This is a genomic window from Halorubrum sp. SD626R, assembly GCF_001261915.1.
In the GTDB taxonomy this organism is placed as follows: Archaea; Halobacteriota; Halobacteria; order Halobacteriales; family Haloferacaceae; genus Halorubrum.
Window position 1 is genome coordinate 1 of record NZ_CVRT01000040.1, and the last position, 54,678, is coordinate 54,678.

Here is a 54,678-nt window from a genome sequence, read left to right on the forward strand (position 1 = left end):
GTCCCTCGCGCGTGCTCCTCGGCCGCGAGGCGGCCTCGGAGGCACGCGCCACCGCGGTTATCTAAATATGAAACTGAGCGCACCTTGCCGATTTATATCCCGCGTCGCCGTCGGCGGTTCGACCTCTGTTTCGCCGCATTTCGCCCGTGCGGCCCGTATCACGGTTCTGAGAGGGGATGCCGTGACCGTCCCGCTTTTGGTCGTGGGGCGGGGACGATTTCACATGACTTCGGCGCGGGACCCCGACGCGGCCGCCGGCGACGCGGCCGCGCTCGACGACGACTTCGGCTTCGACGACCCCGCCACCGGCCAGTCGTTCGAGAACGCGCTGGCGAAGGCCCGCGACGGGACGCGGCTGACGGTCGACGACGCCACCGAGCTCCTCGCGACCGGCACCGACCGGGCGGGGATCGACCCGGTCCGCAAGGAGGCCGTCCTGGAGGCCGCCGACCGGCGGCGTCGCGAGGCGGTCGGCGACGAGGTGACGTTCGTCGCCAACCTCAACAACAACGTCACGACCGCCTGCAACACTGGCTGTCTGTTCTGCAACTTCAAGGACTCGGCGCACGCGTTCGAGACCGACAGCGACGCGGACCACGCCGGGTTCACGAAGACGCCCGCCGAGTCCCGCCGAATCGTCGAGGACGCCCTCGACATGGGGATCTACGAGGTGTGCTCGGTGTCGGGGCTCCACCCCGCGCTGGCCCTGAACGAGGAACACCACGAGGTCCTCGCCGCCCACGATGACGCCGCGAGCGCGGTGAACTACAAGCCGCCCGAGCGGTACGCCACCGACCCGGGCACCTACGTCGAGCAGATCGAGGCGATGTCCGTCGGCGGGGTCCACCTCCACTCGATGACCCCCGAAGAGGCGTACCACGCCGCCCGCGGCACCGACTGGGGGTACGAGGCGGTCTACGGCGAGCTTGCCGACGCCGGACTCGACTCCGCGCCCGGCACCGCCGCGGAGATCCTCGTCGACGAGGTCCGCGACGTGATCTGCCCGGGGAAGATCCGCACGGACGACTGGGTGGCGGCGATGGAGGGCGCGGTCGCCGCCGGCCTCGACGTCACCTCGACGATGATGTACGGCCACGTCGAGACGGTCGAACACCGCGCGGAACATCTGAAGGTGATCCGCGACCTCCAAGACCGCACCGGGGGGATCACCGAGTTCGTCCCGCTCTCTTTCATCCACCAGAACACGCCCCTCTACCGCCACGGCGTCGTCGACTCCGGCCCCTCGCGCGACGAGGACGAGCTGGTGGTCGCGGTCGCGCGGCTCTTCCTCGACAACGTCGACCACGTGCAGGCCTCGTGGGTGAAGTCGGGCGACGCCCACGGTCTGAAGCTGCTCAACTGCGGTGCCGACGACTTCATGGGCACCATCCTCTCGGAGGAGATCACCAAGCGCGCGGGCGGCGAGTACGGCGAGTACCGCTCGTTCGACGACTACGTCGAGATGATCGCGGCGATCGGCCGCACGCCGGTCGAGCGCTCCACCGACTACCGCACCCGCCGCCGGATCGACCCCGACGAGGGGCCCCACGGGCCGCGGCTCGGCCCCCGGGCCGACGGCTCTCCCATGCTGCCGGACCGGTCGCGCGACGGCCCGGACCCCGGGAGCGAGTCGGCCGGCGCGGACGACTGAGGACCGGCGACGAGAGCGAGTCGGCCGGCGCGGACGACGGGGGATCGACACCGACGCACGTCTCCTTCCCTTTCGCCGTCTCCCAGGGACCGGGAACGGCCGCAATACTCTTTATATTGGTATGCATTAACACGGGTAGCATGCCAGCGTCAGACGCACCGACCGCCGGATCGGGGAGCGGTACGCCGGCTGAGGAGGACGGCGCCGACCCCGACCGCTCCGGACTCGCGCTCACCCGCTCCGACGAGCGGGTGCTCGCGTACCTCGACGACGTCGGGACCGACTACCCCGCGTTCGTCGCGAGCAACACGGGGCTGTACGTCGAACACGTCGAGTCGCGGCTGGACGCGCTCGACGCGGCCGGACTCGTCGAGCGGGCGACCGGCGAGGCGGTCTTCCGCGTCACCGACGCCGGCCGCGACGCGCTCCGCGACGACTGCGACCGGTGGTCGGACTGAGCGCTTCCCGTGAGGCGACCGCGGCGACGACCTACCGACCGAGATCCGCGTGCGCCGAGGAGAGATGCCTGGAGCCGAGCGCGGCGAGTAACGAGAGCTCGCCTGCCAGCGCGCCGACCGCGATCGCCTCCGCGAGCGCGTCGGCGTTGTCTCCGGCGGGGTCGCCGCCCCCGCGGACGCCGAGCACGTCGAGCCCGGCGGCCTGCGTCGGGAGCGTCGTTCCGCCGCCGACCGTGCCGACTTCGAGGCTCGCGAGCGACACGGAGCAGTAGAGGTCGCCGTCGGGCGTCGCCTCCGCGGTCGTGATCGCGTTCGCCCCCTCGACGACCTGCGCCTCGTCCTGCCCGGTGGCGAGGAACATCGCCGCGACCGCGTTGGCGACGTGGGCGTTGAAGCCGAGCCCGCCGGCCTTCGCGGAGCCGACGAGGTTCTTCCGGGTGTTGATCTCGGCGATCGCCTCCGGAGTCGTGTGGAGCCGGTCCTCGACGACCTCGCGGGGGACCTCGACGTCGGCGCTCACCGAGCGGCCGCGCCCCTCGACCGCGTTGATCGCGGCGGGCTTCTTGTCCGAACAGAGGTTCCCGGAGAGCGCGACGAGCGAGGCGTCCGTCTCGGCCTCGATCGCGTCGCAGGCCTCCCGCGTCGCGATGGTGGCCATGTTCATCCCCATCGCGTCCTTCGTGTCGTAGCGGAACCGCAGGAAGACGTTGTTACCGACGACGTACGGCGTCACGTCCAGCAGCTCGCCGTGGCTCGTCGTCGACTCCGCGGCCTCGCGAAGCGTCTCCTCGTTGTCGCGCACCCACGAGACGAGCGCCTCGGCCTCGGCCACGTCGGCGACGCGGAACACCGGCGCGCGGGTCATCCCGCTCTTCGTCACCCGCGCGGTCGCCCCGCCGGCGTCGTTCACCACGGAGCAGCCGCGGTTGATCGAGGCGACGAGCGCGCCCTCCGTGGTCGCCAGCGGGAGGTAGCGTTCGCCGGCGAACGCGCCGCCGTCGACCGAGACGGGGCCGGCGACGCCCAGCGGGACCTGCACGGCGCCGATCATGTTCTCGACGTTCGACCCGTGTGCGTCGGCGGCGTCGAAGGCGTAGTCTCCGAGGACGTCGATATCGGCGTCCGCAGTCTCGGCGACGAGCCGGCGCCGGGCGGCCGCGGCGGTGTCGGCGTCGGCGTGCTCTTCGAGCTCGTGGAAGCGGACCTCGCCGTCGCGGACGCGCTCCGCGAGCGACGCGGGGGTGGCGCCGGTCATGCCCGCGTCTCCTCGCGGCGCGTGCTAATGGTTGTCGATTCCGCGGGGGAGACGGGGGTGCCCCGGCCGCGGCCGCTTCAGCGACCGACGATCCCGGAGAGTCGCTCGCGGAGCGACTCGCCCCCGAGCTTGAGGTAGTAGGCGTCGCCGCCGTCCTCGTAGTAGCCGTCGATCCGGCGGACGACCTCGAAGCCGAGGTGCTCGTAGAAGCCGAGCGCCGACTCGTTCGTCGTCCGGGCGTGACAGGTGACCGACCGGTGCTCCTCGGCGACGTCGGCGACGAGCCGCTCCGCGTGGCCGCGCCCCCGGTGGTCGGGGTGGACGGCCAGGAAGAGGATGTAGCCGTCGCGGCGGACCGAGGCGAACGCGACGAGCGCGTCGTTCTCGACGAGGAGGTGCGTCGTGGAGCGGCGGTAGGCGTCGGTGAAGAAGCCGCGGCGCTGCCGGAGGACCCCTTCCTCCGCTCGGATCCGCTCTTTGAGGTCCCACGCCGCCGCGGCGTGGTCGGACGTTCCGGGCGAGTCCGTCCGCTTCTCCACGTTGACGCTCACTGCAAGAAGGTAACACGCCAGCGGATTATAACTCCACCGCCACCGGGGAGGGTTGCGGTCGGGTCCCTTCGGTGACCGCCTCCCCGCCCCCGCTCGTCGACGGAAGCGTTTTGGTTCGGTCGTTCGTGGAGACGGACGATGGCCGCCGAGTCCCCGCCGGACCGCGGGCGCCTCAGACGGGCCCTGCTGACGGGCGTCGCCGTCATCGTCCCCTCCGTCATCACGCTCGCGGTGCTGGGGTTCGTCTTCAACGCGATCTACGACTACCTGGACGCCTTCTCCACCGCGATCCTGCCGCTGCTGCCGCCGTCGGCGCTCCCGGTCGACCGCGAGGTCGCCATCGAGGTCGCCACGCCGGTCGTGTTCGTCGGGACGATCCTCCTCATCGGGCTCGCCGTCGAGTCGACGCGGTACGGGGAGCGCGCGGTCGACTACGCCGACTACGCCATCGAGCAGATCCCGGGCGTCGGCTCCGTCTATCAGGGGTTCCGGCAGATGAGCGACGCCATGCTGGAGTCGGACGGCGGGAACTTTCAAGAGGTGGTCCTCGTCGAGTTCCCGACCGAGGACGTCTACACCCTCGCGTTCGTCACGAGCGACACCCCGGACAGGGTCGCCGGCCCGGCCGAGGGCGGTGAGATGCGGACGCTGTTCATGCCGATGGCTCCGAACCCGGTGATGGGCGGCCACGTCCTGTTCGTCCCCGAGCGCCGGATCGTCGAGGTCGACCTGAGCGTCGAGGAGGGGATCCGGGCGCTGGTGACGAGCGGCGTCGCCCTCGAACGCGCCGCTGCCGACGCCGACGGCGTGTCGCCGTCGCAGGTCCGGAACCCTGACTCGGAGGGCCGGATCGGCTCGTACCACTCCTCGATGTCGGACGCCGCGAAGCGGCCGGACGGGGAGAGCGATCGGGCGAGCGGCGGATCGGGGAGCGACCGGGACGGCCGAGACGACGACCGGAGCGGACGGAGCGACGAGCGGATCACGCCCGACGACCCCGGTGACGAGACGTGAGCTTCGACCTCCGAGACCACACCGCCGACGTGGCGGTCGAGGCGACCGCGCCGACCTTCGCGGCGCTGTTCGAGTCCGTCGCCGACGGGCTCACCGCCGCGAGCTGCGAGGCGGTCCCCGAAACCGGCGAGCGGTTCGAGCTCACCGTGACCGCCGAGAGCCGCGAGGCGCTCCTCTTCGACTACCTCGACCAGTTGATCTACGAGCGCGACGTGCGGCTCGTCCTCCCGGCCGCCCACCGATGTGCGGTTTCTGAGTCGGACGATGTCGGAGGAGATGACGGCGCGGCTTGGACCGTCGAGGCGACGGCTCGCGGGGTCCCGCTCGACGACGTCGCGGCCCGCGAGATCAAGGCGGTCACCTACTCCGAGATGACCCTCGAACGGCGGGACGGCGAGTGGTACGCGTACGTCGTCTTCGACGTCTGAACGGGGATGGAATCCCGATAGGACGGAAATCAGTGGAAACGATTTTTACTACCGAGTTCCTTGTTACCGTATGTCACAGACGGGAGCGACGGCGACGGCGGACCGGCGCTGGCGGGCGGGCGCGCTCGGAGGGCTCGTCGCCGGCGTGGCGATGGGCGTCGTGTTACACTGGATACTGGGGCTCATGCCGACGATCGGCGCGCTCGTCGGCGTAGAGACGGTCCTCGTCGGCTGGGCCGTCCACCTGTTCAACAGCGCCCTGTTCGGGGCCCTGTTCGCCGCGGTCTTCGACCTCGCCTTCTTCGACGACCTCCGCGCCGACGTCGGCGGCTGCCTCTCGCTGGGCGTCGTCCACTCGGCGTTGCTGGGGGTGATCACGGGCGGGCTGCTGCTGCCGACCGCGATCGCGCTCGAAGGGGCCACGTCGCTGCCGGTTCCCACGCTGCCGGTCCCCGGGCTCACGGCCAGTTTCGAGTTCCGCGCGGTGATCGCCGTCGCGCACCTGATCTACGGGCTCGTGCTCGGCCGCGTCTTCGCCGCGCTCACGCTCGCCGAGGGCGCGATCGGCTGGCTGCCGTTCGACCCGGTCGACCGGTAGCCGGATCGCCGCGCCCGACGCGAGCGACTCGCGACGACCGCCGACCCGCGTCCGCCTCTCGCAACGCCCTTCTCCCCCCGCGCCGAACCCGGTGGTATGACCACGCGCGAGTTCGACGGGATCCGACTGGAGAAGGTGCGCGAGCACGTCTGGGAGATCCCCCGCGAGGGCGACATGAACGTCCCCGCGCGGGTCCTCGCCAGCGAATCGTTACTGGAGGAGATCGGCGACGACGACTCGCTCCGGCAGCTGAAGAACGCCACCCACCTTCCCGGTATCGTCGAACCCGCGCTCTGTATGCCCGACGGCCACCAGGGGTACGGCTTCCCGGTCGGCGGCGTCGGCGCGATCGACGCCCGGACCGGCTGTATCTCGCCCGGCGCGGTCGGTTACGACATCAACTGCGGCGTTCGGATGGTGCGGACGAACCTCACCTACGACGACGTGCGCGGCCGCGAGGAGGAGCTCGTCGACGCGCTGTTCGAGGCGGTCCCTTCCGGGCTCGGCGGCGGCGGCGTGATCGGCGGCGACGCGGACGCAATCGAGGGCGCCCTCGAACGCGGCGTCGAGTGGGCCGTCGATGAGGGGTACGGGATCGAGAGCGATCTCGCGCGCTGCGAGGACGAGGGGCGACGCCCCGACGCTCGGCCGGAGTACGTCTCCCAGAAAGCGATGGACCGGGGCCGCAACCAGATGGGGTCGCTCGGCTCGGGCAATCACTTCCTAGAGGTCCAGCGCGTCACGGACGTGTTCCGCGGGGACGTGGCCGAGGCGTACGGCCTAGAGGAGGACGGGATCGTCGTCCTCATCCACTGCGGGAGCCGCGGGCTCGGCCACCAGACCTGCAACGACTACCTCCGCCGGATCGAGAAGGAGCACGGCGACCTGCTCGCGGAGCTGCCGGACAAGGAGCTGGCGGCCGCGCCCGCCGGCTCCGCGCTGGCCGACGAGTACTACGGCGCGATGGGCGCGTGCATCAATTTCGCGTGGGTGAACCGCCAGCTGATCACCCATCAGGCCCGCGAGACGTTCGGCGAGGTGTTCGACGCCGACCCGATCGAGGACCTCGGGATGGAACTGCTGTACGACGTGGCGCACAACATCGCGAAGAAGGAGACCCACGAGGTCGGCGTCGACGCCGACGGCCGCCCCGCGGTCGGCGACGAGGCGGTCGACCGCGCGGAGCGGGAGCTGTACGTCCACCGGAAGGGCGCCACGCGCGCGTTCCCCGCGGGCCACGAGGACGTGCCCGAGGCGTACCGCGGCGTCGGCCAGCCCGTGATCATCCCGGGGAGCATGGGCGCCGGCTCGTACGTGCTCCGCGGCGGCGACGAGTCGATGTCGGTGTCGTTCGGCTCGACCGCCCACGGCGCCGGCCGGCTGATGAGCCGGACGCAGGCGAAACAGGAGTTCTGGGGCGGCGACGTGCAGGACGACCTCGAAGACGGGCAGCGGATCTACGTGAAGGCGCAGTCGGGCGCGACGATCGCCGAGGAGGCGCCCGGCGTCTACAAGGACATCGACGAGGTGATCCGCGTCAGCGACGAGCTCGGTATCGGCGACAAGGTGGCGCGGACGTTCCCCGTCTGTAACATCAAGGGGTGACGCGGCGACTCGACCGGTCAGCGGCCGGGCCAGGCCGGGCGGCCCAGTCCGCCCGGTCTGCCCGGCCCTCAGAGGTGCATCCCCCCGTCGACCTCCAGCACCTCGCCGTGGACGTACTCGTTGTCGATTAGGTAGCGGACCGTGTCGGCCACGTCGCCCGGCCCGCAGGCGTACTCGGGGAGGTGCGTGTCGACGTTCTCGTGGCCGCGGAACTCGATCGCTTCGAGGTACTCCAGGATGACGTCGTTGAGGTCGGTTTCGACGGGCCCCGGCGCGACGGCGTTGACCTGCACGCCGTCCGGGCCGAGCTCTCGGGCGAGCGCGCGCGTCAGCCCGTGGAGCCCGGCCTTGCTCGCCGCGTAGCTCGCGTCGACCGTCCCGAGCGTGCCGCCGACGCTGGAGAGGAAGACGACGTCGCCGCCGACCTTCCTGAGGTGCGGGGCCGCCGCGCGGGTGACACGGAACGCCCCGGAGAGGTTGGTGTCGATCACCGACTCCCACTCGGCGTCGCTCGTCTCCTCTAGGCGGTTCGGGCGCGCGATCCCGGCGTTGTTGACGACCGCGTCGAGCGAGCCGAACGCGTCGACGGCCGTCTCGACGAGTCGGTCCGCGGCCGCGGACTCGGAGACGTCGGCCCGCACCGTAATCGCGTCTCCGCCCGCCTCGCGGACCAGCTCCGCCGTCTCGGTCGCGGCTTCCTCGTCCGACCGGTAGTTGACGACCACGTCGCGCTCGGCCAGCTCGACCGCGATCGCCCGCCCGATTCCGCGGCTGCCGCCGGTGACCAGTATCGCCATACCCGCACGTGTGATTACTCATCAATACCACTAACGAATATACTCTGTCGAGGCCGGATTCCGACCGGGTCAGCGCTCGCGTCTCGCCTCGCGTCCGAGCTCCTCTTCGACGGCCTCGACCTTCCGGTCCGCGGTCGTCTCCGCGGTCCGCTTGTCGTCGATCTTCAGCACCGTCGAGACGCGGTCGCCGTCGACGGCGTCGTGGGCCGCCGCGGCCGCGGCGAACACCGTCTCGGCGTCGTCGGCCTCGATGACGGTGCCCATCGGGTTCGTCTCGTAGCTCACGTCGAAGTCGTCGAGCGCGGCGACGGCCTTCGCCACCTCGCCGGCCATGCTCCCCTCGATCACCGGTGCGACGCTCAGCAGCGCGACCGTGGTCATGGGCGTGGGTGCGTCGTCCGACCACTTAAGCGGTCGTCAGAGACGGGAGCGACCACGCGAACGAGTCGCGAACGGTCGGTTATACGTGAGTGACGGCGGATCGGCGGTCAATCCCCGCAAAAGTCCCAGCCGCTCGCTCATACGTGTTAGGCTGCGGATCGGCGGTAAACAACCCCAAAGCCCCAGCCGCGAGGACGGCGCAGGCGACGTAAGCACTGGAAGGAGCGAACGAAGTGAGCGACTGAAGCGCACAGCGAGCCTGCGCCGTCCTCGCGGCTGCCCCTTTGAATCCCACCCGACCGCACAGCACCGCACCTCACGCCTCCCCAGCCTCGCCGCTCACGCCCTGCGGGCGTTCGCGGCGTCCCTCGCGCGTGCTCCTTGCGGCCGCCTTCGGCGGCCACTCGGAGGCACGCGCCACCGCTAGGGATTGACTCGGGTCGAACCACTTGAGGGGGTCACTCCAGCGCGTCTCTGAGGAACGACAGCTGATGCCCGACCGCGGGCTCGAAGTCCTCGCCGAGCGGCGAGAAGTGGTCCGCGGGCATGGTGACGACGGTCCCGCGCGAGAGCGACTCGCCCGCGTCGACGACCGCGTCGCTGTCGACGATCGCGTCGTCGGTCCCCGCCAGCAGGAGGGTCGGCGCGCGGATCTCGCCGATCCGCTCGACCGGTCGGTAGTTCGCCACCCGCAGCAGCGACCGCGCGGGCGTCTCGTTGCGCCACGTCGACTCGCGGTCGACCAGGTCGAGGTACTTCCGCTTCGTCCCCGGCTCCGTGATCGCCGCGAGCTCCTCGGTGGTGCCGACGATGGGAACGGTCCTACCGCGACCGAACCGACTACCGATCAGATCGCGAAGCCCGGCAGCGCCCGACCGCGCGAGGTACTTCGCCCCCCGGCGCCGAGCGATCGCTCGGCCGTCGAGCATCGGGACCGCCCCGATCACGGCGTCGACGTCGCCGCGATCCGCGGCGAGCGTGAGGACGTGCGCCGCCGACAGCGACGCGCCCCAGAGCACGAGGTCGCGCCCGACGGCGTCGACGCGGCGGACGCGGTCGATCGCCGCCGCGTAGTCGGCGCGCTGGTCGGCCGGGTGGACCGCCTGCGAGTCGCCGTCGGAGGCGCCGAACTCGCGGTAGTCGAAGCAGAACGCGGCGTAGCCGGCGTCGGCGAACCGCTCCGCGACCGCCGGGTAGCCGAAGGTCCGCTCCGCGCCGAGGCCGGGGGCCATCACGATCGCCGGCGGGTCGTCGGCGTCGCCGCCCGGTAGGTAGAGCGTGCCGCGGCAGGTGTCGCCGTCGACGTCGAAGGCGAGCGCGCGGGTGGCGAACCGCTCGCGGGGCGGCCGGTCGAGCCGGCGCTGCGCGCGGTTCACCGGGTTCCGGCGGGTCACGTCAGGTCCCCGGACGCCGCCGGATCGTCGTCGGCTGGGGCGTTTCCGTCGGTGGGCTCGGCGTCGCCCTCTGCCGTGTCGGAGTCGTCGGCGTCCCCGTTCTTTTCCGCGGGCTCGTCAGCGTGCGACAGCGTCTCCAGCACGCGCGCCGAGAACTCCGTCTCCGAGATCTCGTACGCGGCCAGCGCCTCGAACCACTCCGCCTCGGCGTGCCACGTCCCGAGGACGTCGCCCGGCGCGCGGACGACGGTCCCCTCGACCCGGACGGGCTCCCACTCGTCGGCCTCGGCCTCGTCGATGAGCGCGTTGAGGGCGCGCCCGATCTCGCCGTGGTGCACCTCGCGCCCGGGGAACGCCGTCATGTACGTGAGATCCAGCGGGTCACCCTCGTCGATCTCCTCGACGCTGATCCCGTAGCTGCGGAGCGCCGGCTCCACCTCGGCCGTCTGCTCGTCGCCGGTCATACCGGACGGTCGACCGGGCGGGATAAATCGCTACCGGCGTCGCTCGCGGGGGAGGGAACGGGTCGGTCCGGCAAAAGCCGCGGACGGGGAGCGGCCGCCGCGGACGGCGGCCGTAATCGGAGTTGTCAGAGGCACACGATTGTCCCGCGCGGCCGGTCGGTGATACTCCGTGAACTCATATAAACACTCGGGAGGCGGCGTTTCGGGTCCTCCGCTCCGAGGCGAACCCGTGGTCCGACGCGACCGGGACGGTCCCCCTCCCCGACGCGGTCGCCGACCGGCCATCCTTTATTGCCGTCGCGAAACAGGATCGGGTATGATCCGGGGCGTGTCGTCGGCGCTGTCGCGGTCTCCGGACGCCCTCGGCGTCTTCGTCGTCGGCGGCCTCCTGACCCTCCTGACGTGGGTCGTCACGCCGGCGTGGGTCGCGGGCGCCCTGCTCTTTCCCCCGCTGGTCGTCCTCGCGCCGCTCGCGCTCGCGCCGGCCTTCGTCGCCCGCGGGTACTTCGCCCGTGTCGTCGCGGGCGGCGGCGCGACCGGGAACCGGGACGGCGCGCCGTCGTTCGTCGCGTGGAACGAGCTCTACCGAAACGGGCTCAAGTCGGCCCTCCTGAGCGCGCTGCTGCTCGCACCGCTGGCGCTGCTGGTCGCGGCCGTCGCGCTCGCCGGGTCCGTCGTCGGTACCGGGCTCGTCGACCTCGGACCCGCGCTCGACCTCGCGGAGCGCGCCCTCGGCCCGGCCGGAGCCCCCGCCGTCGCCGTCGCCGGCGGCGGGTCCCTCGCGGTCGTCGCCGCGGCGTACCTCCTCGCGTTCGCGTACGTCAGGCCGGCCGCGCTGGCCGCGTTCGCCGCCTCCGGGCGGCTCCGCGACGGCCTCCGGCCGGGACGGGTCGCTGCCGTCGCCGGGTCGGGGGAGTACGCGACGGCGTGGGCCGTCGCGGTCGCGGCGCTCGGCGCGGGGTACGCGCTCGCCGCGCCGTTCGTCCCGCTCGCGGTCGGCGTCGCGTTCGTCTTCGCCGCGCGGGTCGTCGCGCACGCCCTGTACGGCCGCGGCGCCGCGGGAGCGGTCGGGTTCGGCGCCGCCGAGCCGGTCGGGACGGTCGCCCCGCAGACGTCGTCTCCGCCGGCGTCGTCCCCGTCGGCGGACCCGGCGCCCGCGCCGCGTTCCCCGGTCGTCGAACGCGCTCCGGACCGCCCCGACGGCGGGTTCCGTCGCGCGATGTCCGAGGCGCCGGCGTCGGTACAGACCGGTCGGTCGGTGCCGTTCGGCGGCGACCCCGCGCCGCCGAGCGACCCCGGCGGCGTCGGCGACGCCGACGGCTTCGAGTGGAACGTCGAGGTCGACGGCGAGGAGCGGGCCCCCTCGGCCGACGGCGAGAGCCGGGGACCGCCGGTGGACGGCGGCTTCGAGTGGGACACCGGCGTCGACCCGGAAAACAAGAGTTGATACGAACGGGGGCGAACGGTCGCGTATGCGCATCTCCGACCGGGGCTACGGCGAGGAGGGCCGGGAGCGGCTCACCCTCGTCCCCGAGAACGTCGACGACCTCTGGCACCTCGCGCACGTCCTCGAACCGGGGGACCTCGTCGAGGGCGACACCACTCGCCGGATCCAGCGGAACGACGACCAGATGCGGGACACCGGCGGCCAGCGCGAGCACATCTTCGTCACGCTGGAGGTCGACGACGTGGAGTTCGCCCGATTCGCCAACCGGCTCCGCGTCTCCGGCGTGATCGTCGCCTGCTCCCGCGAGGACCAGCTCAACGCCCACCACACGCTCAACGTCGAGGAGCACGACGAGATCACGGTGGAGAAGCACTTCAAGCCGGACCAGACGGAGCGGCTGGAGGAGGCCACCGAGGCCGCGGAGAACCCCGACGTGGCCATCGCGACGGTCGAGGAGGGGGCCGCCTACGTCCACACGGTCCAGCAGTACGGCACCGAGGAGTACGCCTCGTTCACGAAGCCGACCGGGAAGGGAGAGTACTCCCGGCCCCGCGAGGAGCTGTTCGCCGAGCTCGGCGAGGCGCTCGCGCACCTCGACGCCGACGCCGTCATTTTGGCCGGCCCGGGGTTCACGAAGAGCGACGCGCGCGACTACATCGAGGAGGAGTACCGCGACCTTCCCGACCGGATCACCACCGTCGACACCTCGGCCGCGGGCGACCGCGGCGTCCACGAGGTCCTGAAGCGCGGCGCGGTCGACGAGGTCCAGAAGGAGACGCGGATCTCGAAGGAGGCGAGCCTCATCGACGAGCTGACCGAGAACATCGCGCAGGGCGCCAAGGCGACGTACGGCCCGGAGGACGTCGCGGAGGCCGCCGAGTTCGGCGCGATCGAGACGCTCCTCGTGGTCGACGAGCGGCTCCGGCAGGAGCGGCAGAACGAGGGCGACTGGTCGATCGACGTCAACGAGGTGATCGAGTCGGTCGAGCAGCAGGGCGGCGACGTGGTCGTCTTCTCCTCGGAGTTCGCGCCCGGCGAGCAGCTCTCGAACCTCGGCGGGATCGCCGCGATCCTGCGATATCGGTTAGAGTGAGAGCCGGGACCGGAGCAGCGTCTATTTACAAACTAACCGTGCGGTGGCGCGTGCCTCCGAGGCCGCCCCGCGGCCGAGGAGCACGCGCGAGGGACGCGGCGAACGCGAGCGGCGAAGCCGCGAGCCGTGAGCCGCGAGGCTGGGGAGGTGTGAGGTGCGGTCGCCGTGCGGTCGGGCGGGACTCAAAGGGGCAGCCGCGAGGACGGGGCAGGCGACGCAAGCAGCGTGGCGCTACGCGCCACGGGTAGCCGGCGGCTCCGCCGCCGGCGACACCGCAACGAGGGAGCGAACGAAGTGAGCGACTGAGCGAGGAGCGCAGCGAGCGTGCCCCGTCCTCGCGGCTGGGGCTTTGGAGGTATCCTCCGTCGTCTACGTATAAAACGTCACGTCAGATACCCAAATCGATCACCCACAGATCACAGAGTCCGTATTATCGTCCTGTAAGCGCCTCGCTCGCGGGCGCGAAGTCGATCGTCTGCCCTCGCCCCAACTCGCTCGCGCGCTCGTAGAGCATCTGCGCGGCGGCCACGGTCTCGATCCCGGTCCCGCCGGAGTCGAAGACCGTGATCTCCTCCTCGCTCGTTCGGCCCGGATGTCCGCCGGCGACGACCTCGCCGAGGTCGGCGGCGACGTGGTCCTCGTCGACGAGCCCGACCTCGACCGCCGCCAGGAACGAGCCCGCGTCCTGCGCCGCCCGCTCGCGGATGTCGGGAACGTACGTCGCCCGAGCGACCAGCTCCGGCGGGAGCTCGTTCTTCTTCGGGTGGTACTGCCCCATCGCCGTGACGTGGGTTCCGGGCTCCACGTCGGCGTCGTCGATGACGGGGTCGCTCGCGTTCGTCGCCGTGATCACCACGTCGGCGCCGGCGACCGCCTCGCTCGCGCTCTTGACGGCCGTCACCTCGGGGTCGATCCGGTCGGCGAACTCCTCCGCGAACGCCTCGCGGTGTTCGGCGGTCGGCGAGAACACCCGAACGGCCTCGAAGTCGCGGACGGTCGCGGTCGTCGCGAGCTGGCCCCGCGCCTGCGCGCCGCTGCCGATCACGGCGACCTCCGTCGCGTCCTCGCGGGCGAGCGCGTCGACCGCCGTCGCCCCCGCGGCGCCCGTCTTGAACGGGTTCATCGAGGCGCCGTCGAGCACCGCGAGCGGCTCGCCCGACTCGGTGTCGAACAGCGGCGTGATGAACCAGGCGTCGCCCGCGCCGAACCCCGCTGAGTAGGTGTAGCCGCCCATCGCGCCCGTCTCCGGCAGTAGCGCGGCGTAGGTGGTCAACATCCCCGGCGGGTCGCGGTTGAGCAGCTTCGTCCGCGGCTCCGCGGGCGCGCCCTCGCCGACCTGGCGGTACGCGTCGCGGACGGCGGCGACGTACTCCGCCGGCCCGGCGAGGTCGTCGACGTCGGCGCTCGTGAGGAACAGCGTCTCGGTCATACCGATCCCCTCGGGGGCGGGGGACTAAACCGTGCAGGGAACCGGCACGAGACCGGAGGGCAACCCCGCCGGGCGGCCGAGCGCGTCAGTCGGATCCTTCGGCTCCGGACTGCCCCGTCCGCGACCGGTCGACCGCGCGGTCGAGCGAGTCGCCGACGGAACCGCTCGCGGACCGGTCGATCCCCTCGCGAACGTCCGCGACTGGGTTCCGGACGAACATCGCGTGGACCATGACGCCCCCCGCGACGAGCGCGCCTCCGGGAAGCGCGGCCGTCAACGACAGCCCGACCAGGTTGAGGACGGCGGTCACACCGATCAACGCGGCCGGAATGAGCCCGAGAACGTAGTCGTAGTACCCAGTCATGCTCCGGCTGACACTACTACGGAATCAGTATTAAATTTTTCTCGGGGTTCTCTGTGACACCTCACGTGATCACCCCGAACGTTCTCATAAGTTATGCAGACGTATCCGCCGCGAGGAATCGAGCCGAAAAACGCGAAACCGACGACCGGACCGTCGACTCCGGGGTCTACCGGAGACGGAAGTACAGGGCGCGCCAGCCGCCGAGGAACACCGATCCCGCCACGAGCATGACGACGGCGAAACTCAGCTCCGCGCCGCCCCGGAAGACGAAGGCGCGGAGCGCCAGCCCGAGGACGGCGGCCGGGATCCACGACCGGATCGCGAGCGGCACCGACGACTTCGCCGTCTCCGCGGCGCCGGCGGAGTACGCGCCGACGACCGGCGCGACCAGGGCCCAGGCGATCAGGAACGGCGCGTAGACGCCGGGCAGGTACAGGGGGTTCGCCGTGAGGAACTCGACCGAGGCGTGGTTCAGCGTCCCGATAGTGAGCATGACGATCAGCGCGAGCAGGTCGCCGATCACGAACGGGGCGGCGGCGCGGTCGAGGCGGTTCGAGAGGAACGACGAGTCGGCCATGTCGACCAGTCCGAGACGCCCCTACTTTGTACGCACGGATTCGGGCGGGCGGGACGGTCTCGGTCGACGGCGACGCCGACGCGTCGGCGACCCCGACGAGGTCGTCACTCGTACAGCGGGTTCGCCTCGCAGAGCTCCACCACGCGCTCGCCGACCTCGTAGATGACGTCGTCGCTGTCGACGTTGTCGACGACGCGGTAGATGAGGTCGCCGACCTCCTCGATCGCCGCCTCGTCGAATCCGCGGGTCGTGAGGCCGGCCGTGCCGGCGCGGATCCCCGAGGGGTTGAACGGCGACCGCGTCTCGCCGGGGACGGTGTTCCCGTTGAGCACGACGTTCGCGGCCGCGAGCGCGTCCTCGGCGTCGCCGCCCGGCAGGTCGGGGTGCGAGTCGCGGAGGTCGACCAGCACGAGGTGGTTGTCGGTGCCGCCGGAGACCAGGGAGAGCCCGTGACCCTGCAGCGTCTCCGCGAGGACCTCGGCGTTGTCGACGACTCGCCGCGCGTAGTCCTCGAACTCGGGCTCGAGCGCCTCCTTGAACCCGACCGCCTTGCCGGCGACGTTGTGCATGAGCGGCCCGCCCTGCCCGCCGGGGAACACCGCCTTGTCGATGTCGTCGGCGTGCGCCTCGTCGCACATCACGATCCCGCCGCGGCCGGCGCGGATCGTCTTGTGGGTCGAGCCGGTGACGAAGTCGGCGACGCCCACCGGCGAGGGGTGGACGCCGGCGGCGACGAGCCCGGTGATGTGGGCGATGTCGGCGAGGTGGTAGGCGTCGACCGCGTCCGCGGCCGCCTGGATCTCCTCCCAGTCGACGGTCCGTGGGTACGCGGAGTAGCCGGAGACGACGATGTCCGGCTCGAACTCCTCGGCCGTCTCGCGGAGGCCCTCGTAGTCGATGTACCCCGTCTCGGGGTCGACCTCGTACTGCTCGACCTCGTACATCTGCCCCGTGAAGTTCGCGGGGTGACCGTGCGAGAGGTGGCCGCCGTGGCTCAGCTCCAGCGAGAGGATCTTGTCGCCCGGCTCCAGCGTCGCGTAGTACACCGCCTGGTTCGCCTGCGTCCCGGAGTGGGGCTGGACGTTGACGTGCTCGGCGCCCCACAGCTCCTTCGCGCGCTCGATCGCGAGCTCCTCGACCTCGTCGGCGTACTCGCAGCCGGCGTAGTACCGGGCGCCCGGGTACCCCTCGGCGTACTTGTTCGTGAGGACGCTCCCCTGCGCCTCCAGTACCGCCTCGCTCGCGTGGTTCTCGCTCGCGATCATCGCGAGCGTCTGCTCCTGCCTGTCGCGCTCGCCGGCCAGCGCGTCGGCGACCGCCGGATCGACCTCCCGGACGTGCTCGTTGTCCATGTACGAACCCGGGTGCGATCGCGCATTAATCCTTCCGTCGCGGCGTCGCCTTCGCCGCGCTCGCGGGGCCGCCGTGCCGTCTCTCCCCCTCGCCGCACGCCGCTCGGCTCCCGGCCTCTGACGCGTCTCTTCCGCCGGCGCGACCTCGATCCGCGAATCGGCCGTTTTCGGGCGGTTCGGCGGCTGATGGCCCGTTGTTCACTCCTCGAATCCCGTTAATATTAAATAGACATCTGGCTTTTATCCGGAGAGATAGATGGTATCGAATTTATTGGAGACGAACGTCGAGAACGTCCTCGATACGGCCTTCGCCGGCGCCGACGAGGAGCTCCTCGTCGTCGACCCGTCCGCGGGGACGATCGTATCGCTCGTCGAGGCCGCGACCGGCCGCGACGACCTACCGATCCTGTCGATGCTGGCGGACGAGCGCACGCTGAAGGACGTGACCGACGACTTCCTCGTCGCGTCGAAGGCGGCCGACCTCGTCGCGGACGGCTCGCTCGGCCTCCGCGTGCTCTCGGCCGACGTCGACAACGCGCTGTTCGTCTCGCCCTCGCGGGTGGTCGTCCTCGTGAGCGCGGGCGAGCACGTTGCCGCGCTCTCGACCGAGGACGCCGACTTCGTCGACGAAGTGTTCGCGACGCACCGCGACGCCTTCGAGACGGCCGAGGAGTACGGCCTCCGGACCCCGGCGCTCGGGCGCGTCCGGGAGACGATGGCGGCCGAGATCGGCGAGGCCGCCCGCGACGACTTCGACGCCGTGCTCGCGTCGATGGAGTCGGCCGACGCCGCGCTCGACGAGGTGACCGTCTCGCTGCTCGTCGCCGCGAAGAACGACGTGCTCCTCTACGACATCTCGAAGTGGGGCGAGGACGTGGGGATCGCCTCGAAGGCGACGTTCTCCCGGACGAAGACCCGGCTGGAGGACCAGGGGATCATCGACACGGAGAAGGTCCCGATCGACGTGGGTCGCCCGCGGCTCCGGCTCAAGCTCGGCGACGAACGGCTCCACGGCGTCGACGCCGGCGAGCTCGCCGCGGTCGCGAGCGACCTGCTGGCGTAGGGAGGGCGCCTCGATCCCCGCCGACGCCGCGACCCGCGGCTTTTTTTCGCTCCTTCGCGTCGGGCGGGACATGGACATCGCACTTGTCGGCGAGGGCCCCGCGGTCGACGCCGTCGCGGCCGCGCTCGGCGACGTCGACGTGAACGTGATGCCCGTCGAGCCGGGGCTGCTGGACGGCTTCGACCTCGCCGTCGTCGCCGACACCGCCGGCTCGTCGGCGTTCGCGGCCGCGAACGACGCCCTCGACCGCTGGGTCGCGATCGAGGTCGGCGGGCTCGGCGGCGTCCCACTCGACGACGTCGACGCCGCGGTCACCGTCTTCGACGCGGCCTGCTACGACTGCCTCCGGGCCCGGGTCGCGAGCGGCGGGGCGGAGCCGGCGGACGCCACGCAGGGCCGGCGGTCGGCCGTGCGCTACGCGGGCGCGCTCGCCGGGCGCCGCGTCATCCGCCTGCTCGCCGGCGACCCGGTCGCCGACACGGTCGTCGAGGTCCCGGGCGCGGAGCGGACCCTCCTCCCCGCCCCCGGCTGCGACTGCGGCGACGCCCCCGGCGACGCGCTGCCGCGGGAGCACGCCGACCGCTCGCTCGACGAGTCGATCGACCGCGCCGAGCGGGCGGTCGACCCCCGGATCGGCGCGCTCTCCGAGGTCGGCGAGCGGGAGTCGTTCCCGGTGCCGTACTACGTCGCGCGCGTCGCCGACACGACGCCCTTCTCCGACGTCCGGGCCGCGGAGTTCGGCGGCGGCGTCGCCGCCGGCTGGGACGCGGCGTTCATGAAGGCGCTCGGCGAGGGGTTAGAGCGGTACGCGGCGGGCGTCTACCGCGAGGCGTCGTTCACTCGCGCGCCGGCCGCGAACGTCCAGAACCCCGTGACGCCCGACGCGTTCGTGCGCCCCGACGATCACGAGGCGTACGACCGCGACGACCGGCTCGCGTGGGCGACGGGTGAGGCCCTCGCGACCGGCGAGCCCGCGAGCCTCCCGGCGGAGTTCGTCCGCTTCCCGCCGCTGGAGCGGCGGTATCGCCCCGCGATCACGACCGGGCTCGGGCTCGGGAACTCCGGGCCGGAAGCGGCGCTGTCGGGGCTGTACGAGGCCATCGAGCGCGACGCGACGATGACCAGCTGGTACTCGACCACGGAGCCGCTCGGACTGGAGGTCGAGGACCCGACGTTCGCCGAGCTGGAGAAGCGCGCGCGGGCCGAGTCGCTCTCCGTGACTCCCCTGCTCGTGACGACCGATATCGACGTGCCCGTGGTCGCGGTCGGCGTCGCCCGCGACGGGGACTGGCCCCGATTTGCGGCCGGGTCGGGCGCCGACCTCGATCCGGTCGCCGCGGCCCGGAGCGCGCTCGCGGAGGCGCTCCAGAACTGGACGGAGCTCCGGTCGATGGGCCCGGACGCCGCGGCCGACGAGGGCGCCGCGATCGGCCGCCACGCCGACTTCCCCGACGAGACGCGGGCGTTCTTCGACCCGGACGCGAGCGTCGCCGCCGACGCCCTCGGCGAGCCGGAGCTCTCCGGAACCGACGAGTTGGAGGCCGTCGTCGACCGCGTCGAGACCGTCGGACTGGAGCCGTACGTCGCCCGGATCACGACTCGTGACCTCGCCGGGATGGGGTTCGAGGCGGTCCGCGTGCTGGTGCCGGGCGCGCAGCCCCTCTTCACCGGCGACCCCTTCTTCGGCGACCGCGCCCGCGACGTGCCGCGGTCGATGGGCTTCGAGCCGGAGCTTGCGAAGGAGTACCACCCGTTCCCGTAACCACTATTTAAGTCGTTCCCGCCCGCCGGCTCTCTCATGGACATCGTACCAGACGCGGACGTCGAGGCGGTCGAGGCGGTCGACGGCGTGTTCCTCACGCAAGGCGCGGTCGGCGAGGACGCCAGCGTGCAGCACTTCGTCATCGAGCCGGGCGCGTCGGTCCCCGAGCACGACCACCCGCACGAGCAGGTCGGCGCGATCATCGAGGGGGCGCTCACGTTCCTCGTCGACGGGGAGGAGCTGGTCGTCGAGGCCGGCGACACGTACGCGATCCCGGGCGGCGAGCCGCACGCCGCGCGCAACGACGGCGACGAGACGGTCGTGGGGTACGACATCTTCTCGCCGCCCCGCGCGAACCCGGACTGGAAGGAGTGAGTAGTCAGGCGCTATTTATCACCAGACGGCGGTGCGGTGGCGCGTGCCTCCGAGGCCGCCTCGCGGCCGAGGAGCACGCGCGAGGGACGCCGCGAACGCCCGCAGAGCGTGAGCGGCGAGGCTGGGGAGGTGTGAGGTGCGGTGCGGTTGCGGTGGGCGGGACTCAAAGGGGCAGCCGCGAGGACGAAGACGGGCGACGTAAGGACCGCAAGGAGGGAGCGTAAGCGACCGACTGAGGACCGCAGCGAGGCCATCGAGTCCTCGCGGCTGGGGCTTTGGGGGTGGTCACCGCCGATCCGAACTCAACAACGTACGGCTGAGCGACTGGGGCTTTGGCGGTGTTCACCCTCGATCCGTCGTCAATGGTTTATAAACGAGCGGCCGGGGCTTCACTAGTCCCCGCTATCGCTGAAGCGGCGGAGTCGTAACGAACGCGATCAGGGGCAACGCCCGCCACTGTCACGCACCCTTTACCGGTCGCCCGCGAAACGACAGCATCGCAATGGCACGCGCGAGCGCCGGGGCCCGACTCCACTTCGGCTTCTGTAATCTCAGCCTCTCGCACGAGCGGCTGTACGGCGCCCTCGGCCTCGGCCTCGCGGAGCCCCGCGTCGTCGTCGAAGCGGAGCCGGCCGACCGGGTCAGTGTCGAGACGATCGACGATACCGACTCCGCCGCCGACCCCGCCGTCGGCGACGACGTCCGCGAGTACGCCCGCACCGCCGTCGACCTGCTCGGCGTCGACGGCGCGCGCGTCACCGTCCGCGAGTCCCTCCCGCGCCACGCCGGCCTCGGGAGCGGGACCCAGCTGGCCGCGGCGACGCTCGCCGCGATCGGGGTCGCCCACGGGAGAGACCCGAAGGTCCGCGAGCGCGCCCCGGCGCTCGGCCGCGGCGGGCGCTCCGGCGTCGGCGTCGCGGCCTTCGAGGCGGGCGGGTTCGTCCTCGACGTCGGCCACCCGACCGCCCGGTTCACGACCGACCGCCCCGCGGACGGCGAGTGGACCGTGCCGCCGGTGGCCGCCCGTCACGCCGTCCCCGACGACTGGCGGTTCCTGCTCGTGCGTCCCGACGCCGACCCGGGGAGGAGCGGCGACGCCGAGGACGACGCGATGCGGACCGCGGTCGAGCGCGCGGACCCCGGGCTCGCCGACCGGATCGGCGGGATCGTCACCCGGCGGGTGCTCCCCGCGGTCGCGACCGGGAACGCCGAGCGGTTCGGCGCCGCGGTCGCGGAGATCGGCCGGCTCAACGGCGCCTGGTACGCCGACGAGCAGGGCGGCGTCTACCGCCCGCCGGTCGGCGACGTGGTGGCGTCGCTGTCGGCCGCGGCGTCGGTGTTCGGCGCGGGCCAGTCCTCGTGGGGTCCGACGGTCTACGGCGTCACGGACGCCGCGAACGCCGACGCTGCGGCCGCGGCGGGCGAGCGCGCGCTCGACGAGGCGGGCGTGTCCGGGTCGGTCGCGGTCGTCCGCGCGGCCGAGGGCGGGGCGCGGGTGGAGGAGTAGGCGACGGCCGCTTCGCCTCGTGCCTGCTCGCATCCCCGCGCGAGCAACAACACTAAGCGGGGCGGCGACCCGGTACGGGACATGACGAGCGTTCCGTTCGGCGTCGCCCGCCTCGACTCGATCCTCGGCGGCGGGGCGCCGCCGGGCAACGTCGTGCTGCTCGCCGGCGAGTCCGGGGCCGGCGCGCGCGAGTTCTGCTACACCAGCGCGGCGATGAACGCGCTCGGACGCGCCGACGCGGAGCTGTTCGACCTCTACTACGGCGACCTCTCGCCCGACGCCGAACTCCCGGAGAGCGTCCACTACCTCTCCTTTACCGCCGACACCGACGCGCTCACCCGCGAGATGGGGTACACGATGGCGGACGAGATCGTCGACGCCGCCATCGACGAGATCGCCTTCCGGGACCTCTCGCCGGAGTACTTCCAGCTGAGCCCGATCCCCCGCGACTGGTACGAGGAGGAGACGGCGTCGATCACGGAGCTCGGCGACCGCGGCGAGTACGAGGACGTGCTCACGGCGTTCGGCGACTACCTCTCGGCGAACGCCGACGGAAGCTTAGTCTGTATCGACTCCGTCACCGACCTCGTCTCGATGGTCGACGAGGACACGGAGTGGAGTGACGTGGCGATGGTGATGAAGGGGCTGAAGAAGGCCGCCTACGAGTGGGGCGGGCTCATCCTCGTGTTAGTGAACACCGACTCGATCTCCGACCGCGAGTTCGGCGCCCTGATGGACGCCGCGGGCGGCACCCTCCAGTTCACGTGGGAGAGCGGCGGCTCCCAGCGCGCCCGGACGATGTTCGTCCGCGAGTTCCGCGGCGTCCTCTCGCGGCTGGAGGCGGAGAACATCGTCCGGTTCGAGACCGAGATCCACGACGGCGGTTTCGACATCAGCGACGTGCGGAAGATCCGGTGAGGAGGCCCCGGCGCCGCGGGAGGCGCCGCCCGATCGGGCTCGACGCCGAGTATCGATCCGGAGAACGACGCGACAGATTACTTAAGTCTGCCCGCTAAACGAGTCGTAGATGACGGAGACTCCTCAATGAGTGACCTCGATCCGACCGACGGGACGGTCGACGACGCGGTCGAGGCCGCGGCCGACGAGGTCGGCGTGGCCCGCGAGGAGCTCCTGAAGCGCGCGATCGTCGCGCTCGCGGAGGCCGAGGGGGTCGACGTGCCGGACGCCGAGGCGGTGGCGGCGATCGACTCCCGGCTGGACGCCCTCGACGCCGAGGTCGACGAGAAGGTCGGGGACCTCCGGGAGCGCTTCGTCGAGCTCTACCGCGAGCTGGAGTCCGCGGCGCCGGCCGACCACGCGCACCCCGAGACGGCCGAGCGGCTGGACGCGCTCGCGACCGACCTCGACGCGATCGCCGAGCGGCTCGACGAGGTCGAGGCGGACGCGGCGGCGCGATCGACGGCCGACGAGGCGGTCGAGGAGCGCGTCGGCGAGCTCGACGACCGGCTCGCGAGCGTCGAGGAGCGCGTGGACGACCTCGCGGAGCTTGAGGCGCGCGTCGACGCGATCGACACGGAGGAGCTCGACGACAAGCTCTCGCGCGTCGCGAGCGCGGTCGTCAGAGTCCGGCGCCGGCTGGAGGCGGCCGAGCGCGACCGCGCCGACCGCGAGCGGCTCGACGCGCTGTCGGCGACCGCGAACCGGAACGGGGTCCGGAAGGCGGCCTGCACCGACTGCGGCGAGACCGTCGACGTCGGGCTGCTGACGGAGCCGGAGTGTCCCCACTGCGGCCGGGAGTTCGCCGAGCTGGAGCCGAACCCCGGCTTCCTCGGCACCTCGCGGCTCGTCGCCGCGGAGCAGCCCGCCCTCGACGGCGACGTCGACGACGAAGAGACGGGCGGCGTGAGCACCCGAGACCCCGGAGGCGACCGATGAGCGACGAGGGAGACGGGCCGCGGGGCGACCCCGACGGAAACGACGAGGACGACCCGTTCGACGCCCTCGCCGACCCCACCGAGGGCGACGAACACGCAGCGATCGACGAGTCCGCCGAGGTTGACGACCCCTTCGCCGAGCTCGGTGCGGGGGTCGACACCGAGGACGCCGACGACTTCGGGGAGGGCGGATCCGACGATTCCGGTTTCGACGGCTTCGATTCGGACGGCTTCGACCCGGACGGCTTCGACGCAGACGACTCCGAACCCGGCGGCTCAGGACCCGACGCGGTCGGTCTCGGAGCCGGTTCGCCCGCCGCCGGAGACGCCCCCGACTCGGGCGACCCCGATCCCTTCGGCGACCTCGGTCCCGCCGACTCGGGCGACCTCGACGACGCGTTCGAGCGGATGGACGTCGGCGGCGCGGCCGAAGAGGACATCTGGGAGTCTCTCGACGCGGACGCCGGGGTCGCCGACGCGGCGGGCGAGGCGACGTCAGCGCCCGGCGAGGGCGACGCGGAGCACGTCGTCTCGAAGCGGACGTACTGCCAGCAGTGCCCGCACTTCACCCCGCCGCCGGAGGTCGCGTGCACCCACGAGGGGACGAGCATCGTCGAGGCGGTCGGTTTCGACGAGTTCCGGGTGCGGAACTGCCCGATGATCTCCGAGGAGGACCCGACGTTCGATTCCGGCGAATGAACTGAATACAGTTACGCCGAGACGAAGCGATCCCGACGGCGGTTTCTGAACAGCCTCAAGCGTCTCGGACACGACCGTCCTCCACGGTGGGAATCGTCGATAAAACGCGACGGCGCGGGGTCGAGTTCGGTCCGGGGGCGGTCACCGGGGCGATAGGGGATTCGATTACGGTCGTCCCGCTCGTCGTCGCGCTGTCGCTCCTGACCGGCGTGTCGCTGCCGCACGCGCTCGCCGGCTTCGGCGTCTTCCAGGTCGTCTGGGGGGTTCGGTACGGGCTCCCCGTGTCCGTCGAGCCGATGAAGGCGTTGGCCGCGCTGGCGATCGCCGGCGCGCTGACGTACGCCGAGCTCGCGCTGGCCGGGCTGGTCCTCGGCGTCCTCCTCCTCGCGGTCGGGCTCACGGGCACCCTCGCGCGGGTCGAACGCTGGATCGGCGAGCCGGTGATCCGCGGGGTCCAGTTCGCGGTCGGGCTGCTCCTCCTGCGGACCGGCGTCGATCTGGCGCTTGGCGACCCGGTCCTCGCGGCCGTCGGCGTCGGGATCGCCGCCCTCGCGGCCCTCGCCGGGCACCCGAAGGCGAGCGCGCTCGCGGTGGCGGTCGCGGGCGTCGTGATCGCCCTCGTCACCGCCGGTATCCCCGCGCCGCAGTGGCCCGGCGCGCCCCCGACGCCGTCGCTCTCGGCGCTCTCGGCGGCGGCCACTCGGAGCGCGGCCGACGGCGTGGTCGCGCAGCTCGCGATGACGATCGGCAACGCCGCGCTCGCGACCTCCCTGCTGTTCGCCGACCTGTTCGACGCCGAGGTGACCCCGGACGAGCTCTCGGCGAGCATGGGCGCGACGAACCTGATCGCGGTGCCGCTCGGAGCGATCCCGATGTGTCACGGCTGTGACGGCGTCGCCGGGAAGCACGCGTTCGGCGCGCGCACCGGGGGCGCCAACGTCGTCCTCGGCGCCGGCTACTTCCTCGCCGTCCCGTTCGCGACGCCCGCTCTCCTCGGCGCCTTCCCGGTGGCGATGCTCGGCGCGCTGCTCGCGATCGTCGCCGTCTCGCTCGCGCGCAACGCCGTCGACTCGGAGAACGTCGCGCTCTCGGTCGCCATCGGGCTCGCCGCGCTGGCGACGAACCTCGGCGTCGCGTTCCTGCTCGGGATCGTCGCGCACCTCGCGTGGGAGCGGATCGGCGAGAACGTCGACAGTATATAAATGGACGGCGGTGCGGTGGCGCGTGCCTCCGAGGCCGCTTTGCGGCCGAGGAGCACGCGCGAGGGACGCGGCGACCGAAGGGAGCCGCGAGGTTGGGGAGGCGTGAGGCTGCGATGCTGTGCGGCCAGGGTGGGACTCAAAGGGGCAGCCGGGAGGGCGGCGCAGGCGACGTAAGCACCACAGGGAGCGAGCAAGGCGAGCGACCGAGGAGCGCAACGAGCGTGCGCCGCCCTCCCGGCTGGGGCTTTGGAGCGATTCGCCGTCGATCGGTAGCTGCCCACGTCTGACCGAGCGGCTGGGGCTTTGGAGGTGTTCACCGCGTCGCCGACTATCTTTAATCGAACAAACCAGTCGTATCGAGCGCAGTCACGGGAGCTAAACCGCTTGACACCCTATCGCGGCGCATCTATGCAGTTCTGCGACGACTGCGGTTCGATGATGGTCTCCGTCGACGGGGAGATGGTGTGTCAGAACGACGACTGCGGCGGCACCGCCGAGCGCGACGAGTCGCTCGCGGCCGACTTCGAGTCGACCACGGAACAGACCGGTGACGAGGTGATCGAGACGGAGGAGGGCGCGAACTTCGAGGGGAAGCCCACCGCGACCGACGTCGTCTGCGACGAGTGCGGCCACGGCGAGGCGTGGTACACGATCAAACAGACCGGCGCCGCCGACGAGCCCCCGACGCGGTTCTTCAAATGCAAGGAGTGCGGTCGTCGCTGGCGCGGCTACAACTGATAGATCCTGATCCCGCTTCCGGCGCTACGTGACCGAGAGCTTTGCCCGATACCGTAGCGCGCTCCACCCCGGGTCGCGGTCGAGTCTCTTCCTCACCCACCCCCTCAGTCGAACCGACCGCGCCGGTACTGCACCGGCCACTCGATGTCCGCGCCGAGCTCGTGGGCCGCCTCCAGCGGCCAGTACGGGTGCCGGAGCATCTCTCGGCCGAGCGCGACGAGGTCGGCCCGCCCGTTCCGGACGAGGGCGTCGGCGTGCGTCGGCTCCGTGATCCCGCCGACCGCGGCGACGGGCACGTCGGTGCCCTCGCGGATCGCCTCGGCGTACGGCACCTGGTATCCCGGACCGGTCTCGGGGAGCTGCTGGTCGGGGTGGATCCCGCCGCCGGAGACGTCGACCAGGTCGGCCCCGGCCTCCGCGAGCAGCGGGGCCAGTCGCACGGAGTCGTCGACGTCCCACGAGTCGCGGTCGGGGAGCCAGTCGGTCGCGGAGATCCGGACGAACACGGGCTTGTCGTCGGGCCAGACGTCCCGCACGGCCGCGACGACCTCGCGGGCGAGCCGCGTCCGATCCTCGAAGCTCCCGCCGTACTCGTCGTCGCGGTCGTTGGTGACCGGCGAGAGGAACTGGTGGAGCAGGTAACCGTGGGCCGCGTGGACCTCGGCGATCTCGAAGCCGGCGTCGAGCGCGCGCGCCGCGGCGTCGGCGAACGACTCGATCACGTCGTCGATGTCGCCGCCGTCCATCCGGCGGGTCGCCGCGGGCTCGCCGGTCTCCGAGCGGTCGCCGTCGGGATACGGCGCGTCGCTCGCCGATATCGTCTCCCAGCCTGTCGGGTCGTCTTCCGGAATCGGATCGCCGCCCTCGGCGGGCGGCCGATGCGACCCCTTGCGGCCGGCGTGCGCCAGCTGGATCCCGGGCGTCGCGCCCTGCGACCGGACGAAGTCGACGATCGGCTCGATCGCCTCGGCGTGCTCGTCGGACCAGATCCCGAGACAGCCCGGGGTGATCCGACCGCGCTCCTCGACGGCGGTCGCCTCGGTCATCACGGCGCCGGCCCCGCCGACGGCGCGCGAGCCGAGGTGGATCCGGTGCCAGTCGTTCGCGAGCCCGCCGTCCGCGGAGTACTGGCACATGGGCGACAGCATCACGCGGTTCCGAAGCTCGGTGTCGCGCAGCGTCAACGGCGTGAAGAGCGAATCCGTCATCGTCGAGTCGAAGGAGCGCCGTCGGGTAATGCGCTCCGATCCCCCGCGCGGGTCGCCGCCATCGCAGCGGTCCGCCGATCGCGCGGGTCCGCTGCGGCGGTCGCGGTATCGCCTGGGTTTAGGCCGACCGAAACCTATAACCACCCGTACCCCCGACGAGGTTGTAATGAGCACTGGGGACCGGATCGAGCGCGGCGCCGGAGAGTCAGCGGACGCACGGCCGATCGTCGCGGCGAGTCGCTGCTCGCCCGATCGAACCGTCTTCACGGAGCAGGGGAACACGGACGCGTGGATCGCGACCGACCTCACGGTCGAGCTGGAACGGTAACGCGGCGCGACTCGGCGGTCCGCTTCTCTCTCGTCGAACGAAACGGTCCGTAGACTACTCGATGTCGGGCGCGCGCTCGCCGGCCGGCACGACGATCTCCAGCCAGTTCTCCTCGGGCGGGAGCGGGCAGGCGAACGTCTCGCTGTACGCGCAGAAGGGACTGTACGCGAGGTTGAAATCGAGGGTGACGACGTCGCCGTCGGCGAGCCCGCCCGCCGGTTCCAGCTCCATGTATCGGCCCTGGTGATACGTCTGCTGGCCTGTGGTCTTGTCGCGGAAGGGGACGAAGATCTCGCCGTCCTCGCCCTCCTGTCGGTAGCCGGCGAGCGCGCGCTCCTCGCCGTCGACCTCGAACGCGAACGTGACGACGCGGAGGTACCGGACCGGGTTACTCGCGGTGGTCTCCATCTCGACGGGCTCGGGGTCGTCGTGGACGGTCACGGTCGCCTCGACGCGGTACGTCTCGTCCGGCGGGAAGTAGTCGAGCCCGTCGAAGTCGTCGCGGCGCTCGGGCGGGACCGGCGACTGCGGATGCTCGGCGAAGAACTCGTCCTTCTCGCGGCGGTTTGCGCGGAGGCGCTCGGCGTACTCGTCGGTCATACGCGGCCCGAGGGGCGCCGGCGGCTTCAGGGCCGCGGTTCGGGCGGGTCGGCGGACCGTCTCCCCGAGACGCTCACAGCGCCTGCAGGTCGGCGAGGCAGTCGTCGAGGTCGCGGGTCGACGTCGCCAGCGAGAAGCGGTCGACGCGCGCGAGGTCGGCGGCGTGCTCCCACAGGTCCTCGGCTTCGATCCCGTGGAGGACGACCGCGTTCGGCGTCGGGCTCACGACGCGGAGCGCGACAAGCGGCGACTCGCCGCGGGTCACGCCCGTGAACACGAGCGCGCGGTTCGTCGACTGGCCGTACAGCCGGTAGAACTCCTCGCTGGAGAGCCGCGTGATCGCCTCGATGGAGTTGATCACGGTGTGGCCGTTGACGGTGTCGCGCTCCCCGCGGACGACCTCCGTGGCGTCCATCGCCTCGTAGAACTCCTCGACCGGCACCGCGGTGGCGTACTCGCGGAGGTCGTGGACGATGTCGCTCTCGAAGCCCGCCGAGAGCACGCGGGCGTACTGGCGGAGGCGCCCGCCGCCGCGCCGCTCGTCGATGTCCAGGAGCCCGTCGACGATCCGGCGCACGACGCCGATCCCCGGGCTCTCGCGCCGACCGCTCTCGTAGTCGGAGATCACCGACGAGGAGACGTCGAGCTGGTCGGCGAGCTCTGTCTGTGAGACGTCGAAGTCGGTCCGCCACTTCCGGAGCGTCGCCCCGGGGTCGTCGCTGAGCGTTATCTCGCCGGCGATCCGGCGGGAGAGCTCCTCGCGTGCGTCGCTCATGAGACGAATCGAGGGCGGAGCGCCGCAAAAGGCTACCGAAAACGGGGTTCGTCGGACGTCGACAGCCACCGGATCGAGGGCGGCTCCGAACTGCCGGCGGCGGCTCCGAACGGTCGACGGCGACCTCGGCAAGTCGATCCCGGTTCCGAACGGTCGACGCCGGCGAGGTCACTCCACGTACAGCGAGTAGACGATGACGCCGAAGCCGACCGCGGTCAACAGGCTGTTGATCGCGATCCCGACCGCCAGAGAGGCGCCGATGATCTGGTGAGAGACGCCGCCGATCAGCGCGCCGACGGTCACGGTCCCGAAACCGATCCCGAGCGCGCGCAGCGACGGGTCGCCCGTTCTGCCGTACGCGCTGAGCGCGTAGTAGGTGATACTGCCACCGAGCACGAGGATGGCGGTCTTTGCCACGATGATGGCGAGGTCGATGTGCGTTGTCATGTTTCCTCTCGCAGTTCCGACCACAGGTCGGCCAGCCGTTCGTCCCGCGTGCGCTCCGGGCGGGAGAACTCGACGGTGAGCTCGCGGGCCTCGTCCGCCTCGCCGTCCGCGTCGCCCTCGCCGTCGAGCGAGACCGTCACGGCGTCGAACGAGACGGAGTAGCGCGTCGTGTGCTGTCCGTCGCGGCGGATGTCCGTCGACTCCCGGAGCAGGGAGGCGTCGGTGAGCTTCTCCAGCTTCCGGTACGTCGTCGACAGGGGGATGTCGCACTCCTCGGAGAGGTCGCTCGCCGTCTTCGGCTCGGTGAGCGCCGTCACGATCCGGCGCGCGGCGTCGTCGGCCAGCGCGTCCAGCACGTCGTCGACCGACGGGGGGTCCTCCTCGCGCGACGGGTCCCGCACCATGTCCCGGCGTTGGGTCCCCCCGCGTCTTAAACCACCGAACTTCCGCTCCCGCGGATAGGTTTGCCGCCCAGACGCGGCCCGCTTTTGTGGATGGGCCGCGTACGACTGGTCGATGGACTCGTGGAAGCGCCGCGTCGGCGGGTACTTCACCTTCGTCCTCTTCGTGCTAGTCTTCACCGCGGTCGTCTACCGCTACGGGATGCGGGTGTACGAGGGCGACGCGATCACGATGATCGAGGCGCTGCGCTTCTCGGTCGAGATGTTCACCACCACGGGGTTCGGCGGGGACTCTCCGTGGGAGAGCCAGCGGCTGAACGCGTTCATCGCCGTGATGGACCTCGTCGGGATGGTGCTTTTGATCGGCGCGCTGCCGGTCGTAGTGACGCCGCTCTTGGAGGAGGCGTTCTCGACGACGGTTCCCACGTCGCTGGACGACGGCCTGTCGGGTCACGTCGTCATCTGTTCCGACACCTCGCGGTCGGCGGCGCTCACCGCCGAGTTCGACTCCCACGAGATCCCGTACGCGTTCGTCGAGCCGGACGACGACCGGGCCGCAGAGCTTCAGGAGGCGGGCCGGACGGTGATCCGCGCGGACCCGGAGTCGACGCAGGGGCTGGCGGCCGCGAACCTCGCCGACGCGCGGGCGCTGGTGACGGACGTCTCCGACCAGGTGGACGCGAGCATCGTGCTGGCCGCAAAGGAGCTGTCGCCGGACGTGCGCGTCATCAGCGTCGTCGAGGACCCGACCCGCGAGCGGTACCACCGGCTCGCGGGCGCGGACGAGGTGCTCTCCCCGCGGTCGCTGCTCGGCGAGAGCCTCGCCGCGAAGGTGACGACGGCGCTCCAGACCGACCTCGACGAGGCGGTCGCGATCGGGGACTCCCTGCAGCTCGCGGAGGTGGCGGTCCCGCACGGGAGCCCCCTCGCCGGCTCGACGCTCGCCGACAGCGGGATCCGCGAGCGCGCCGGCGTCAACGTTATTGGGATGTGGGTCGACGGCGAGTTCGACGCGGCGCCCCCGCCGGACGCGACGCTGTCGGCCGGGACGGTCCTGCTCGTCTCCGGCCGGCCGGACCAGCTGGAGCGGCTCGTCGACCTGACGAACTCCGCCACGCGGCGGTTCGGCGCGGGCGAGACCGTGGTCATCGGATACGGCCAGGTCGGCCGCGCGGTCGCCGAGACGGTCGCCGACGCCGACCTCCCCGTCACGGTCGTCGACCGGGAGGACGCCGAGGGCGTCGACGTGGTCGGCGACGCGACCGACCCGGAGACGCTGCGCGCCGCCGGCGTGGAGTCGGCGCGCACCGTCGTGCTCGCGCTGCCGGACGACACCACGACGGAGTTCACGACGCTCGTGGTCCGGGACTTAGCGCCGAACACGCAGGTGCTCGCCCGCGTCGAGGAGGCCCCGAGCGTTCGGAAGATGCACCGCGCGGGCGCGGACTACGTCCTCTCGCTCGCGACCGTCACCGGGCGGCTGTCGGCCTCGACCGTCATCGAGGACCGCGACGTGCTCTCGCTCAACCAGCAGATCGAGGTCGTCAGGAGCCGCGTGCCGCGGCTCGCCGGCCGGACGATCGGTCGGGCGAACGTCCGCGAGGCGACCGGCTGCACCGTCATCGCGATCGAGCGCGACGACGAGACCATGACCGAGATCGGTCCCGACACGCGGATCGGTCCGGACGACGAGCTGGTCGTCGTCGGCACCGACGAGGGGATCCGGTCGTTCGAACGGCAGTTCGCGTGAGCGCCGCTCGAACCCCTCGGTCGCGTCGTGACGAGGGCGTCCGCCCGTCACGCGCCGGCTCGGCGCCGAGGCGAGTCGAACGCTTCAAGTATTCGCTGGCTGTTCGTACCTGTATGAAAGACCAGGGACGCTCCACGCGCAAGCGGACGGGCGGCCGACTCAAGCACGCCTCGAACAAGAAGCGCCACCAGCTCGGCCGCGAGCCCGCCGAGACCACCGTCGGCGAGACGCGCGTCCAGTACATCGACTCCCGCGGCACGGAGAAGAAGGTCCGCGCGCTCTCGACGAACGTCGCGCAGGTCGCCGACGGCGGCGAGGTCAGCGAGGCCGAGATCGAGAACGTCGTCGAAAACCCCTCCAACGTCAACTACGCCCGCCGGAACATCGTCACCAAGGGCGCCGTCATCGACACGTCCGCCGGCCGCGCCCGCGTCACCTCCCGTCCCGGCCAGACCGGCCAGGTCAACGCGGTCCTGATCGACTGAGCGGCGTCCCGGTCGACCGCCGCCGACCCGCTTTCTGAACGTATTTACCCCTCCCCGACGACGAGTGACGCGTGTACCTCGGCGTCGACGAGGCGGGAAAGGGCCCGGCGCTCGGGCCGATGGTCGCCGCGGCCGTGTTCGCGGCCCCGTCGAGCCTCCCGGCCGACGTCGACGACTCGAAGCGGCTCTCCCCCGAGCGGCGCGAGGCGATGGCCGAGGCGATCCGCGGGAGCGACCGCGTCGCCGTCGGCGTCGCGTTCGTCGAGCCGGCCGAGATCGACCGCCCCGACACCGACATGAACACGCTCACGGTCCGCGGACAGGCGCGGGCGGTGCGGGCCGCGCTCGCCGAGACCGAGGGGCTCCCCGCCGGTGAACCGTCCGAGGACCCCGTCCGCGTCGTCGCCGACGCGGGCGACACCAGCGAGGCGCGGTTCGCGCGGCGGCTCGGCGAGTTCGTCGAGGGCGGGGTCAGGGGTCCCGACACCGGCGGCGACGAGCGCGCTTCCGCTCACCCCGCGGTCGACGTCGAGGCTTTCCACGGCGCCGACGAGGCGGACCCGGTCGTCGGCGCGGCGAGCGTGGTCGCCAAGGTGGCCCGTGACGCCCGGATGGCGGCGATCGACGACCGGTACCCGGCGTACGACGGCGTCGGGAGCGGCTACCCGAGCGACCCGACGACGCGCTCGTTCCTGCGGGCGTACGTCGCCGACAGGGGCGACCTCCCCGACTGCGCCCGGCGGTCGTGGGCGACCTGCGACGACGCGTTGGCGGCGGCCGAGCAGTCGGCGTTAGACGAGTTTTAGCCGGAAGCCGAGCCCCTACGCCAGCGTCGAGACCGCCCCGCTCACGGCCCCGATGAACGTCTCCCAGACGGAGACGCCGGCGACGATCGAGAGGACGGTGTCGGCGCCGAAGAAGGCGAACAGCGCCGCGGACACCATGTGCGCGCGCCGCACGTCGAACCGGTGGGCGAACGTGTGGAAGAAGTAGGCGTTCGCGAGGCTGATCGGGATGATCGCGAGCATCTCGCCCACCCAGATGGCGGAGGTCACGCCGTACTGCGCCGCCAGCCCGATCGTGACGAGCTGCGTCTTGTCGCCGAACTCGCCGGTGGCGGTGAGCACGAAGATCGGGAGGAACCCCCCGAGAGACCCCCTGTACCTGTCGAGCGGTCCGGGGAGCGTCACCGAGTCGAGGTCGGCGTAGCCGGCGTCGGCCGCCCCGGCGGCCGGCGACCCCGTGCCGCCGTCGCTGGACGCGACCCGGTCCGATTCGCGGTCGGGCATCGATCGGTACAGCAGGTACGCGAACGCGAAGAACAGGGCCGCGGTCACCGCGTCGAGCACGACGCCCGGCAGCGCGGCCTGTAGCGCCCGTCCGAAGGCGATCTCGACGGCGGTCCAGCCGGCGAACGCCGACGCGGCGGCCGCGACGACGATCTTCGGGTCGTACCGCGTCGACAGCGCGGCGATCATGAACTGCACCTTCTCGCCGGGAAGCACGGCCAGCTGGGCCGCGAACGCGACTATCAGTATCTCGGTGTAGGTCATGCGTTCACGTCCTCCCGACGGTCGTCGGTCGAGCCCCGCTTCGCGAGGCGGCCGCGGTCGTCATGGTCGGTTTAGACGAGTCTAAATTAAGAGTTTGTCGGCTCTCCGTTCTCGGTGCTGCCCAGAGCGACGCGATCGAAATGCGGCCGGGGGGGCGACGGGGCCGACCGCTCCCGCGACGACTCACCGGATCGTCAGCAGGCGGCGCAGGATGTCGCCGTAGGCGGGCCGGGTGATCAGGACGCCGATCAGGACGCCGAGGATGGTGAAGATCGCGAACCCGGAGAGATCCCCGAGCGAGAGCACCATGAGCGGCGACATCGCGACGATCGTCGTCGCGGCGGCGGCACCGATGACCCAGAAGGCCCGGCGGAACCGGGAGTTGAACACCTTCCGGGAGTTCACCTCGCCCTCGCTCATCACCTCGTCGGCGATGATCACGAGGTCGTCGACGCCGGTCCCGACGACCGCGATGAAGCCGGCGATGACCGCCAGCTCGATCGGGTAGCTCACGAGGGCGGCGAAGCCGAGCAGCGCGTACACCTCCGCGAGCGCCGTGACGATCATCGGCAGCGCCACCGCGGGCTCGCGGTAGCGCAGGAACACCATCCCCGCGACCGCGAACACCGCGAGGATCCCCGTCACCAGCGAGTAGTTCTTGTAGTTCTCCCCCTGCGCGGCCGAGATGGTGCTGGAGGTCCCCTCGCCGCTGATGTCGAGCTCCGCCGGCAGCGCGCCGGCGCGCAGGTTGACCGAGATCTCCTGCGCCGTCGTGAACTCGGGCGTGGTCAGCTGGAAGTTCGCGGTGTCGGCCCACGAGCCGCTCGCCATGCTGTCGGCGAGCCCAGGGTCCATCCCGAAGGAGTTGACGACTTCGCCGTTGACGGTGAGCAGGAGACAGGGGTTCGAGTTCTCGATCTCGCCCGTCTCGGGGTTGTACTGACAGCGGTCCGCCTCGGACTGATACGCCGAGGGGAAGCCGCGGTCGACGACCGCCTGCTGGAACGTCGCGGCGGGCGACTGCTGACCGCCGGAGGCGGTGTTTCTCACGTTCACCGGCACGTACGAGCCCGTGCCGCGGTCCCGCTGCGAGGCCGTCCCGATGTTCTCGAAGTCGTCCTGGGTGAGCACCGCCTCGTCGACGGCGGTGCCGTTCCCGCTCGGGTACGCGATGTCGATCTGGACCGTCCCGCGCTCCTGGAGCAGCGAGACCACGTCGCTCCGGTTCTCGCCGGGCACCTCGACGAGGATGAAGTACTCGCCGGTGAGCGACTGGACCTGCTGGACGCTCCCGCCCGAGAGCCCCGCCTCGTTGATCTTCCCCTCGATGATGCTCTGGGTGAGGTCCCGGGTCTCGGCCGTCACGCCGGGGCGGACGCCCTCGTAGGAGTAGCCCGAGGCGTCCATCGCCGCCCGGAACTCGTCTTCGCTCACGGACGGGTCGGTGACCTCGACCGCACGCACGTCCTCGTTTACGCTCGACCCCATGTCGCGGAGCTGCACGTCGTCGAGTTCGTCGGCGACCGCCTGTTCGACCGTCACGGGATCGTCGCCGCCGAAGTCGACGCCGGTGGCGGTGTACCCTTCGAGCGGGGCCCGGACGCGGGTGCCGCCCTCTAGGTCCAGCCCGTACTGGAGGTTGGTGATCCCCTGGCTGGCCTCGCTCTGGTTCTCGCCCGGCGCGGTCTCGGGGCCGAACTGCGGGGCGAACAGCGCGACCGACGCGCCGGCCACGACGACGACTAAGAGGAGGATGCGCCAGTTGTTCTTGATCGGCTCAAGCATCAGCGCTTCACCCCCTCGAACTTGTACCAGCGGAGCAGCGAGACGTTCAGCAGGTACGTGTTCATCAGGTCGGCACAGAGCCCGACCGCGAGGATGATACCGATGTTCCGCAGGAGGTCGACGCCGAAGACGGTCGCGACGATCGCCATCACGATCATCGCGGCCATCGACGTGAGCGTCATCGTGACCCCGGTCCGCATCGCGCGGCTCACCGACTCGTAGAAGTCGCCGGTCCGGCGCAGCACGGAGTTGTTCAACAGGATGTCGGAGTCGACGCTGTAGCCGATGATCATCAGCAGCGCCGCGATCGTCCCGAGCGTCATCTGGATCCCGAGGAGGTTCATCACCGCGACGGGGATGACCAGGTCGGAGAACGCCGAGGCGACCACCGCGATCGAGGGAACGAACGTCCGGAACAGCGCGAACACGAGCACGCTCATCCCGAGGAACGCCAGCGCGACGCCGAAGACCGCGGTCCGCGCCGTGTCGCCCGCGAAGCTCGGGGACACCTGGTCGATCGCCGTCGTGGTCAGTCCCGCGTCGTCGGCCTGTTGCGCGAGCTCCTCCGCCAGCCCCTCGGGGTCGTCGTCGGCCGCCCGGAAGGTGACGACGAACACGTCGTCCGCGGGGATCGACCGGATCGAGTCGGGCTGCCTGTCGAACTCGGTCTCGATTCGTTCTTCGACGTTACCACCGTCGTCGGCGATCCGGAGCTCGACGCCGCCCGTGAACGCCAGTCCGAGGTTCGCCGGCGCTCCCGTGACGAGATACCAGCCGAGGATGATCGCGAGCGCGAGAACGAGGACCGCGAGCGGGATCGCCACGAGCTGCCGGTTCGAGTACTCGGTGTAGTTGACCTCCGGTACGTCGATCGCTACCATAAATAGCGGTTCCTGCGCGGGCGCGAATAAGCCTTCTCACTCGCCCGCGACCCGACCTCCCGAGACCGACTCACGGCATGTACCGCACGCTGACCACCCCCGGCTCGGAGCGGACCTCGACGCGGTTCACCCCGAGCCGGGCGGCTCTGGACAGCGTCGCCTCGCGATCCTCGATCACGTCGGCGACCGCGTCCTCGGTGTCCGCCTCGGGCGGCGTCAACACGTGGACCTCCCCCTCGCCCGCGCGGGGCTCGCGGGCGAGCTCCCCCGTCGGCGTCTCCGCCGCGAGCTCGCGCTCGTGGACGGTCGGCGGCTCCTCGCTCTCTTCGATCGAGAGCTGCCGCCGCTCCGCCACCTCGATCACCCGGTACGTGACCTCCATCGGCGGGTCGGGCGCGACGGTCGCCTCGATCGCGTCGTCGACGTCGAGTCCGGGGTTCGAGCTCAGCGTGTGGACCTGCCCGTCGTGAACGTCTTTCAGCACCGCCGAGTCGCTCTCGACGTGCGTGACGAGGAACGTGCTCTCCTTCCCGTCCGCGGTCTCCGTCCCGTCGGCGTCTCCCGCCATGTCCGCGTCGGTCCGCTCCGGCTCGTCGGTCATTACCCCGTGGTAGGCGACCGACCCTTTTCGGGGTTTCGAGGCGCGTCAGTCGTCGTCGATCGCCGTATCGTCCGCCGAAGTCGGCGGCTCGCCCGTGCCGCCCGCGTCGTCGGCCGCGCCGTCGTCGGTCACGCGAAGCCGGTAGTGGACCGCGAACACGACGGCTGCGGCGGCGACCGGGGGGACGATCCCGGCGGGCCGCGGGAGCGCGTAGAGGGCGCCGACGACCGCGGACTCGGTCGGCTCGCGGAGCTCCGCGGGCGCGGAGATGACGAGGCCGGCGTACAGCGAGGCGAGGAAGAGGAAACCGCCGTACGCCAGCTTCCGGTCGTACCCCGGCTTCACCGGGTCGCCCCGTCGGTGACGGCGCGCGACGAACAGCAGCGGCGCGAGCAGCGGCGCCACCGCGGCGAAGCCGGCGATCACGTACAGCGACCGCGAGAACAGGAACGTGCCGCCCTGCACGTCGGCCGTCTCCGCCATCCAGACGACGAGCGCGAGGGTGACGACCGTCGCGATCAGCCCGGCCGCGAGCGCGCCGACGACCCCGTACACGCGCATGGTCCACGAGTCGGTGTGCCGGATCGCGTAGGGGATCGCGCCGAACACCCCGCGGTAGCTGTCTGCCATCGCCGCAGTTAGGGCCGACGGCGAATTAAACCCCTCGTCAGCGGACGTGAGCTTTTAGCCCCGGCGACGGGACCACCCCACGTGGGCCTGTACGACGCGTACCTCGCCGTCGGCCACCGACTCCACGACGGGGAGCCGCCGGCACACGTCGCGATCGTCGTCACCGAGCGCGACCTCCTCGTCGACGGCGCGTTCGACACCCTCGCCGAGGCGCTCGGGTGGGCGCTGGAGTACGGCGCCGAGCGCGTCACCGTCTCGGTCTCGGTGCTCGACGAATCCGTGGTCCCCACGCTCACGCGCGAGCTCCGTCGACTCGACGCGCCCGCCCCGTTCGTCGTTCGGGGTCCGGACGACGCGGCCGTCGCGGAGGGCACCGACGGCGACGGGGATGAGGGCGCCGATGCCGGCACCGCCGACGCCCCTATCAGAATCACGGTCGGGCTCGGCGGCAAGGCGGAGTTCGCGGCCGCGGTCCGCGAGATCGCGAGCGACGTCGACGCCGGGGCGCTCGATCCGGGGTCGATCGACGCGGACGACGTCACGGACCGGCTCGTGTTCCCGGAGGAGCCGGACCTCGTGATCAAGACGGGCGCGGAGCGGCTCTCCGACTTCGCCATCTGGCAGTCGGTGTACGCCGAGCTCTACTTCACCGACGTGAACTGGCGCGATTTCAGGAGACGGGACTACCTACGCGCGGTCCTCGACTTCCAGGACCGACAGCGCCGGTTCGGTCGGTGAGCGATTCGGCCGGTGAGCGGTTCTGGAACGTCGGCCGGCCGCGCCCTACCAGACGAACCGGAACAGCAGCGTGAAGGTGACGAGCGCCCCGACGGTCGAGAGGATCGGGACGACGTTTTGCATCAGGACGACGCGCGCGCTCGTGCTCGGGTTGAACAGGTCCGACGCTGAGGGGACGTCGGTGGGGTCGCCCTCGCCGATCGGGGCCGTCTCGTCGGCCTTCAGCGCGCCGACGGACACCTTCGGCTCCTTCTCGCCGCTGATCCCCTGTCTCACCGTGACGCTCCGCGTCGCGCGCCCCCAGCCGAGCCCGACGATCGACATCGTCGCGATGATGACGAACGACGCCGGGATTCCGACCGCAGAGAGGCTGATGACGATCCCGGAGGAGACGCATGCGACGACGATCGCCGCGGTCAGCGGGAGGTCGGTGATGTCGTTGCCGAGCGTGTCGAGCGTCCGCCGCGCGATCGTGAACGCGCCGACCGCGACCGCGGCGCTCCCGAGCAGGATCATCGGCGTCATCTCGACGTTGTCGAGCGCGACGAGCGGCGCGATCGCGTTCGCGATGTTCGAGGTGCCTGACGAGAAGGCCATCAGGCAGCCGATGGCGATGACGACGAACCCGCCCACGAGCTCGCGCCGGGTCGTGTTGGGACCCGGGACGGGCTTCGGGATCGGGCCGGAGCGGTCGAACTCGAACAGCGCCCCCTCCGTGCTGTCGATCGCCACCCAGCTGTCGATGGCCGGGTAGAAGTAGCGCCCGACGACCCCGGAGACCCAGAAGCCGATGATCGGTGCGACGATCCACCAGATGGCGATCTCGCCCATCACCGCCCGGTCGAGGGTGCCCGTCGCGAGCCCGAGCCCCGCGATCGCACCGACCGCCGTCATCGAGGTCGACGCGGGGACGCCGGCGAAGTTCCCGACGAACAGCGCGCCGCCGATGAAGAAGAGGACGACAATGCTCGTCTCCAGCGTGAACACGCTGCCCCCGGTGACGAGGTCCTCTCCGAGCGTCGTCACGACGCGCTGCCCGAGCGTGCCGGCGCCGACGAAGAAGAACACCGACATCAGCGCCGCGGCGCCGGACTTCGAGAGCACTCCGGAGCCGACGGCCGGCCCGAACGCCGGACCGGTCGTGGCACCACCGATGTTGTACCCGACGAACGCCGCGACCACGAACCCGACGAGAAGTAAGGCCTCAACCATATACTCGCTACAACACGGCACGACCGGTTAAACGAACAGGTTCGCGCCTACGACGGTGGAGCGTTCTCGCGGCCCGGCCACCGGCTTCGCGAGTTTGGCGCTACCTAGCGAATGTGGTTCGCAAAATGCACCGGCCGAGACTCCACGCGAGCAGAGAGGGACCGGAGGTCCCTCTTGCAGCCGGCGCGTAGCGCCGGCGACGAAGCGAACGTGGAGTCAGGGCGGTGCACGACCGAGGGGAGTTCGTCGAACGGAGTGAGACGAACGCCGACTGACGGAGTCAGTCGGAAGTGCACCGGCCGAGATTTGAACTGCGGAAAGACGGTCCTGCTCGCTCACTCCGCTCGCTGCGCGGGCTGCGTCTTTCTAAGTTCAAATCGCTCGGTGATTTCTCTCACTTCGTTCGAGAAATGCACCGGCCGAGATTTGAACTCGGGTTGCAACCATGGCAAGGTTGCGTGATACCACTACACTACCGGTGCGTGCTTCGCATTCGGTGGATGGTCGGAGGATCACTTAAACCTTTGACTTCCTCCCACGGCTTCAGCCGTGTGATTCCTCCGGTGGGGATGCTGGCTATATCGCGCCCACGGAGGCAAGTTTCCCATCATCGGTACTCCGGTTTGTGCGCTTCTCGTTGGGACTTGCCCTCTCAGGAGAGTGTGATAGCTCCGACCAGTTGTGGTCGTCCCACTTGAGACGCACGGGCCGAGCCATCGACCCAACGGATTCACCAGCCTGTCGTTCGAGGAACGTACGAGACGCGCACAGATCGGCGTGAGCTTCGTGACCGCACGGACACCGAAACAGGTCACCGTCTCTGTCTGTGGCGTCCCGCTCGCCACACACCGGGCACGTTCGGGTTGTGTCGGCTTCTGACCGCACCTCGACAGTGATGCCGTATTCCTCGGCAGCCTGCGAGAGTTGTTTGATGAACGCCCGAAATGCCCAAAACTGGTGCGTTTTCGCGTTCACTTCGGCGCACCAGTGCGTCGAGAGAACGTCGGTAAGGTCACCCACGTACACCGTGGCGACCCCTTCGGCGTAGAGTCGGTCCAGCAGGTCTCGAACTAGTGCATCCTGTGCGTGGTCGCGCCGCCGTGTCCGTTTGCGATACAGTCGCCGTATCCGCCGACTGCTGTATCGTCCCTCGCGGAGTTTCGACTGTAGACGAGCGATTTCGTCGGTCGTCTCGCGGAAGCGGTCGAACAGGTCGCGGCCTTCGTAGAGGTATTGCTGGCCGGTCGTGCTAGTACAGGCAACGAGATTATTGGCGCCCACGTCCAGCGCGGCTTCGTGAGAAGCCAGTGGTGAATCCTGTCGAGAATCAGGCACAGTAACAGGCTGAAAGGCCCTGAACGTGTCGTCTATCTCGTCGTACTGTATCTCCAAGCGTCCCTGTTGGCCGTCCCATTTCGGAGCGCCGCAGACTTCGAGGCGGAGCCGGTCGTGATAGCCCAAGCCGTACTCGTCTTTCAGGGCGTGGCCGACTGGTATCTCGACTCGTGACCGTTCGCCAGTTTCCAGTGTGTACTGGTCGTTGCGGATGAACGTGCGTAGCTCGCGGCCATCCTCCTCGTTGCCCCAGTAGCCCGGGGCAGCAGTGTCCTCGCCGTTGTCGCAGGCGGCGAAAAACGACTTCCATGCCGATTTGTTTTTCCGAATGGTCTGCTGTGCGGTTGCAGAGCCGAGAACGTCGACGTACTGTTTCCGGTAGTCGGTAGTATCCCACACGGATTCGCCGTCGAAGAATTGCTGGCGGCGCTCGTAATTCAATTCGTTCCACAGGCTCGCAGAAGCATCCAACAGGTCCAGCAGTAGCCGCTTGTCGTCGTCAGATAGCGGGCGTACCGCGAACGTGTTGGTTCGCCTCACGACGATAGATGTTTGTAGATGTGTGTCTAAATGTCTTTTGGACACAAATGCGCCCGAACATCGACATATCACACACACTGAATGGAAGAGTGAAAGACCTCGCCAAACAGAAAGATATGGCCCTTGATGAAGCTTACCGGGAGATTATCGAAGCGGGTCTGGACGCGGTGGAACATCCAGACGAGTCGTAGTGCGTGGTTTGCTACGATGTGCTGTCGGTTGGACCCACCCCTGAAAGGGTGAAATTCCGCTCGCTACATGTCACATCCGAGCGATCGCGGACAGATGGTGCAGATTCGGGTAAGGCGACGGGGTTCCGATCGACCTACTCCCCGCGAGCCGCCGCGATCTCACCGCCGTGCGCCCGGACGAGGGCGGCGAACGCCTCGGCCTCCGCGTCCTCTTGGATCGCGTCGTCGCGGCGGTCGCGCACCCGACGCTTGATCGCGCGCACCGCGTCGGGCTCCCCGGTCGCGATCGCATCGGCGACGGCACGCGGGTCGTCGACGACGCGGGAGACGAGCCCGGTTCGGAGCGCCTCGTCGGCGTCGAGGACGCGGCCCGAGAGCGCGAAGTCGAGGGCGTCGCCCTCGCGCATCACCCGCGGGAGTCGGACCGTGCCGCCCCACGCGCCGAACAGCCCGAACTCGACGCCCGGCTCGGCGAACGTCGCCGCCGGGGTGGCGACCCGGACGTCGGCGGCGAGCGCGATCTCGACGCCGCCGCCGCGGGCCGCGCCGTCGATCCCGCAGACGACGACCGTGTCGGCGCCCGCGATCGCTGCAGCGGTGCGCTGGCCCTCCCGGGCGAACGACTCCGGCGTGTCCGCGTCGCCGCTGGGACCCTCCGCGTCGGCGAGTGCGGCGACGGCGTCGAGGTCGGCGCCGGCACAGAAGGCGTCGCCGGCGCCGCGGAGGTACGCGACGGGCGCGTCGGCGTCGGTGACGGCGCGTCGGAGCGCGCGCAGGTCCTCGGGCCGGAGCGCGTTCCGGCGCTCGGGGCGGTCGATCGTGACGACGCGGACACGGTCGTCGGTGCGGGTGCGGATCACGGCGTCGTATCCCGGTCGTTTCCAAAGGTCTTTGCCCTTCGCTCGACTACCTGACGGCAATGGACGATGCCGCGCGAGCGCGTGAGGCCGCTCACGAGGCGCTCGCGGATGTCGAGCCCGAGCAGCTGCACGAGGCCCTCGAACGCCGCATCCTGGACGCGGCCGTGACGCCCGGGGTGCTGGCGCTGGTCACGGCCCGCGCGGTCGACCCCGACGTGAACCCCGGCGAGGTCGTCGACCGCGCGGCGGGCGTGCAGCTCATCTACGAGGGGCTCCGGCTCACCCGGACGCTGGCCCACGAGGAGCCGTGGGTGACCGCGCCGACGCACGAGACCGACATCGACGCCGACATGGACGTGCTCACGGCCGACGTGCTCGTCTCGCGCGGCTTCTCGCTGCTCGCGTGCACCGAGGCGGCCGGCGCCGCGGTCGAGGTCGTGCGCGCGTTCGGCCGCGACCAGACGCTCCGCGACCGCGAGGGGACCGACCCCGCGGCGGCGACCGCGCTCGACCGGAACCTGGAGGTCGACGCCCTCGAACTGGCGGTCGTCGCCGGCACCACCGCCGTCGGCGGCGACCCGCCGGAGGAGCTGCTGACGTACGCCCGCGAGCTCGCGGCCGACTACGACGGCGAGTTCCCGCCGCCGGGGCGCGCGCTCCCGGACGCGACCGCCGACCGCATCGCGGACATCTCCGACCGCGCCGTGAGCGCGACGGACCGATGATGTCGCCCGACGGCGGCGGGACCGTGTGTGTCTCCGTGACGGGACGCCCCCGAATCGAAACCACTAAAGTCGACTCCCGTCAACGGATGCTTGCGCGCCTGGGTAGCTTAGCGGTAAAGCGCGTCCTTGGTAAGGACGAGACCCCGAGTTCAAATCTCGGCCTAGGCTCTTCCCGATTTTATCGGCCCCGATAATGAGATTCGACGGGCTCTTCGACCGCGCCGCCGAGTTCGATGTCGATATCGAGGCGGTGAGCGCGGCGCTCGCGGAGCGTCGATCGGTCGCTGACGACTCCGAGGACTCGGCGGGCGACACCGCCGAGGGTGACATCTCCCCGCTCGACCGCGAGCCGAGCCCCGCCCGGGTCGTCGCCGACGCAGACGCCCTCGCGGCCGACCTCCTCGTCGGCGGCGCGGCCCGCGAGGCGCTCGACGCGCTACGGGCGCACTCGTGGACGACGCTCGTCGCCAGCGACGCGCTGCTCGACGACGCCGAGGCGGTGATCGCCGCGCTCGCGGACCCCGCCCTCGCGGCCGACTGGCGCGACGCGGTCGAGGCGTGGCGCGAGCCGGTGGCGCATCCCGCCGGCGACCACCCGGCGCTGGCGTCGGCGTACCGCGGCGCCGCGATGCAGGTCGTGAGCCTCGACCCGTCGCTCACTGGGGCGCGGGCCGCGGCCGGGCTCCGCGACCGACTCCCGGTGAGCGTCCGGGAGCCGCGGGCGTTCGCGACCGTCTTCTCGGCCGAGAAGCTCTACCCCGAGGTCGGCGGCGGCGAGTACCCCGGCCCCGACCGCGACCCGCGCTCGATGGCGCCGGTTCGGACCGACGGGGGGACGGACGGACTCGCCGAGGGCGACGCCCCCGAGCTCCCGGCCGACCTCGGCGCGGTCCGCGAGGCGCTGACCGCGTGGTACGAGGCCGACCACCGCGACTTCCCGTGGCGGCGCACCGAGGACCCCTACGAGGTCCTCGTCAGCGAGGTGATGAGCCAGCAGACGCAGCTCGACCGCGTGGTCCCCGCGTGGGAGGACTTCCTCGACGAGTGGCCGACGACGGCCGACTTGGCCGCGGCCGACCGCGGCGACGTGGTCGCGTTCTGGTCCGACCACTCGCTCGGCTACAACAACCGCGCGAAGTACCTCCACGAGGCCGCCGGGCAGGTCGAGGACGACTACGGCGGCGCGTTCCCCGAGTCGCCGGACGAACTGCAGGAGCTGATGGGCGTCGGCCCGTACACCGCCAACGCGGTCGCCTCGTTCGCGTTCAACGACGGCGACGCGGTCGTCGATACCAACGTGAAACGGGTACTCCACCGCGCGTTCGCGGTCCCGGACGACGATTCGGCGTTCGAGCGGGTCGCCTCGCGGCTCATGCCCGCCGGCGAGTCCCGGGTCTGGAACAACGCGATCATGGAGCTGGGCGGCGTCGCCTGCGGAACGACCCCGCGCTGCGACGAGGCGGGCTGCCCGTGGCGCGGCTGGTGTCACGCGTACGAGACGGGCGACTTCACCGCCCCCGACGTGCCGGAGCAGCCGAGCTTCGAGGGGAGCCGCCGGCAGTTCCGGGGGCGGGTCGTCCGGGCGCTCGGCGAGTACGACGAGCTGGCGCTCGGCGAGCTCGGTCCCCGGATCCGGGTCGACTACGCGCCCGACGGTGAGTACGGCCGGGAGTGGCTCCGCGGGCTCGTCGACGACCTCGCGGACGACGGGCTGGTCGCGGTCGACGAGGGCGGCGACGAGACGGCGGTTCGGCTCAGGGACTGAGTCGATTCGAGGCCGCCTCGGGGCCGAATAAGTACCGCCAACGTGTGAACCGTCACCCGTTTATCACCGGGGCCGGAACGAGGGGACATGAGCGAGACCGTCGACTCCGACCTCTACGCGCGGACGAAGGCGCTGCTGGAGCCGGGCGACATCGAACTCCTCGGCTGTATCGTTCACACGACGCTCGGCGGGGAGGAGGACTTAGAGATGCACGAGCTCACGGTCGCGATCAACGAGGTCATCGCCGACCACGCCGGGAAGGGCGAGGCGTACATCGAGGCCGGCAACGACGACACGAGCTTCTCCTCGAACCAGTTCCAGGGGCGCACCCTCGACGACGAGGAGTTCGTCTGGGAGTGCCAGCAGCTCCTCCGGGGCGGCAGCTTCGACCTCGTCTTCTACTACGAGGCGAACGTCGATCAGGAGGCGCTCGCGGCCGACCTCGCCGACCTCGACGACGTGGACCGCGTGACCCAGGTGCCCTGAGGCGGCGACAGCCTCCCCTCGAACCCGTGAGCGACACCGTCCTCGTCCCCGGCGGCCGCGACGTGCGCGCCACCCTCGACACCGCCGCGAGCGACGGCGGTGGCGACGCCACCGGGAACGGCTCCCGGGCCGACGCGGTCGTCGTCGCCTGCCCGCCCCACCCGCAGCAGCGCGGGCACCGCGGCGACGAGCGGCTGCGGGCGGTGAGCGACGCCCTGACCGACCGCGGGGTCGACTGCCTCCGGTTCGACTACGGCGACTGGGATGAGGGATACGGAGAGAGCACCGACGCCGACAGCGCGGTCGGCTGGGCGGCCGAGCGCTACGACCGCGTCGGCCTGTTCGGCTTCTCGTTCGGGGCGACGGTCGCGCTCGTGACGGCCGCCTCGCGCCCCGGCCTCGCCGGCGTCTGCGCGCTCGCGCCGACGGCTCGGCTGAACCCCGACGTCGACGCGGTCGCTGCGCTCGACGACCTGGTCGATCTGGGCGTCCCGACGCGGATCCTGTACGCGACCCGCGACTCGACAGCTGAGTGGAAGCCGGTCGTAGAGCGGGCCGAGGGGCTGGGAATCGAGACGGTCGCGTTCGAGTCCGACCACTTCTTCGTGGGACGCGCGGGAGCGGTGGGCGAGCGCGCGGCGGCGTTCTTCGAGCCGCGGCTGCGGACGGATCGCGGGTGACCGACGGTCGGTCCCGGGAAGACTTATTCCGCTCCCGCGAGCCGACCGCGTATGGAGTACCGACCCCTCCCCGACGAGCGCGCCGACGAGTTCGGCGCGTTCATGCGGTACGCGTTCGCTCCCGCCGAGGGCCCGTACGACCCCGAGGAAGCGGACGACCACGACACGATCGCCGAGCGGCGCGGGCTCTTCGACGCAGCCGACGACCCCGTCGCGGTGTGCGCGCACCACTTCTTCCCGCTGCGGATCCGCGGCGCCGACCGCGAGGTCGCCGGGCTCTCCGCGGTCGCTTCGCCGCCGGAGCACCGTCGGCGCGGGAACGTCCGCCGCGTGCTCCGCGAGTCGCTGACGGAGTACCGCGACCGGGGCGTCGCCGTCTCGACGCTGTGGCCCTTCGAGCACTCATTTTACGCGAGCTACGGCTGGGCGACCGCGAGCCGCTACCGCTCCCTCGCCGCGCCGCCCTGTCAGCTCGGGTTCGTCGACGACCTGATCGCGACCGACGGCGACGCGGCCGGGAGCTTCAGGCGGCTCGACGAGGGCGACTACGCCGCCGTGAAACCCCTGCTCGCGGCGACGGCGGAGCGCTACGACCTCACGATGGACTGGACCGAGGAGTGGTGGCGAGAGCGCGTCGTCCGGGGCTGGAAGAGCGACCCGTTCGTCTATGGCTGGGAGCGCGACGGGGAGCTCCGGGGGCTCTGTCGGTACTCGTTCGACGACGACCCCGACGACGCGGATGACGCGGTGATGCGCCTCTCCGACGTCGCCGCCGCCGACGACGAGGCGTGGTTCCAGCTCCTGCGATTCTGCCACAACCACGACTCGCAGGTGGCCGAGGTCCGGATCCGGGCCCCGCCGGACGCCCCCCTGATCGACCTCGTCGAGGACCCCCGCGCGGTCGACTGCGAGATCCGGACCGGCCCGATGGTCCGGCTCGTCGATGTCCCCGCCGCCCTCGACGGGCTCAGTCCCGACCCCGACGTCGAGGCGACCCTCTCGCTCGCGGTCGACGACCCCCTCGTCCCGTGGAACGACGCGACGTTTCGGGTCGCGGTCGCCGACGGGAGCGTCGCGGTCGAGCCGGTCGATACGGCCGAGGACGCGAACGCCGCGGGCGCGAACGACGCCGCCGGAAATCCGGACGACGCCGAGATCGACGTCGGCGCCCTCTCGCAGCTGTACGTCGGCTACCGCTCCGTTGACGAAGTCGTCCGGGCGGGCCGGCTCCGAGGCCCCGGCGACCGCCCCCTCGACGCCGCCGCCCCCCTCCGCGCGCTGTTTCCGCCGCGACCGACGCACTTCCGTGAGCGGTTCTGAGCGACGCTCGGGGGACTCCCCGGCCGGGCTTTTTATCCGCGCGCCGCGTACCCCGCGGTATGAGTTCCCGCGACGACCGACGCGACGACGAGCTCGAAGAGCGGCTCGACGAGCTCGAAGACGTGCTGGGCGAGCTCCGCCGCGACCTCGAAGAGAGCGAGCGGGACCGCCGCGGACCCCCGCGGCCGCCCAGCCTCTCCGATCTGGTCCGGTTCACCGAGCAGTACACCATTCCGACGGTCATCGCCCTCCTGGAGACGACGATCAAGTCGCTCGAACTGCTCCGGGGTACCCTCCGGCTCGCCGACCCCGGGCGGAGCGTCGCCGGCGAGGGCGGCGCGACCGCCGACCGCCTCGCCGACGTCCGCGACGGCGCGAGCGCCGGCCTCGCGCGGTCGCTCTCGGAGCTCCGGACCGCGCTCTCCGAGGCCGACCTCCCGGAGGAGGCCGCCTCGCGCTCGATCATCGCCGACGCCCGCGACCTCACGGCCGAGATCGAGTCGCGGATCGAGGAGGGCCGCCGGGAGGCCGACGCCGCGCGACGGGGGGGCCGGCGCGACGACCGCCGAAGCGGTCGGGACGACGGCGGACGCGAGGCGGCCGGTCGAGACGAGCGCGGCGGGCGCGACGACGACCCCTCCGGCGGCCGCGGGATCCGGATCGACGTGACCGATCCCGATTCGGACCCCGAGGCGGAGGCGGCCGACGACAAGGAAGCCGGGGACGACTCGGCGCCCGAGGTCGACGTCGAGTCCGAGCTGGAGTCGATCAAGCGGCAGATCGACGGTGACGCCGCGGACGCCGATGGCGATGCCGCGGACGACGAGGCCGGAGACGCCGCGACCGACGACGCGGTCGAGGGCGAGGACGGCGACGAGGACGCGGGTGACCGCGACGCGGACTGATTCCCCCGCGAGACGCACAGACTCGCCGCCCGCGCTCAGAAATCCGCGCTGAGTCGGTCAGCGACGCGCTCTGCGGAATCGACGAGCAGGGCGTCGTCGTCGGTGAACACCTCCAGCGCGACGGTGCCGTCGAACCCGTCGAGCTCGTCTGCCACGGCCCCGTAGTCGACCTCGCCGGCGCCGATCGGGAGGTGGGTGTCGCCGCGGCGGCGCACGTCGTGACAGTGGAGGTGGGAGACGCGGTCGCCGTGGGCGCGGAGGAACCGCGCGATCGCCTTGTCGCCGCCCTCCATGTACGCGTGGCCCACGTCGAAGCAGACCGGGGTGTCGGTCTCGCGGGCGATCTCGCCGAGGACGGAGAGCTGAAGCCCCGCGTGCTGGTGACCGACGTTCTCGACGACGACCTCGACGCCCGCCTCCCGGCCGGCGTCCGCGACCCGGAGTAGCTGCTCGGCGGCGACCTCGCGGAACGCGACGTCGTCGCGGTCGGCGGAGGTGGCGTGGAGGACCGCCTTCTCCGCGCCCAGATCACCGGCCGCCTCCAGGAGCCGCCGCTGGTAGTCGACGATGGCGTCGTTGACCTCGGGGACGTAGCTGGCCAGCCGCTGGCTGTACGGGAGGTGGACGAGCAGGTCGCGGCCGGCGAGCGCGTCGCCCAAGCGCTCGGGGTCGGTCTCGCCCGGCACGAGCGTCGGCTCGCCGACCCCGAGCTCGCAGAAGTCGAACCGCGCCGGCGACGCCGCGAGGCGGTCGAGGTCGTCGCCGACGGTGAGACCGATCTCCATGTCGACGGTGGGTGCGGCGGCGTGTTATAGGTGCTGCCGTCGACTCAGCGGCCCTGTCGCGATCCAGTTGGTAACTATTTCCCTCGATCGCTCAGTACAGGCTACCCACGTACCAGCCCGACACCCAAAAACACCATAATATTGTTACGAATCACGTGCGAGACTTAAAGCCAGAATATGAAGTAGTGATTCAGCGACCAAGCGGAAGGACATCACCCTAACGGAGCGGTTCGAAATTAAGAAGCGACGGATTTGTAGACTGGTCTTCCGATCAGGAATAGGCCCAAGATGCCGAATATAAGTGGTAGAGGGCTACTCTTTTTCTTAAGATACGATTTCGAGGGCGAGCCTTGCACGACATAGGCCGTGGTTGTCTCCCTGACATTGTACTGGTCAATTCTGTCTTCCGCGGCAGTCCTTGTGTCGGACGCTTTTGTTCCTATTCCCGGTCTGATGTTGTCGGAAGTGTATTGGGTTCCGTTGTACGTGTAGCTGTACGTGACGTGGGGGGTGTACCTGTCTCCCCTTTTTGAGGAATCCACGGTGACTGCTTTGCTCTCTACCGTGGCTTCAATCTGCACCCCGGACGAGAGGCTTTGTTGCTGAGAGTATGCCATGTATCCAGCAACTCCGAGCAGCACGATCCCCAGTATTATACTTATCAGGGACAGCTTCGACATATTAGCGATTGTTTAGACTACTGAATGGTAATTTCGACGTATTTCTCACTGCGCAACACGTGCAGTCGGAGCCTACCGGCTGGCTCAGCGGGACCGGTACCGAAATAAAAATTCGACAGCGCTGCTTCAGTCGTCGAGCGGGTCGTCGACGTCGATCGCGCCGGAATCGATCTCGGCCTCGACCTCGCGGACCGCGGTCACCATGTTTTCCATCTTGCCGTAGGCGATATCGCGCGGCAGGAGCTTCAGTCCGCAGTCGGGCGAGACCGTGAGCTTCTCCGGCGGGACGACGCGCAGGCCCTGCCGGATGTTCTCCTTGATCGCTTCGACCGACTCCACCTCGGCCGTGTGGGCGTCGACGACGCCGAGCGCGAGATCGGGCTCGAACTCGGGGTCAGTGAACGTCGGGATCTGCTCGTACTCGCCGTTGCACAGTTCCACGTCGAACTCGTCGATCGGGTAGTCGTTGATCTCGGGGTAGATCCGCGAGTAGTCGCCGTAACAGACGTGGAGGCCGATCCGCACGTCCTCGTCGATGCCCGAGACGATGCGTTCGAGCGCCTCGCCGACGATGGCGTGGTCCTCGGGCGTCGTCGCCAGCGCGGGCTCGTCGATCTGGATGTACCGCGCGCCCGCCTCGACCAGCTTCTCGACCTCCTCGTTGACGAGGTCGGCGAGGTCGTAGACGAGCTCCTCGGTGGAGGGGTACGCCTCGTTGAACGCCCAGAAGCCGAGCGTGTACGGCCCCGTGATCGGGACCTTGACCGGGCGCTCGGAGACGTCGGAGGTGAACTCGAACTCGTCGACGAGCCACGGCTCGTCGTACGCGACCTCCTCGACGACGGAGGGCTTGTCGAAGTAGTTGTGGCCCCACACCTTCACCGGGCCGTTGAACTCGTAGCCGTCGATGCGGTCGGCGAAGAACTCCACCATCTCGTTGCGGCGCATCTCGCCGTCGACGACCGTGTCGAGCCCGGCGCGCTCGTGCTCGCGCGTGACCAGCCGACAGGCGTCGTCGTGCGCCTCTTCGAGGTCCGACGCGTCGAACTTCGAGTCGGGGTCCTCGACGAGCTCGTCGGCGCGGTTGAGCCACTTCGGCTTCGGGTACGAGCCGACGACGGTCGTCAGCAGGAACGCGTCGTTCGGGTGGTCGTGCGGGCGGAACTGGTCTCGGTTGGCGTCTGGGTTTCGGACCATCAGTCGAGCACCTCCGCGGCGGCGGCCAGGGCGTTCAGCTTCGCGCGGTACTTGTTGGCGGGCAGGTAGAACAGCTCGGTGTTCGGGGTGAGGTACGTCCGGTCGAACCCCTCGGCGGGGACCTGCGACTCGAACCACTCGACGCGCTCCGCGACCGTCTCCGGCTCCTCGACGAGCGTGTTCTGCCCGTCGACGAGGCCGAGCGCGAGCGAGTCGGTGGCGCCGAACTCCTGGACGTTGTAGACGGTGTCGTCGCGGTCGCCGGCGACGAGGTCGAGCCCGAGCGCGTCGGCGCCCGCCTCGTCGACGAGGTGGGCGTACAGCTTCTCGCCGAGCGCGCCGTACGAGGTCTGGACGACCACGTCGGCGTCGGTCGCGTCGGCGACCGTCGCGATCGCGTCCGTCGCGGTCGACTCCGCCCCCTCGGCGGGCGGGTTCGTGACGAGCGACGGTTCAAGGAGGAACAGCGTCTCGTGGTCGGGGAACGCCGCCACCTCGCCCGCGAGGAACTCGGCGACCGCGGCCTGGAAGTCGGCCTCGTCGCCGTAGTGCTCGTTCGTCGCGAGGTCGGCGAGCGAGTACGGGCCGGGGAGCGTCGCCGCGAGCGACGCGTCGGCGGCGCCGTCGGCGTCGGCGAGCAGGTCGCCGGCCGCCTCCAGCTCGCGCGCCACGTCGCCGGAGAAGTCGAGGTCGTCGACGACGCGCGGGTCCCGGTAGAAGTTGTTGTTGTCGTAGTACCGCACGATCCCGCCGGTCTCGACGGAATCGTGCACCGTCAGCGGGTGCGCGATCATGTCGTCCCAGCGGCCCTGCCCCTCGACGACGCGGTCGAGGCCGGCGTCCAGCTGGTCGTCGACGAACTCCGCGCGGACCTCGTCGTACTGCTCGACGATCGCCTCGCCCTCGTCGCCGCTCAACAGGTCTCCCTTCTGGTGGCCCTTGAGCTCCGAGAGCGTCTCTTTCGCCCAGTCCGGGAGCGGGTACAGCCCCGGCGTGGCCGCGACACGTTGGGTCATCACCAGAGGTTCGATATGCCGCCGTATAATATTTGCTAATGCGTTTCATGTCTAGTGGTTATTCACCTCGCCGGGCCGAAGGGTTAAGCCGCCGGTCGGGGACCGATCCTCATGACCGTCGTCTCCCTGTTCCCCTCCGCGACCGAGCTGGCGGCCGCGCTCGGCGCGACCCCCGCCGCGGTCTCCCACCAGTGCGACCACCCGCCCGGGGTCGAGGACCGGCCGACCCTCACCGGGCTCGTCCGCGACCTCGACGCCGACCCCGCCGACCTCGACCGGATCGCCGCCCGCGACGACACCTACTACCTCGACGGCGACCGGCTCGCCGCGGCCGACCCCGACGTGATCCTCACGCAGGGCGTCTGCGCGGTCTGCGCGCTCGACGCCGGGCTCGCGCGCCGGGCTACCGAGTGTCTCGACCTCGACGCGGCGGTGCTCGACGTCCACGCCGACGACCTCGACGACGTCCTCGCGAACGTCGAGCGGGTCGGTGAGGCGGTTGGCCGCCCGGCGGCCGCGAGCGCGCTCCGCGACGACCTCGACGCCCGGATCGATGCCATCGCCGACGCGGTCCCCGCAACCCGGCCCCGCCCCCGCGTCGCCGTCCTCGACTGGACCGACCCGCTCCGTCACGCCGGGCTCTGGGTCCCCGATCTGGTCCGGATCGCCGGCGGGGAGCCCGGGCTCGTCGCGTCGAGCGAGCGGTCCCGAAAGGTGACCGCCGACGAACTGCGCGCCTTCGACCCGGAGGTCGTCGTCGTCGGGCCCTGCAGCGCCGACGTCGACGAGGCCGAGCGCGCGGCCCGCGACCTGCTGGCCCGAGAGGCGCTCGACGACGTGGCGGCGGTGCGGGACGGCCGCGTGTACGCGATGGACGGCACCGCCTACCTGAACCGCCACAGCCACCGCGTCGTCGACACGCTGGAGGCGCTGGCGACCGTGATTCGTCCCGACCGATTCGGGGAGTGCGACGAGAGGGTTCGGCGCGTCGACGCGGCGCCGGCCGGGGCCTCGCACGACGGGTGAGCGCGCCTCATTCCCGCCGGTCGAGCCGCAACACGGTGAGCGTCTCGAACGGGAACGACTCCTCGACGACGGGCTCGCCCTCGAAGCCGGCCTCGTCGACCAGCGCGAGCACCTCGTCGTAGCCCGTCAGCGAGGAGACCAGGAGCAGGACGACGCCGCCCGGCGCGAGCACGCGTCCCACGTCGGCGAGGAACGGTTCGATGAGTTCGCGGCCCGACTCGCCGCCCGAGAGCGCGCGCTCCATCCAGTCGCCCCACTCGTTGTCGGGGTCGGTCGGGAGGTACGGCGGGTTGAAGCAGACGGTGTCGAACGCGTCCTCGCGGAACGGGGCACAGAGGTCGGCGACGACGCCCTCGACGCCGCGCTCGCGGGCCTCCCGCGCCGCGTGCGGGTTGAGGTCGGCGCCGACCACGTCGAGCCCGCGCTCCGCGGCGATCCGCTGAGCGACCCACCCCGAGCCGGTCCCGACCTCCAGCACCCGCCCGTGCGCCTCCTCCAGCGCCGCCTCCGCGAGCAGCCCGGAGTCCTCGGCCGGCTGATAGACGACCGCGTCGTCGGCGCCGCGGCGCGACGCGAGGCCGCCGCGGGGGTCGGGGTCGGCCGCCGGGTTGCCCTCGTCGCTCACTCGCCCGCCCCCTCCCCGCCGCCGTCGCCAGCCGGTTCACCGCCGTCGCCCCGGTTCCGGCCGCCGCGCGTCGCCGCCCGCCCCTCGACGGACGCATCGAGCTGCGGGCCGGACGCGTCCTCCGCCCGCGCTGAGAGCGTCTGCTGCGGGAACGGGATGACGATCCCCGCGTCTTCCAGCGCCGACTTGATCGCGCCCATCGCGGCCGTCTGGGTGCGCCAGCGCTTCCGCATGCTCGGGTTTCGGATCCAGTAGCGGGCGCCGAGGACGACCGCCGAGTCGTCGAACCGCTTCGTCACGACGTCCGGCTCGGGCATCGCGGCGATGTCGTCGACATCGGCGACCGCCTCCTCGATCACCGCCGCCGCGCGCTCGATATCGGCCGCGTAGTCGACGCCGACCTCCACCTCGATTCGCAGGCGATTCCGGCGCGAGCGGTCGATTATCGACCCCGACCGCACGTCGTCGTTCGGCAGCGTGACGACCTCGCCGTCGAACGACCGCAGGCGGGTGCTCATGATCGATATCTCCGTGACGGTCCCCTCGTGGTCGCCGACCTCGACCCAGTCGCCGACCTCGAACGGCCGGGAGAACATCAGCACGAACCCGGCGAGGATCGCCCCGAGCGTCTGTCGGGCCGCCATCCCGACCACGATCCCGAGGAAGCCCGCTCCGACGAGGAGGCCGCCGACGTTGTCGGTGAACAGCCCGACGACGACGAGCAGCGCGAAGGTGTACACCGTCAGCTGCGTGAGCCGCCGGACCACCTCCTCCTGGTGGTCGGTGAGGACGCTGCTCTCGGCGGATATCTCGCGGATGACGCCGCCGAGGAAGTCGGTGACCGCGTAGGCGCTCGCCAGGAGCACCACCGCGATCACGACGTTCGACAGCTGGTCCGTGATCGCGGCCGCCTCGAACGCGCCCAGCAGCGCGCCGCTCCGGTCCCACACCACGAGCAGCGAGAGCGCCCCGAGCGCGGTGGCGGCGCCGACGGACGCCGAGAGCAGCAGTCGCCGCGTCGAGGAGACGTCGTCGTCCCGGCGCTTCGC

The 54,678-nt window shown here is 70.9% G+C and carries 58 protein-coding genes and 2 tRNA genes (1 of these 60 only partly in view); 30 read left to right on the plus strand and 30 right to left on the minus strand.

The genetic code is table 11. The features are described 5' to 3' along the window. Positions 1–223: 223 nt before the first annotated feature. Positions 224–1,651 (plus strand): 7,8-didemethyl-8-hydroxy-5-deazariboflavin synthase subunit CofH, encoded by a 1,428-nt coding sequence (cofH, locus tag SD626R_RS03205; RefSeq protein ID WP_092563381.1) that lies wholly within the window; start codon positions 224–226, stop codon positions 1,649–1,651. Between the two features lie 140 nt (positions 1,652–1,791). Next, on the plus strand, positions 1,792–2,109 hold the full coding sequence (locus SD626R_RS03210; protein ID WP_092563384.1) for a DUF2250 domain-containing protein: 318 nt from the start codon (positions 1,792–1,794) through the stop codon (positions 2,107–2,109). Between the two features lie 31 nt (positions 2,110–2,140). Here SD626R_RS03210 and hmgA read toward each other — a convergent pair whose 3' ends face one another. After that, on the minus strand, positions 2,141–3,364 hold the full coding sequence (hmgA, locus tag SD626R_RS03215) for a hydroxymethylglutaryl-CoA reductase (NADPH) (protein ID WP_092563387.1): 1,224 nt from the start codon (positions 3,362–3,364) through the stop codon (positions 2,141–2,143). A 77-nt stretch (positions 3,365–3,441) separates the two neighbouring features. Continuing rightward, positions 3,442–3,915: a GNAT family N-acetyltransferase gene (locus SD626R_RS03220; protein ID WP_092563390.1), complete on the minus strand. Its 474-nt coding sequence runs from the start codon at positions 3,913–3,915 to the stop codon at positions 3,442–3,444. Between the two features lie 138 nt (positions 3,916–4,053). Between SD626R_RS03220 and SD626R_RS03225 the strand changes: the two genes are divergently transcribed. The 4 genes from SD626R_RS03225 to SD626R_RS03240 all read left to right on the plus strand — a co-directional run bounded on the left by SD626R_RS03225 (position 4,054) and on the right by SD626R_RS03240 (position 7,560). After that, entirely contained in the window at positions 4,054–4,929 is an 876-nt protein-coding gene (locus SD626R_RS03225) for a DUF502 domain-containing protein (RefSeq protein WP_092563393.1), read from the plus strand. Beyond that, a complete protein-coding gene (locus SD626R_RS03230; RefSeq protein WP_092563396.1) occupies positions 4,926–5,357 on the plus strand; it encodes an archease in 432 nt (143 codons plus the stop codon). Before SD626R_RS03225 ends, SD626R_RS03230 begins: the two co-directional genes overlap by 4 nt. A 70-nt stretch (positions 5,358–5,427) precedes the next feature. Beyond that, entirely contained in the window at positions 5,428–5,955 is a 528-nt protein-coding gene (locus tag SD626R_RS03235; RefSeq protein WP_092563399.1) for a hypothetical protein, read from the plus strand. A 96-nt stretch (positions 5,956–6,051) separates the two neighbouring features. Further along, positions 6,052–7,560: an RtcB family protein gene (locus SD626R_RS03240; protein ID WP_092563402.1), complete on the plus strand. Its 1,509-nt coding sequence runs from the start codon at positions 6,052–6,054 to the stop codon at positions 7,558–7,560. 68 nt (positions 7,561–7,628) lie between these two features. Here the strand turns inward: SD626R_RS03240 and SD626R_RS03245 are convergent, their stop codons facing one another. The 4 genes from SD626R_RS03245 to SD626R_RS03260 all read right to left on the minus strand — a co-directional run bounded on the left by SD626R_RS03245 (position 7,629) and on the right by SD626R_RS03260 (position 10,596). Next, the gene (locus SD626R_RS03245) at positions 7,629–8,357 is read right to left on the minus strand and encodes an SDR family NAD(P)-dependent oxidoreductase (RefSeq protein ID WP_092563405.1); all 729 of its coding nucleotides are present in this window, start codon (positions 8,355–8,357) and stop codon (positions 7,629–7,631) included. A gap of 69 nt (positions 8,358–8,426) precedes the next feature. Then, positions 8,427–8,738: a thiamine-binding protein gene (locus tag SD626R_RS03250; RefSeq protein ID WP_092563408.1), complete on the minus strand. Its 312-nt coding sequence runs from the start codon at positions 8,736–8,738 to the stop codon at positions 8,427–8,429. 458 nt (positions 8,739–9,196) lie between these two features. Further along, positions 9,197–10,132 (minus strand): alpha/beta hydrolase, encoded by a 936-nt coding sequence (locus SD626R_RS03255; protein ID WP_092563411.1) that lies wholly within the window; start codon positions 10,130–10,132, stop codon positions 9,197–9,199. Then, entirely contained in the window at positions 10,129–10,596 is a 468-nt protein-coding gene (locus tag SD626R_RS03260; RefSeq protein ID WP_092563414.1) for a DUF8159 domain-containing protein, read from the minus strand. The genes SD626R_RS03255 and SD626R_RS03260 overlap by 4 nt, the downstream gene beginning before the upstream one ends. A 316-nt stretch (positions 10,597–10,912) precedes the next feature. Here SD626R_RS03260 and SD626R_RS03265 point away from each other — a divergent pair, with 316 nt between their 5' ends. Continuing rightward, positions 10,913–12,043, plus strand: a complete 1,131-nt coding sequence (locus tag SD626R_RS03265; RefSeq protein WP_092563417.1) for a DUF4013 domain-containing protein — start codon at positions 10,913–10,915, stop codon at positions 12,041–12,043. A 25-nt stretch (positions 12,044–12,068) separates the two neighbouring features. Continuing rightward, positions 12,069–13,136, plus strand: coding sequence for an mRNA surveillance protein pelota (locus SD626R_RS03270; protein ID WP_092563420.1), 1,068 nt, complete (start codon positions 12,069–12,071; stop codon positions 13,134–13,136). A 430-nt stretch (positions 13,137–13,566) separates the two neighbouring features. Here SD626R_RS03270 and SD626R_RS03275 read toward each other — a convergent pair whose 3' ends face one another. The 4 genes from SD626R_RS03275 to glyA all read right to left on the minus strand — a co-directional run bounded on the left by SD626R_RS03275 (position 13,567) and on the right by glyA (position 16,858). Then, the gene (locus SD626R_RS03275) at positions 13,567–14,565 is read right to left on the minus strand and encodes an ornithine cyclodeaminase family protein (protein ID WP_092563423.1); all 999 of its coding nucleotides are present in this window, start codon (positions 14,563–14,565) and stop codon (positions 13,567–13,569) included. 85 nt (positions 14,566–14,650) lie between these two features. Continuing rightward, a complete protein-coding gene (locus SD626R_RS03280) occupies positions 14,651–14,929 on the minus strand; it encodes a DUF8015 family protein (RefSeq protein ID WP_092563426.1) in 279 nt (92 codons plus the stop codon). Positions 14,930–15,095: 166 nt separating this feature from the next. Then, entirely contained in the window at positions 15,096–15,506 is a 411-nt protein-coding gene (locus tag SD626R_RS03285) for a DUF3054 domain-containing protein (protein WP_092563429.1), read from the minus strand. Between the two features lie 104 nt (positions 15,507–15,610). Then, positions 15,611–16,858 carry a serine hydroxymethyltransferase gene (gene glyA, locus SD626R_RS03290; RefSeq protein WP_092563432.1) on the minus strand — a complete coding sequence of 416 codons (1,248 nt, stop codon included), beginning with the start codon at positions 16,856–16,858 and terminating at the stop codon, positions 15,611–15,613. 256 nt (positions 16,859–17,114) lie between these two features. Here glyA and tbsP point away from each other — a divergent pair, with 256 nt between their 5' ends. The 9 genes from tbsP (at position 17,115) to SD626R_RS03335 (ending at position 26,099) form a co-directional block, all read left to right on the plus strand. Further along, the gene (tbsP, locus tag SD626R_RS03295) at positions 17,115–17,921 is read left to right on the plus strand and encodes a transcriptional regulator TbsP (RefSeq protein WP_092563435.1); all 807 of its coding nucleotides are present in this window, start codon (positions 17,115–17,117) and stop codon (positions 17,919–17,921) included. A 70-nt stretch (positions 17,922–17,991) separates the two neighbouring features. After that, positions 17,992–19,683, plus strand: coding sequence for a YcaO-like family protein (locus SD626R_RS03300; protein WP_092563438.1), 1,692 nt, complete (start codon positions 17,992–17,994; stop codon positions 19,681–19,683). A gap of 36 nt (positions 19,684–19,719) precedes the next feature. Continuing rightward, a complete protein-coding gene (locus tag SD626R_RS03305; protein WP_092563441.1) occupies positions 19,720–20,058 on the plus strand; it encodes a cupin domain-containing protein in 339 nt (112 codons plus the stop codon). Between the two features lie 502 nt (positions 20,059–20,560). Next, a complete protein-coding gene (locus SD626R_RS03310) occupies positions 20,561–21,565 on the plus strand; it encodes a beta-ribofuranosylaminobenzene 5'-phosphate synthase family protein (RefSeq protein ID WP_092563444.1) in 1,005 nt (334 codons plus the stop codon). Positions 21,566–21,646: 81 nt separating this feature from the next. After that, positions 21,647–22,483 (plus strand): RAD55 family ATPase, encoded by an 837-nt coding sequence (locus SD626R_RS03315; protein WP_092563447.1) that lies wholly within the window; start codon positions 21,647–21,649, stop codon positions 22,481–22,483. Positions 22,484–22,609: 126 nt separating this feature from the next. Further along, a complete protein-coding gene (locus SD626R_RS03320; RefSeq protein WP_092563450.1) occupies positions 22,610–23,461 on the plus strand; it encodes a hypothetical protein in 852 nt (283 codons plus the stop codon). After that, positions 23,458–24,159, plus strand: coding sequence for a DUF8135 domain-containing protein (locus tag SD626R_RS03325; RefSeq protein WP_241996717.1), 702 nt, complete (start codon positions 23,458–23,460; stop codon positions 24,157–24,159). Before SD626R_RS03320 ends, SD626R_RS03325 begins: the two co-directional genes overlap by 4 nt. 86 nt (positions 24,160–24,245) lie before the next feature. Further along, a complete protein-coding gene (locus SD626R_RS03330; RefSeq protein ID WP_092563453.1) occupies positions 24,246–25,361 on the plus strand; it encodes a putative sulfate/molybdate transporter in 1,116 nt (371 codons plus the stop codon). Between the two features lie 408 nt (positions 25,362–25,769). Next, a complete protein-coding gene (locus SD626R_RS03335) occupies positions 25,770–26,099 on the plus strand; it encodes a transcription factor S (protein WP_092563456.1) in 330 nt (109 codons plus the stop codon). 104 nt (positions 26,100–26,203) lie between these two features. On the opposite strand, the gene SD626R_RS03340 is transcribed toward SD626R_RS03335, so the two are convergent. Continuing rightward, positions 26,204–27,307, minus strand: coding sequence for an NADH:flavin oxidoreductase/NADH oxidase (locus tag SD626R_RS03340; protein ID WP_092563459.1), 1,104 nt, complete (start codon positions 27,305–27,307; stop codon positions 26,204–26,206). Between the two features lie 166 nt (positions 27,308–27,473). Here SD626R_RS03340 and SD626R_RS16665 point away from each other — a divergent pair, with 166 nt between their 5' ends. Beyond that, positions 27,474–27,635 (plus strand): hypothetical protein, encoded by a 162-nt coding sequence (locus SD626R_RS16665; RefSeq protein WP_176697260.1) that lies wholly within the window; start codon positions 27,474–27,476, stop codon positions 27,633–27,635. A 54-nt stretch (positions 27,636–27,689) separates the two neighbouring features. Here the strand turns inward: SD626R_RS16665 and SD626R_RS03345 are convergent, their stop codons facing one another. From SD626R_RS03345 to SD626R_RS03360, 4 genes are all read right to left on the minus strand, one after another. Continuing rightward, positions 27,690–28,235, minus strand: a complete 546-nt coding sequence (locus tag SD626R_RS03345; protein ID WP_092563462.1) for a DUF1684 domain-containing protein — start codon at positions 28,233–28,235, stop codon at positions 27,690–27,692. 73 nt (positions 28,236–28,308) lie between these two features. Further along, positions 28,309–29,010, minus strand: a complete 702-nt coding sequence (locus tag SD626R_RS03350) for a helix-turn-helix domain-containing protein (protein ID WP_092563465.1) — start codon at positions 29,008–29,010, stop codon at positions 28,309–28,311. 168 nt (positions 29,011–29,178) lie between these two features. Beyond that, complete coding sequence (locus tag SD626R_RS03355) at positions 29,179–29,457, minus strand: DUF7521 family protein (protein WP_092563468.1); 279 nt, start codon at positions 29,455–29,457, stop codon at positions 29,179–29,181. Beyond that, positions 29,454–29,861, minus strand: a complete 408-nt coding sequence (locus SD626R_RS03360; protein ID WP_092563471.1) for a winged helix-turn-helix domain-containing protein — start codon at positions 29,859–29,861, stop codon at positions 29,454–29,456. The genes SD626R_RS03355 and SD626R_RS03360 overlap by 4 nt, the downstream gene beginning before the upstream one ends. Before the next feature lie 112 nt (positions 29,862–29,973). On the opposite strand from SD626R_RS03360, the gene SD626R_RS03365 reads away from it, so the two are divergent. The 3 genes from SD626R_RS03365 (at position 29,974) to rnhB (ending at position 32,899) form a co-directional block, all read left to right on the plus strand. Further along, positions 29,974–31,608 carry a potassium channel family protein gene (locus SD626R_RS03365; protein ID WP_092563474.1) on the plus strand — a complete coding sequence of 545 codons (1,635 nt, stop codon included), beginning with the start codon at positions 29,974–29,976 and terminating at the stop codon, positions 31,606–31,608. Between the two features lie 113 nt (positions 31,609–31,721). Continuing rightward, the gene (locus tag SD626R_RS03370; RefSeq protein WP_092563477.1) at positions 31,722–32,093 is read left to right on the plus strand and encodes a 30S ribosomal protein S8e; all 372 of its coding nucleotides are present in this window, start codon (positions 31,722–31,724) and stop codon (positions 32,091–32,093) included. Between the two features lie 71 nt (positions 32,094–32,164). Continuing rightward, positions 32,165–32,899: a ribonuclease HII gene (gene rnhB / locus SD626R_RS03375; protein WP_092563480.1), complete on the plus strand. Its 735-nt coding sequence runs from the start codon at positions 32,165–32,167 to the stop codon at positions 32,897–32,899. A 15-nt stretch (positions 32,900–32,914) separates the two neighbouring features. Here rnhB and SD626R_RS03380 read toward each other — a convergent pair whose 3' ends face one another. The 5 genes from SD626R_RS03380 to SD626R_RS03400 form a co-directional block, all read right to left on the minus strand. Then, complete coding sequence (locus SD626R_RS03380; protein ID WP_092563483.1) at positions 32,915–33,646, minus strand: TMEM165/GDT1 family protein; 732 nt, start codon at positions 33,644–33,646, stop codon at positions 32,915–32,917. Positions 33,647–33,829: 183 nt separating this feature from the next. Continuing rightward, complete coding sequence (locus SD626R_RS03385; protein WP_092563486.1) at positions 33,830–35,431, minus strand: preprotein translocase subunit SecD; 1,602 nt, start codon at positions 35,429–35,431, stop codon at positions 33,830–33,832. Next, positions 35,431–36,312, minus strand: a complete 882-nt coding sequence (gene secF / locus SD626R_RS03390; protein ID WP_092563489.1) for a protein translocase subunit SecF — start codon at positions 36,310–36,312, stop codon at positions 35,431–35,433. The genes SD626R_RS03385 and secF overlap by 1 nt, the downstream gene beginning before the upstream one ends. 70 nt (positions 36,313–36,382) lie before the next feature. Beyond that, positions 36,383–36,880 carry a DUF5812 family protein gene (locus SD626R_RS03395; RefSeq protein WP_092563570.1) on the minus strand — a complete coding sequence of 166 codons (498 nt, stop codon included), beginning with the start codon at positions 36,878–36,880 and terminating at the stop codon, positions 36,383–36,385. 78 nt (positions 36,881–36,958) lie between these two features. Next, positions 36,959–37,543 (minus strand): DUF8056 family protein, encoded by a 585-nt coding sequence (locus SD626R_RS03400; protein WP_092563492.1) that lies wholly within the window; start codon positions 37,541–37,543, stop codon positions 36,959–36,961. An 81-nt stretch (positions 37,544–37,624) separates the two neighbouring features. On the opposite strand from SD626R_RS03400, the gene SD626R_RS03405 reads away from it, so the two are divergent. Further along, entirely contained in the window at positions 37,625–38,281 is a 657-nt protein-coding gene (locus tag SD626R_RS03405) for an undecaprenyl diphosphate synthase family protein (protein ID WP_092563495.1), read from the plus strand. 45 nt (positions 38,282–38,326) lie between these two features. Here the strand turns inward: SD626R_RS03405 and SD626R_RS03410 are convergent, their stop codons facing one another. The 4 genes from SD626R_RS03410 to SD626R_RS03425 all read right to left on the minus strand — a co-directional run bounded on the left by SD626R_RS03410 (position 38,327) and on the right by SD626R_RS03425 (position 42,419). After that, a complete protein-coding gene (locus SD626R_RS03410; protein ID WP_092563498.1) occupies positions 38,327–39,493 on the minus strand; it encodes an inorganic phosphate transporter in 1,167 nt (388 codons plus the stop codon). Between the two features lie 411 nt (positions 39,494–39,904). After that, positions 39,905–39,975: transfer RNA gene (locus SD626R_RS03415), tRNA-Gly, on the minus strand. Between the two features lie 94 nt (positions 39,976–40,069). Then, a complete protein-coding gene (locus tag SD626R_RS03420; protein WP_092563501.1) occupies positions 40,070–41,368 on the minus strand; it encodes an RNA-guided endonuclease InsQ/TnpB family protein in 1,299 nt (432 codons plus the stop codon). 325 nt (positions 41,369–41,693) lie between these two features. Next, positions 41,694–42,419, minus strand: a complete 726-nt coding sequence (locus SD626R_RS03425) for an enoyl-CoA hydratase/isomerase family protein (RefSeq protein ID WP_092563504.1) — start codon at positions 42,417–42,419, stop codon at positions 41,694–41,696. Positions 42,420–42,478: 59 nt separating this feature from the next. On the opposite strand from SD626R_RS03425, the gene SD626R_RS03430 reads away from it, so the two are divergent. From SD626R_RS03430 to SD626R_RS03460, 7 genes are all read left to right on the plus strand, one after another. Beyond that, the gene (locus SD626R_RS03430) at positions 42,479–43,144 is read left to right on the plus strand and encodes a DUF7114 family protein (protein ID WP_092563507.1); all 666 of its coding nucleotides are present in this window, start codon (positions 42,479–42,481) and stop codon (positions 43,142–43,144) included. 96 nt (positions 43,145–43,240) lie between these two features. After that, positions 43,241–43,312: transfer RNA gene (locus tag SD626R_RS03435), tRNA-Thr, on the plus strand. 640 nt (positions 43,313–43,952) lie between these two features. Continuing rightward, positions 43,953–44,909 (plus strand): HhH-GPD family protein, encoded by a 957-nt coding sequence (locus tag SD626R_RS03440; RefSeq protein ID WP_092563573.1) that lies wholly within the window; start codon positions 43,953–43,955, stop codon positions 44,907–44,909. An 87-nt stretch (positions 44,910–44,996) separates the two neighbouring features. Beyond that, on the plus strand, positions 44,997–45,395 hold the full coding sequence (locus SD626R_RS03445; RefSeq protein WP_092563510.1) for a DUF5778 family protein: 399 nt from the start codon (positions 44,997–44,999) through the stop codon (positions 45,393–45,395). 26 nt (positions 45,396–45,421) lie between these two features. Continuing rightward, positions 45,422–46,075, plus strand: coding sequence for an alpha/beta hydrolase (locus SD626R_RS03450; RefSeq protein ID WP_092563513.1), 654 nt, complete (start codon positions 45,422–45,424; stop codon positions 46,073–46,075). A 51-nt stretch (positions 46,076–46,126) separates the two neighbouring features. Next, on the plus strand, positions 46,127–47,395 hold the full coding sequence (eis, locus tag SD626R_RS03455; RefSeq protein ID WP_092563515.1) for a GNAT family N-acetyltransferase: 1,269 nt from the start codon (positions 46,127–46,129) through the stop codon (positions 47,393–47,395). A gap of 59 nt (positions 47,396–47,454) precedes the next feature. Continuing rightward, positions 47,455–48,300, plus strand: coding sequence for a DUF7547 family protein (locus tag SD626R_RS03460; protein WP_092563518.1), 846 nt, complete (start codon positions 47,455–47,457; stop codon positions 48,298–48,300). Between the two features lie 35 nt (positions 48,301–48,335). Here SD626R_RS03460 and SD626R_RS03465 read toward each other — a convergent pair whose 3' ends face one another. From SD626R_RS03465 to SD626R_RS03480, 4 genes are all read right to left on the minus strand, one after another. After that, the gene (locus tag SD626R_RS03465) at positions 48,336–49,085 is read right to left on the minus strand and encodes a sugar phosphate isomerase/epimerase family protein (RefSeq protein WP_092563521.1); all 750 of its coding nucleotides are present in this window, start codon (positions 49,083–49,085) and stop codon (positions 48,336–48,338) included. Positions 49,086–49,321: 236 nt separating this feature from the next. Next, complete coding sequence (locus SD626R_RS03470; RefSeq protein ID WP_092563524.1) at positions 49,322–49,765, minus strand: DUF3592 domain-containing protein; 444 nt, start codon at positions 49,763–49,765, stop codon at positions 49,322–49,324. 126 nt (positions 49,766–49,891) lie between these two features. After that, positions 49,892–50,962, minus strand: coding sequence for a methionine synthase (locus SD626R_RS03475; RefSeq protein WP_092563527.1), 1,071 nt, complete (start codon positions 50,960–50,962; stop codon positions 49,892–49,894). Beyond that, a complete protein-coding gene (locus SD626R_RS03480) occupies positions 50,962–51,978 on the minus strand; it encodes a 5-methyltetrahydropteroyltriglutamate--homocysteine methyltransferase (protein ID WP_092563530.1) in 1,017 nt (338 codons plus the stop codon). The genes SD626R_RS03475 and SD626R_RS03480 overlap by 1 nt, the downstream gene beginning before the upstream one ends. A gap of 111 nt (positions 51,979–52,089) precedes the next feature. Between SD626R_RS03480 and SD626R_RS03485 the strand changes: the two genes are divergently transcribed. Beyond that, entirely contained in the window at positions 52,090–53,004 is a 915-nt protein-coding gene (locus tag SD626R_RS03485) for an ABC transporter substrate-binding protein (RefSeq protein WP_092563533.1), read from the plus strand. A 7-nt stretch (positions 53,005–53,011) separates the two neighbouring features. Here the strand turns inward: SD626R_RS03485 and SD626R_RS03490 are convergent, their stop codons facing one another. Then, positions 53,012–53,629 carry a HemK2/MTQ2 family protein methyltransferase gene (locus SD626R_RS03490; RefSeq protein ID WP_092563536.1) on the minus strand — a complete coding sequence of 206 codons (618 nt, stop codon included), beginning with the start codon at positions 53,627–53,629 and terminating at the stop codon, positions 53,012–53,014. Beyond that, on the minus strand, positions 53,626–54,678 hold the 3' portion of the coding sequence (locus tag SD626R_RS03495) for a mechanosensitive ion channel family protein (RefSeq protein WP_092563539.1). The gene runs 186 nt beyond the window's last position; the window shows 1,053 of its 1,239 coding nt (coding positions 187–1,239); its start codon lies beyond the right edge, outside the window — the gene reads right to left on this strand; the stop codon is at positions 53,626–53,628. Before SD626R_RS03495 ends, SD626R_RS03490 begins: the two co-directional genes overlap by 4 nt.

Bases quoted from the DNA above. Each gene is read 5' to 3' on its own strand.
- SD626R_RS03325 (WP_241996717.1), top strand. From the start codon at position 23,458: ATGAGCGACGAGGGAGACGGGCCGCGGGGCGACCCCGACGGAAACGAC.
- SD626R_RS03475 (WP_092563527.1), bottom strand. From the start codon at position 50,962: ATGGTCCGAAACCCAGACGCCAACCGAGACCAGTTCCGCCCGCACGAC.
- SD626R_RS03335 (WP_092563456.1), top strand. From the start codon at position 25,770: ATGCAGTTCTGCGACGACTGCGGTTCGATGATGGTCTCCGTCGACGGG.
- SD626R_RS03210 (WP_092563384.1), top strand. From the start codon at position 1,792: ATGCCAGCGTCAGACGCACCGACCGCCGGATCGGGGAGCGGTACGCCG.
- SD626R_RS03385 (WP_092563486.1), bottom strand. From the start codon at position 35,431: ATGCTTGAGCCGATCAAGAACAACTGGCGCATCCTCCTCTTAGTCGTC.
- SD626R_RS03410 (WP_092563498.1), bottom strand. From the start codon at position 39,493: ATGGTTGAGGCCTTACTTCTCGTCGGGTTCGTGGTCGCGGCGTTCGTC.
- SD626R_RS03240 (WP_092563402.1), top strand. From the start codon at position 6,052: ATGACCACGCGCGAGTTCGACGGGATCCGACTGGAGAAGGTGCGCGAG.
- eis (WP_092563515.1), top strand. From the start codon at position 46,127: ATGGAGTACCGACCCCTCCCCGACGAGCGCGCCGACGAGTTCGGCGCG.
- SD626R_RS03460 (WP_092563518.1), top strand. From the start codon at position 47,455: ATGAGTTCCCGCGACGACCGACGCGACGACGAGCTCGAAGAGCGGCTC.
- SD626R_RS03285 (WP_092563429.1), bottom strand. From the start codon at position 15,506: ATGGCCGACTCGTCGTTCCTCTCGAACCGCCTCGACCGCGCCGCCGCC.
- SD626R_RS03235 (WP_092563399.1), top strand. From the start codon at position 5,428: ATGTCACAGACGGGAGCGACGGCGACGGCGGACCGGCGCTGGCGGGCG.
- SD626R_RS03400 (WP_092563492.1), bottom strand. From the start codon at position 37,543: ATGGCAGACAGCTACCGCGGGGTGTTCGGCGCGATCCCCTACGCGATC.
- SD626R_RS03370 (WP_092563477.1), top strand. From the start codon at position 31,722: ATGAAAGACCAGGGACGCTCCACGCGCAAGCGGACGGGCGGCCGACTC.
- SD626R_RS03310 (WP_092563444.1), top strand. From the start codon at position 20,561: ATGGCACGCGCGAGCGCCGGGGCCCGACTCCACTTCGGCTTCTGTAAT.
- SD626R_RS03480 (WP_092563530.1), bottom strand. From the start codon at position 51,978: ATGACCCAACGTGTCGCGGCCACGCCGGGGCTGTACCCGCTCCCGGAC.
- secF (WP_092563489.1), bottom strand. From the start codon at position 36,312: ATGGTAGCGATCGACGTACCGGAGGTCAACTACACCGAGTACTCGAAC.
- SD626R_RS03260 (WP_092563414.1), bottom strand. From the start codon at position 10,596: ATGACCGGCGACGAGCAGACGGCCGAGGTGGAGCCGGCGCTCCGCAGC.
- SD626R_RS03265 (WP_092563417.1), top strand. From the start codon at position 10,913: ATGATCCGGGGCGTGTCGTCGGCGCTGTCGCGGTCTCCGGACGCCCTC.
- SD626R_RS03305 (WP_092563441.1), top strand. From the start codon at position 19,720: ATGGACATCGTACCAGACGCGGACGTCGAGGCGGTCGAGGCGGTCGAC.
- SD626R_RS03380 (WP_092563483.1), bottom strand. From the start codon at position 33,646: ATGACCTACACCGAGATACTGATAGTCGCGTTCGCGGCCCAGCTGGCC.
- SD626R_RS03350 (WP_092563465.1), bottom strand. From the start codon at position 29,010: ATGAGCGACGCACGCGAGGAGCTCTCCCGCCGGATCGCCGGCGAGATA.
- SD626R_RS03440 (WP_092563573.1), top strand. From the start codon at position 43,953: ATGGCGCCGGTTCGGACCGACGGGGGGACGGACGGACTCGCCGAGGGC.
- SD626R_RS03280 (WP_092563426.1), bottom strand. From the start codon at position 14,929: ATGACTGGGTACTACGACTACGTTCTCGGGCTCATTCCGGCCGCGTTG.
- SD626R_RS03360 (WP_092563471.1), bottom strand. From the start codon at position 29,861: ATGGTGCGGGACCCGTCGCGCGAGGAGGACCCCCCGTCGGTCGACGAC.
- SD626R_RS03320 (WP_092563450.1), top strand. From the start codon at position 22,610: ATGAGTGACCTCGATCCGACCGACGGGACGGTCGACGACGCGGTCGAG.
- SD626R_RS03300 (WP_092563438.1), top strand. From the start codon at position 17,992: ATGGACATCGCACTTGTCGGCGAGGGCCCCGCGGTCGACGCCGTCGCG.
- SD626R_RS03365 (WP_092563474.1), top strand. From the start codon at position 29,974: ATGGACTCGTGGAAGCGCCGCGTCGGCGGGTACTTCACCTTCGTCCTC.
- SD626R_RS03430 (WP_092563507.1), top strand. From the start codon at position 42,479: ATGGACGATGCCGCGCGAGCGCGTGAGGCCGCTCACGAGGCGCTCGCG.
- SD626R_RS03485 (WP_092563533.1), top strand. From the start codon at position 52,090: ATGACCGTCGTCTCCCTGTTCCCCTCCGCGACCGAGCTGGCGGCCGCG.
- cofH (WP_092563381.1), top strand. From the start codon at position 224: ATGACTTCGGCGCGGGACCCCGACGCGGCCGCCGGCGACGCGGCCGCG.
- SD626R_RS03345 (WP_092563462.1), bottom strand. From the start codon at position 28,235: ATGACCGACGAGTACGCCGAGCGCCTCCGCGCAAACCGCCGCGAGAAG.
- SD626R_RS03470 (WP_092563524.1), bottom strand. From the start codon at position 49,765: ATGTCGAAGCTGTCCCTGATAAGTATAATACTGGGGATCGTGCTGCTC.
- glyA (WP_092563432.1), bottom strand. From the start codon at position 16,858: ATGGACAACGAGCACGTCCGGGAGGTCGATCCGGCGGTCGCCGACGCG.
- SD626R_RS03275 (WP_092563423.1), bottom strand. From the start codon at position 14,565: ATGACCGAGACGCTGTTCCTCACGAGCGCCGACGTCGACGACCTCGCC.
- SD626R_RS03465 (WP_092563521.1), bottom strand. From the start codon at position 49,085: ATGGAGATCGGTCTCACCGTCGGCGACGACCTCGACCGCCTCGCGGCG.
- tbsP (WP_092563435.1), top strand. From the start codon at position 17,115: ATGGTATCGAATTTATTGGAGACGAACGTCGAGAACGTCCTCGATACG.
- SD626R_RS03340 (WP_092563459.1), bottom strand. From the start codon at position 27,307: ATGACGGATTCGCTCTTCACGCCGTTGACGCTGCGCGACACCGAGCTT.
- SD626R_RS03250 (WP_092563408.1), bottom strand. From the start codon at position 8,738: ATGACCACGGTCGCGCTGCTGAGCGTCGCACCGGTGATCGAGGGGAGC.
- hmgA (WP_092563387.1), bottom strand. From the start codon at position 3,364: ATGACCGGCGCCACCCCCGCGTCGCTCGCGGAGCGCGTCCGCGACGGC.
- SD626R_RS03270 (WP_092563420.1), top strand. From the start codon at position 12,069: ATGCGCATCTCCGACCGGGGCTACGGCGAGGAGGGCCGGGAGCGGCTC.
- SD626R_RS03315 (WP_092563447.1), top strand. From the start codon at position 21,647: ATGACGAGCGTTCCGTTCGGCGTCGCCCGCCTCGACTCGATCCTCGGC.
- SD626R_RS03395 (WP_092563570.1), bottom strand. From the start codon at position 36,880: ATGGCGGGAGACGCCGACGGGACGGAGACCGCGGACGGGAAGGAGAGC.
- SD626R_RS03445 (WP_092563510.1), top strand. From the start codon at position 44,997: ATGAGCGAGACCGTCGACTCCGACCTCTACGCGCGGACGAAGGCGCTG.
- SD626R_RS03355 (WP_092563468.1), bottom strand. From the start codon at position 29,457: ATGACAACGCACATCGACCTCGCCATCATCGTGGCAAAGACCGCCATC.
- SD626R_RS16665 (WP_176697260.1), top strand. From the start codon at position 27,474: ATGAGCACTGGGGACCGGATCGAGCGCGGCGCCGGAGAGTCAGCGGAC.
- SD626R_RS03225 (WP_092563393.1), top strand. From the start codon at position 4,054: ATGGCCGCCGAGTCCCCGCCGGACCGCGGGCGCCTCAGACGGGCCCTG.
- SD626R_RS03245 (WP_092563405.1), bottom strand. From the start codon at position 8,357: ATGGCGATACTGGTCACCGGCGGCAGCCGCGGAATCGGGCGGGCGATC.